General features: G+C 43.3%; 40 protein-coding genes (1 of these 40 running past the window's edge). 10 read left to right on the top strand and 30 right to left on the bottom strand.

What is annotated here, in order from left to right; translation table 11 throughout:
- From ASD24_RS09865 to ASD24_RS09890, 6 genes are all read right to left on the bottom strand, one after another.
- On the bottom strand, positions 1 to 1,221 hold a 1,221-nt coding region (locus tag ASD24_RS09865; RefSeq protein ID WP_056694999.1), incomplete at its 3' end, for a DGQHR domain-containing protein.
- A 62-nt stretch (positions 1,222 to 1,283) separates the two neighbouring features.
- Positions 1,284 to 6,509, bottom strand: a complete 5,226-nt coding sequence (gene dptH, locus ASD24_RS30720) for a DNA phosphorothioation-dependent restriction protein DptH (protein WP_200956144.1) — start codon at positions 6,507 to 6,509, stop codon at positions 1,284 to 1,286.
- On the bottom strand, positions 6,490 to 7,878 hold the full coding sequence (gene dptG / locus ASD24_RS09875; protein WP_056695001.1) for a DNA phosphorothioation-dependent restriction protein DptG: 1,389 nt from the start codon (positions 7,876 to 7,878) through the stop codon (positions 6,490 to 6,492). The genes dptH and dptG overlap by 20 nt, the downstream gene beginning before the upstream one ends.
- 4 nt (positions 7,879 to 7,882) lie before the next feature.
- A complete protein-coding gene (gene dptF, locus ASD24_RS09880) occupies positions 7,883 to 9,664 on the bottom strand; it encodes a DNA phosphorothioation-dependent restriction protein DptF (protein WP_056695003.1) in 1,782 nt (593 codons plus the stop codon).
- Positions 9,665 to 10,027: 363 nt separating this feature from the next.
- Positions 10,028 to 10,858, bottom strand: a complete 831-nt coding sequence (locus ASD24_RS09885) for a hypothetical protein (RefSeq protein WP_056695005.1) — start codon at positions 10,856 to 10,858, stop codon at positions 10,028 to 10,030.
- Positions 10,858 to 12,081 (bottom strand): WXG100 family type VII secretion target, encoded by a 1,224-nt coding sequence (locus tag ASD24_RS09890; RefSeq protein WP_056695007.1) that lies wholly within the window; start codon positions 12,079 to 12,081, stop codon positions 10,858 to 10,860. The genes ASD24_RS09885 and ASD24_RS09890 overlap by 1 nt, the downstream gene beginning before the upstream one ends.
- Positions 12,082 to 12,555: 474 nt before the next feature.
- Here ASD24_RS09890 and ASD24_RS09895 point away from each other — a divergent pair, with 474 nt between their 5' ends.
- From ASD24_RS09895 to dcm, 3 genes are all read left to right on the top strand, one after another.
- Positions 12,556 to 12,933, top strand: a complete 378-nt coding sequence (locus ASD24_RS09895; RefSeq protein WP_056695009.1) for a hypothetical protein — start codon at positions 12,556 to 12,558, stop codon at positions 12,931 to 12,933.
- A gap of 200 nt (positions 12,934 to 13,133) precedes the next feature.
- Entirely contained in the window at positions 13,134 to 13,538 is a 405-nt protein-coding gene (locus ASD24_RS09900; protein WP_056695010.1) for a hypothetical protein, read from the top strand.
- Between the two features lie 403 nt (positions 13,539 to 13,941).
- Complete coding sequence (gene dcm, locus ASD24_RS09905; RefSeq protein ID WP_235540501.1) at positions 13,942 to 15,288, top strand: DNA (cytosine-5-)-methyltransferase; 1,347 nt, start codon at positions 13,942 to 13,944, stop codon at positions 15,286 to 15,288.
- 369 nt (positions 15,289 to 15,657) lie between these two features.
- On the opposite strand, the gene ASD24_RS09910 is transcribed toward dcm, so the two are convergent.
- Together ASD24_RS09910 and ASD24_RS09915 are read right to left on the bottom strand one after the other, a co-directional pair.
- Complete coding sequence (locus ASD24_RS09910) at positions 15,658 to 16,401, bottom strand: PmeII family type II restriction endonuclease (protein ID WP_056695012.1); 744 nt, start codon at positions 16,399 to 16,401, stop codon at positions 15,658 to 15,660.
- Between the two features lie 79 nt (positions 16,402 to 16,480).
- On the bottom strand, positions 16,481 to 18,247 hold the full coding sequence (locus ASD24_RS09915) for an ABC transporter ATP-binding protein (RefSeq protein ID WP_056695013.1): 1,767 nt from the start codon (positions 18,245 to 18,247) through the stop codon (positions 16,481 to 16,483).
- A 274-nt stretch (positions 18,248 to 18,521) separates the two neighbouring features.
- Here ASD24_RS09915 and ASD24_RS09920 point away from each other — a divergent pair, with 274 nt between their 5' ends.
- Positions 18,522 to 18,920: a hypothetical protein gene (locus ASD24_RS09920; RefSeq protein WP_056695015.1), complete on the top strand. Its 399-nt coding sequence runs from the start codon at positions 18,522 to 18,524 to the stop codon at positions 18,918 to 18,920.
- 121 nt (positions 18,921 to 19,041) lie between these two features.
- On the opposite strand, the gene ASD24_RS09925 is transcribed toward ASD24_RS09920, so the two are convergent.
- From ASD24_RS09925 to ASD24_RS10010, 18 genes are all read right to left on the bottom strand, one after another.
- Complete coding sequence (locus ASD24_RS09925; protein ID WP_056695017.1) at positions 19,042 to 19,422, bottom strand: hypothetical protein; 381 nt, start codon at positions 19,420 to 19,422, stop codon at positions 19,042 to 19,044.
- Between the two features lie 365 nt (positions 19,423 to 19,787).
- On the bottom strand, positions 19,788 to 21,179 hold the full coding sequence (locus ASD24_RS09930) for a hypothetical protein (RefSeq protein WP_056695023.1): 1,392 nt from the start codon (positions 21,177 to 21,179) through the stop codon (positions 19,788 to 19,790).
- A gap of 56 nt (positions 21,180 to 21,235) precedes the next feature.
- Positions 21,236 to 22,147: an ATP-grasp domain-containing protein gene (locus ASD24_RS09935; protein ID WP_056695028.1), complete on the bottom strand. Its 912-nt coding sequence runs from the start codon at positions 22,145 to 22,147 to the stop codon at positions 21,236 to 21,238.
- Between the two features lie 136 nt (positions 22,148 to 22,283).
- The gene (locus ASD24_RS09940) at positions 22,284 to 22,877 is read right to left on the bottom strand and encodes a YdeI/OmpD-associated family protein (protein WP_056695032.1); all 594 of its coding nucleotides are present in this window, start codon (positions 22,875 to 22,877) and stop codon (positions 22,284 to 22,286) included.
- A 154-nt stretch (positions 22,878 to 23,031) separates the two neighbouring features.
- Positions 23,032 to 23,421 (bottom strand): hypothetical protein, encoded by a 390-nt coding sequence (locus ASD24_RS09945; RefSeq protein WP_056695037.1) that lies wholly within the window; start codon positions 23,419 to 23,421, stop codon positions 23,032 to 23,034.
- Positions 23,421 to 27,083, bottom strand: coding sequence for a glycoside hydrolase family 2 TIM barrel-domain containing protein (locus ASD24_RS09950; RefSeq protein ID WP_056695198.1), 3,663 nt, complete (start codon positions 27,081 to 27,083; stop codon positions 23,421 to 23,423). The genes ASD24_RS09945 and ASD24_RS09950 overlap by 1 nt, the downstream gene beginning before the upstream one ends.
- 230 nt (positions 27,084 to 27,313) lie before the next feature.
- Positions 27,314 to 29,371: an IucA/IucC family protein gene (locus ASD24_RS09955; RefSeq protein WP_235540503.1), complete on the bottom strand. Its 2,058-nt coding sequence runs from the start codon at positions 29,369 to 29,371 to the stop codon at positions 27,314 to 27,316.
- Complete coding sequence (locus ASD24_RS09960; protein WP_056695040.1) at positions 29,331 to 30,578, bottom strand: type III PLP-dependent enzyme; 1,248 nt, start codon at positions 30,576 to 30,578, stop codon at positions 29,331 to 29,333. The genes ASD24_RS09955 and ASD24_RS09960 overlap by 41 nt, the downstream gene beginning before the upstream one ends.
- Positions 30,575 to 31,351, bottom strand: coding sequence for an HpcH/HpaI aldolase family protein (locus ASD24_RS09965; RefSeq protein WP_056695042.1), 777 nt, complete (start codon positions 31,349 to 31,351; stop codon positions 30,575 to 30,577). Before ASD24_RS09965 ends, ASD24_RS09960 begins: the two co-directional genes overlap by 4 nt.
- Entirely contained in the window at positions 31,348 to 33,339 is a 1,992-nt protein-coding gene (locus tag ASD24_RS09970; RefSeq protein ID WP_056695045.1) for an IucA/IucC family protein, read from the bottom strand. The genes ASD24_RS09965 and ASD24_RS09970 overlap by 4 nt, the downstream gene beginning before the upstream one ends.
- Positions 33,340 to 35,037 (bottom strand): IucA/IucC family protein, encoded by a 1,698-nt coding sequence (locus ASD24_RS09975; protein WP_235540510.1) that lies wholly within the window; start codon positions 35,035 to 35,037, stop codon positions 33,340 to 33,342.
- Positions 35,015 to 36,445 (bottom strand): MFS transporter, encoded by a 1,431-nt coding sequence (locus ASD24_RS09980; protein WP_056695054.1) that lies wholly within the window; start codon positions 36,443 to 36,445, stop codon positions 35,015 to 35,017. The genes ASD24_RS09975 and ASD24_RS09980 overlap by 23 nt, the downstream gene beginning before the upstream one ends.
- Positions 36,442 to 37,797: a diaminobutyrate--2-oxoglutarate transaminase gene (locus ASD24_RS09985; RefSeq protein ID WP_056695055.1), complete on the bottom strand. Its 1,356-nt coding sequence runs from the start codon at positions 37,795 to 37,797 to the stop codon at positions 36,442 to 36,444. The genes ASD24_RS09980 and ASD24_RS09985 overlap by 4 nt, the downstream gene beginning before the upstream one ends.
- A 36-nt stretch (positions 37,798 to 37,833) precedes the next feature.
- Positions 37,834 to 38,835, bottom strand: coding sequence for an ATP-grasp domain-containing protein (locus tag ASD24_RS09990; RefSeq protein WP_056695059.1), 1,002 nt, complete (start codon positions 38,833 to 38,835; stop codon positions 37,834 to 37,836).
- A gap of 776 nt (positions 38,836 to 39,611) precedes the next feature.
- Positions 39,612 to 40,433 (bottom strand): ABC transporter ATP-binding protein, encoded by an 822-nt coding sequence (locus ASD24_RS09995; protein WP_056695063.1) that lies wholly within the window; start codon positions 40,431 to 40,433, stop codon positions 39,612 to 39,614.
- A 13-nt stretch (positions 40,434 to 40,446) separates the two neighbouring features.
- Positions 40,447 to 41,490, bottom strand: coding sequence for a FecCD family ABC transporter permease (locus ASD24_RS10000; RefSeq protein ID WP_056695069.1), 1,044 nt, complete (start codon positions 41,488 to 41,490; stop codon positions 40,447 to 40,449).
- Entirely contained in the window at positions 41,487 to 42,500 is a 1,014-nt protein-coding gene (locus ASD24_RS10005) for a FecCD family ABC transporter permease (protein ID WP_056695077.1), read from the bottom strand. Before ASD24_RS10005 ends, ASD24_RS10000 begins: the two co-directional genes overlap by 4 nt.
- Before the next feature lie 90 nt (positions 42,501 to 42,590).
- Entirely contained in the window at positions 42,591 to 43,604 is a 1,014-nt protein-coding gene (locus tag ASD24_RS10010; RefSeq protein WP_056695082.1) for an ABC transporter substrate-binding protein, read from the bottom strand.
- Positions 43,605 to 44,115: 511 nt separating this feature from the next.
- On the opposite strand from ASD24_RS10010, the gene ASD24_RS10015 reads away from it, so the two are divergent.
- The 3 genes from ASD24_RS10015 (at position 44,116) to ASD24_RS10025 (ending at position 49,082) form a co-directional block, all read left to right on the top strand.
- Entirely contained in the window at positions 44,116 to 44,694 is a 579-nt protein-coding gene (locus tag ASD24_RS10015) for a hypothetical protein (RefSeq protein WP_056695085.1), read from the top strand.
- 203 nt (positions 44,695 to 44,897) lie between these two features.
- On the top strand, positions 44,898 to 46,658 hold the full coding sequence (locus tag ASD24_RS10020) for a glycoside hydrolase family 13 protein (RefSeq protein WP_056695088.1): 1,761 nt from the start codon (positions 44,898 to 44,900) through the stop codon (positions 46,656 to 46,658).
- A gap of 267 nt (positions 46,659 to 46,925) precedes the next feature.
- Positions 46,926 to 49,082 (top strand): alpha-amylase family glycosyl hydrolase, encoded by a 2,157-nt coding sequence (locus ASD24_RS10025; protein WP_056695199.1) that lies wholly within the window; start codon positions 46,926 to 46,928, stop codon positions 49,080 to 49,082.
- 377 nt (positions 49,083 to 49,459) lie between these two features.
- On the opposite strand, the gene ASD24_RS10030 is transcribed toward ASD24_RS10025, so the two are convergent.
- The 3 genes from ASD24_RS10030 to ASD24_RS10040 all read right to left on the bottom strand — a co-directional run bounded on the left by ASD24_RS10030 (position 49,460) and on the right by ASD24_RS10040 (position 53,109).
- Positions 49,460 to 50,296, bottom strand: coding sequence for a sugar ABC transporter permease (locus tag ASD24_RS10030; protein WP_056695093.1), 837 nt, complete (start codon positions 50,294 to 50,296; stop codon positions 49,460 to 49,462).
- Positions 50,293 to 51,648 carry a sugar ABC transporter permease gene (locus ASD24_RS10035; RefSeq protein ID WP_056695094.1) on the bottom strand — a complete coding sequence of 452 codons (1,356 nt, stop codon included), beginning with the start codon at positions 51,646 to 51,648 and terminating at the stop codon, positions 50,293 to 50,295. The genes ASD24_RS10030 and ASD24_RS10035 overlap by 4 nt, the downstream gene beginning before the upstream one ends.
- A 174-nt stretch (positions 51,649 to 51,822) precedes the next feature.
- Positions 51,823 to 53,109, bottom strand: coding sequence for a sugar ABC transporter substrate-binding protein (locus ASD24_RS10040; protein ID WP_056695095.1), 1,287 nt, complete (start codon positions 53,107 to 53,109; stop codon positions 51,823 to 51,825).
- A gap of 445 nt (positions 53,110 to 53,554) precedes the next feature.
- On the opposite strand from ASD24_RS10040, the gene ASD24_RS10045 reads away from it, so the two are divergent.
- Positions 53,555 to 54,589, top strand: a complete 1,035-nt coding sequence (locus tag ASD24_RS10045; protein WP_056695096.1) for a LacI family DNA-binding transcriptional regulator — start codon at positions 53,555 to 53,557, stop codon at positions 54,587 to 54,589.
- A 260-nt stretch (positions 54,590 to 54,849) separates the two neighbouring features.
- Here the strand turns inward: ASD24_RS10045 and ASD24_RS10050 are convergent, their stop codons facing one another.
- Complete coding sequence (locus tag ASD24_RS10050; protein WP_056695098.1) at positions 54,850 to 55,608, bottom strand: SDR family oxidoreductase; 759 nt, start codon at positions 55,606 to 55,608, stop codon at positions 54,850 to 54,852.
- 376 nt (positions 55,609 to 55,984) lie between these two features.
- Between ASD24_RS10050 and ASD24_RS10055 the strand changes: the two genes are divergently transcribed.
- Together ASD24_RS10055 and ASD24_RS10060 are read left to right on the top strand one after the other, a co-directional pair.
- The gene (locus tag ASD24_RS10055; RefSeq protein ID WP_056695100.1) at positions 55,985 to 56,632 is read left to right on the top strand and encodes a TetR/AcrR family transcriptional regulator; all 648 of its coding nucleotides are present in this window, start codon (positions 55,985 to 55,987) and stop codon (positions 56,630 to 56,632) included.
- Between the two features lie 125 nt (positions 56,633 to 56,757).
- On the top strand, positions 56,758 to 57,671 hold the 5' portion of the coding sequence (locus ASD24_RS10060; RefSeq protein ID WP_235540505.1) for a cupin domain-containing protein. It continues 136 nt past the right edge of the window; 914 of the gene's 1,050 nt are visible here — the first part of the coding sequence; the start codon lies at positions 56,758 to 56,760; the stop codon falls past the right edge of the window.

The raw sequence follows: 57,671 nt of genomic DNA on the forward strand, positions 1-57,671 counted from the left end.
ATTAATAACATTAATATTATTTAGAGTATTTATAATTTCCTTCATTTCTTTTCCTTCTTCTAATAATTTTGAGATAAATTCGTCAATAAACTTTAAATACCTTCCAAACTCTTGCACACTCTTTTTTTCTAAAGTAAAGTAACCGGCACTGTTTAAAAAGTCATTTGGTATAACTTTTGATAAAATTTTCTTAATAACACTTCGATTTGTTAGTCTTATCTCTGCTTGATTTAATTGTTTGTTACATTGCAGGTAAGACATTAAAGATTCTGTACACTCTGTAGATTTATTAATTCTAAAAACATAATCAAATATCAATTCGTTTGGTATTATAGCATCAATTGTATCTTCAATTTCATTCTTCAGTTCTTCTATAGTCACTGACTGCAGATTATCTAACATTGTTTTTGTTATAGTACTTAAAACAACATCTTTAACATAGAAGCCAATCTCTTGCGGATTATTTGCTATTTTCTTAAATATATAGTTCCAAAATTTCGAGAAAACCTCAAAGTATATATTATCTTTGTAGTAGTGATTTTTATTTTCAACGACAACAAAATTAAGATACTTTAGTTCATCTTCAAACTTCGTGCCGATAAAATCTTCTATTTTCTCAATGCAATTTAAAATATGGGAATATACTATCTTTTCTTTAGATTGTTTTCCTTCCCACTCTATATACTCTCTATTCACTAAATTCTCAGATACATATCTCAATCCAATCAAATTACTTGTTGTTGTTGAGAAGCGGTCTGAAACATTATTTTGAACTTTTGTACTTTTGTCATTAATAGTGTGAAATAGCTTTCTATGCAGCTCAGGACTTAATTCTTCTATTATTAGAAAGGGGATTTTCATTTTATTAAAATCATTTTTAAAATTCGGATCATCAAGTAATTCATTTATTGCTTTTATTCTATGCTGTCCATCTATAATTGTAAGACTCGAGTCCTCAAGTGCTAATTTATAAGTTGTGAGATCATAATTTATTTTACCCGAGCTATTCATTATTACAGGTGGGAAGAAAATATTCTCTTGTTCTTCTTTCATATACTTTAATATCATATCCACACTAGTATCGTTAATTAAGCGATTCATTGATTGATCTTTAACCAAATTAACGTATCTTTTTACATCATTATATGACATAAATCCACTGTAACAATTTTTAGTATTCCAGCTGTAAGAGATTGCGTTAACATTATTCTTTTTAGCCATTATTTCTCCTCCATGTCACATTTAACAATCAGCATACCAATATTCAACATTCCCCACTTACTCTAAAGTTCCCAAAACGCCTTATCCCGCATCCAAATCGGCTGTCCTGAACCAGCCTTTACAACACTATAATGCTTCTGTAAAGATTTAATCCGACTCATAATGTTATCTTCTTCTGACTTACTCTGAGTGCTGAACACCATTCTAATTTCCTTAGCAGACATTTCGGATACATTATGCACAACCCAGGTCAGAATGTAATTCGCATAGTCATTATCCGAAGTTGAGAAATGGCTCAAGAATTGTGTTGATAGGATCGTTCCTACGCCGTACTCTCTTCCTTCTTTCAAAATCTTCTTAATCGAAGTAAAGTCTTTACTGAGGAAATTATCCGCCTCATCAACCAGGATCATTCGTGTAATTTCACGATAAGCTCCATCAATTGCACTGTGTCCAAACATCTGCATTTGGTTGTAAAAGACATCAAGTGTAATGGATACTACAAGGTTTTGAATACTCTCACTGTATCCAGATAAATTAATTACCGTGATCCCATCAATCATGTCGAACAATGAGATGGTTTTGGAGGAATCCGTTTCAAACACTTCGGTTTCATATAGCTCTTTCAGTGCCGCATACAGGGAATCAATTTTAGAATTTTCTTTGCCAGCATAGAGTTCGTATATATCACTCATAGTGGGGGCAGGTAAATTCCAAGTCGTAGGATCCCCTTTTATAATGCCTTTATTAGCGTAAGCCTCCATCATTAAATCCTTCAACGTAATCGCTTGAACTTGTCCAAGATTGAAAGACCTTACAATTGTGTCTGTAAGAGAGTTGCTTGTATGAAGAGGTAACAACGGTTTAATAGGCTCTGCCATGTACAAAGACAAGGGATTAAACGGTAAATGATATAGATTATAAACCTTCGCATTTGTTTTTTCAGTAAAATCTGACTTGATATAATCACCTTTGTAGTCAAAAATCAAAATACCAATAGGAGTTTGATTTACGTTATCATAGCTATTACGACTTAACTGCGTAATCAGTGATTTCGTAAATTGAGTTTTGCCTGTTCCCATTGTTCCAATAATCCCCGTATTGGTGTGCATAATTTTATCTGTGGAAGTAGGAAACCATTTCACTTCTTCCTTTGAAGTTGCGTTATGTCCAAATAAAACCTCTAGGGGCTTAGTAGTCTTTGGAGCATCTACAGAAATTTGAGGATGGGTATTATTCGTTTCAAACTCGCTTATGTTATCATCTGAATCAAGCACAGTGGCTGCTACTTCATCCATTCCTGCTTCATAATTCGCATTATGTTCAGCAACAAGTAACGCCGAACTTTCATAATTCTGCGTTATTTCAAAACGTTTAGAAGGATCATATAAATTACTTAGTAATTGCTCAGGAGATAAATCCCCTTGATTACTCTGTATATATCCCTTCATTTCTTCAACACTTTTAAGTATGAATTCATATCCACTCTGTTCAGGGTAGTCATAGATCATTACATCATCGCTCATTTTAATATCGGTAAACACGACATCCTTCTTAAACGAAATTACAGAACCTTGACCAATGTACTGATCCAACGTATTTACGATCGTGTATTTATCATTAAGAAGAAGCTCACGAACATCACTTCCCGTAATTCTACTCCATGATTGTTCAGACCATACCGAATAAAGCTTCATTTTCTCCGCACTTGCAATTGCTAATTGCATAAAGAAATTACGATATAATACAGCTTGGAAACTCTTTTCATCACCAGTTAAAAACTCCATCAATAACTGCTTGGTTTCCTTTACTTGCTTTATCGCTTTATCTTGCACGTTAGCACCGTTATGTCCTATCTTGACCTCAATAGGGTAAAAGTGAACTAACATCTCCTGATCAGAAGACTCAACCCCAATTAATAACAGATCGTCACTGTACGAACCAAATCTCCCCAGTTTTTTAGCGGAAAATAAACCTTCAGATTGCCTTAATCCAGTCCCACCTGAAATTCTAAGGATTTCTTCCATTGAGATAGGGATCCATATAATATTGTCGTGTGCATAAGCAGCAAGGGATAATTTCACAGCTGAAAGAATACTGATTTTTTCCTTAGGAAAATAGTTCTTCTGAGCCAACAATCGAAGCAACCAATTCCCATTAATAGCATTAAAGAAATTAATGATTGGTGGTAACACATGATCGTCTACATAGAGTCTCTGATGACCAAGGAATTCTTTTATTAGACGCTGATATTGTTTTGATCTTCTGGTTACTGTGATCGCATCAAATCCACTTGAGGATGTATATTGGTCACTATAATGAATTACAAGTAATTCTTTTTGAGCATCACTGTTTTTGAAGAAACTTAGGTCTACTTTGGGCTCAATAAAAGTGACCCAATGGGCTGAATCATAAACTTGATCTAGTTGTTGTTTATGGTCAGAAGAGATAGCAGTAACCGTATTAATATCCTCTTGGTAATTATCTAGAGTTCGAGCAACTCGCATTAAAGAATTTAATTTAGGTACCATTTTCAATAGCGGAGCTTCTTGAACTGGATAAAACTTTGTTCCAAATCCCGTTTTATAATCTTCGTTGATAAATACAGAAGGAATACCAGAAACAAGTCCAAATAATGATACCCCCGTAATAATTTCAGAAGCATTGCTAGTAGCAATCTGCTCAATTTTATTCATCTGATAAAACGTAACATGACTGTACTCGTAACGAGCCGTATCCACATTTTTAGAATAAAACTTCACTTTGTCCCGAAAAATATTCAACAATTCTTCTGCATGATATCCATCCAATTCAAGTTTAAGATTAAATTTTTTGGAAATCTCCTCAGCATCAGTATATTGTGACATCTCCTCAAATACATTGTTGATTCCTTTTTCAGCATATATGTGAATTTCAATAGGAAGTAATTTTGTTTTTTCTAAATTACCTTTTAGTTGCCTCTTATAATATTCAAAGAGACCTTGAAGGATTTCCTGACAGTCTCCCATATTTATCGTATTTATTTTGAGTGGAGCTCGACGATCTAATTCAAAAAGATATCCGAAATGACCAGTAAATTCTTCTATTTTTTCTTGAACCAGTTTATTCACAAAAGTTTTGGATGATTCGAACCTTGGTAAACTTTGATCCATGTATGAAGCCCACTCATACGAATCAATCATTTCAATGGCCTTATAGAGTTTAGAATTAAAATTAACATATGGTAATAAATTCGTGGGTCTCATGGAATGCAATAGCTCATCATTTATCAACTCATCACCAATTAATTGATTTAATTGCAATTGGTATGCCAAATGAAGTGGATGTAATGGTGTGAAAAGCCATTCTGGGTTTATATGATTTTTCTGAATCGTTCCAATTAAAACAAGATCTCTTTGGGTCTGGTTTAATGACTGGCCGTTTTGTAATTGTTCCAGCTCCTGAAGATACACATCTATATAATTACGAGCTAGCACAGTATAGTCATCATCAAAATAGGCTAAACTCGGAAGTAAATCATTAGTTCTAAAATATCGCAACAAATCACAATATGCCTCTTTTAGTGGTTCAGAAACCGAAATGGCCTGCGGAACAATCTCTCCCAAATTATCTTCGTAAAAAAATAAATGATTAGTTTCTAAGAGTTTCCGTTCCCTCTCTAAATTGCGCTTGAATTCCCCTTGGGCAAAAGTTTCTCTAGTTCCTTGAATGATCTTCATTTTTTCATTCTCAATACGATACGTAAAATGTTCCTGCTTTTCACGTTTTAATTTCCAAACGCTAAAACCTCCAATGGGAACAGGGCGTTCAACTAAATCTTGTACAGCAAATGGAATACTCGTGTGAGGAAGCTGGATGTTAAAATAAATCATTTCTTCATCACTATTATTTTCATCATTGCGAGAAACAACTAATTCTTGATCATTAGTGATATCAAAAATACTGTGGGATTCTGTCAAGTTAACATTAATAATCTCAGAAGCGTCTTTATTGAATAACCATTGTTCCGCATCTGAATTAATTAAAAGATATGAGCCCTTAGATTTGGATAACGTGATGGTATAAGATGTTTGTATCGTTTGAAGAAGCTTGGGCTCTGTCTCCACTACTGTAATTCTAAATTCATATGCCGGAGACACCTCGGTCTTGTATTTCACACCGTAAAATGTAGTCTGTCCAATCTCATGTTTTAAGTGTATACGAATCTTTTTGCCCGCTTGTTCGACCTGAATCGGATGTTTAATTTTAGTTTCGTTGATGTACTGATTTTTGATAAAATCATTAAATGTAAATTCTAATGTGATATGATCTTTTCGATCAGGATTGAATACAATAATGTTTCGTTTACGTTGCTTACTCTTGGTCTCACCATCGGCTCTCTCCCAATAATCTAACCCTTCCAAAGTTAATTTCTTACTCGTCTCAACATACTCTAAACCTTTTCCTTCTAATTTCTTCTGATTCGATCTTCGTACTGAACCAAAATCAACATCCTGCCACGTCTCTGATTCAGATAGAATCTTGACCCCTTGATCATCAAAACGTCGCTCTAGACTGATTTCAGCAGAACCATACTGATGTGCTATCTCAACATCACTGTACAAAGAATGGTTTTCCTTTAGTCTTTCTTTAATTTCCTTAGGAGTTCTGGGCGTATTGAAAAGTTCAGCATCATAAAACAACCCAAAATTTTTATATTCATGCTTCTCTAATTTTTCATTGTTCAACACAGTAAGTATGTTTTCATAGTCAAATAAGTTGACTCTCTCATGAAGTCCTTGTTGGGCTTTCATTGACTCAATTGAGAAATTTAGGATTTGCTTCTCTTCTAGGGATAGATTCGATTGCTTCATCATTTCTTGCAGGTCTTTTTCAATTGAATCAATATGAAAAGGCATACCTTCTTTTGCAAACGAGGTCATTCCCTGAACCAAACTATCTAAGTTTGAATTATGAATTAAAAGCATAGCCAAATTCTCAAATGGCTCTTCGCTTGTACCAACTTTATTCCTTAATGTTGTAAGAAAATCAGGTGTGATCTCTTTAATATTAGATGCTATTAACACCTTGGTTTGATCATAATCTAAAGTATGCGATTGATAAAATCCATCCTCAGTTGACATTGAGAATGGACTAACTCGGTTCATGTTCTTGATTTGATCTACTAGTTGTACAACTTGTTCTTCACGTTCAAATTGAATATGATACTTCTCTCCTGCTTGAATGTTAACCTCACCCAAAAAACGGTCTACGAGGTGAGCAAGATAACTATAAAAATGCTTTGACATAAATAGCATCCCCACTATCACTTTTTTTCTCTAGCAAATTTAACTTTTCAAAATATTCAATGATGGAAATTTGAGTATCTCTATCATGAATAATTCCTCTTATTTCAAATTGTTCAAATAATCTCTTCAACCTGATTTTAGGCTCATCTTTAATGATAACTTTAGTAAGAAATAATAGATAATCTGTATCCAGAATTAGCATCTTTCCAGATCTCCCCCTGGATTTGAGGAATGTTCTCTGACAAAAATGTGTAAACCACATCTTATATTCGTTGTACGGTTTGGAACGAAATGAATTATTAAACTGGAAGTCAATCATCTGAAATAACGTAGACAGCTTATTTAATACCGTTAGATCATAATTGGCGGGATTTAAATTCATTTGATTCCACTTCACATCGGATAACCCCTCACCATATTGTTCGATCACCTTATCTACAGCTTCTTCAATCATAGAGATTTCTTCATATGTACCTGAACGAAGTATTTCAGCGATCTCATGATAGGTAAGTAACTTTCCTGTTTCCTCTACTGATATATTAAGCATCTTCAGGAAATTCACATGAGTAAACATACGATTAATAGACCTCTCAATGTTTTTCCAACCATACTCATAACTGACTCTTGTTTTCGATAGTTTTTCTTCTTCTTCAAACGTAAAATAGATCGGCACTACACTCTTCTCATATGTGGCAAACAACGCTTCATTTCTACGTGACAATTGAGTTACATAGAAAAAATAATAGTAAGACAGAAGTTTTTCAAATTGTTGAGTGAATAAATCTTGTTTTGTGGAGAGCCATTCAAAATCTACAGCAAATAAATCAGATATTTCTGGTATTAACGTAGAAAACTTCTGGGATTGTGACTCCTCACTTTTCAACTCTGGTAAAGCTTTGAATATCAACGAACTCATTAAGTCATCTGTTTGATTTTCGTCTTTACTAATCTCCCATGCAGCTTTCCCATTCCACAACACAGCATAAAGAAATTCAGCCAGCTTTCTGTTCTCATTTTCAACTGTATTGATGTAATAAAGGGTCTGCGGATGGAATAAAAAGAGTTGGTTATTCTCGTCAATGAATAGCGTTTTGATCATCTGCTTGAATTCATTCTTTTGATTTATATCTTTAAACTCAATTGACTTTAATACAGTTTCAATTAGTTGTTCTGGGTTAGTTTCTGAGGATATTTTCTTTTGTCCAACTAGACGCAAAAACTCACTTACTACTTCCTTAAGATTAAATTGAACTTCTTTAAATTTTGTATTGTAAGGTAAGATTTCAACAGGTATTTTGGGGTTATGCCTAATAGAAGAATTTAATTTAAACTTTTCTATGATGGTTTCTAAATGAAACTGATACTCCATATTCTCACATCTCCGTATATGAATATTGGTCGAATAAATCATCGTAAGTCAGTCTATACCGCTGGGACTTACCGAACTTTTTGCTTTCAAAAATAAGCTCGTTTTTGTCATTTCCTCTACTACTCAACTGGTCTATAAATTCAACAAACTTGATGTATTGAAACTTATCCTTCTTATTGGGTCGATAACCGTTCTTGATCCGAATCAACAATGAATATAATGAGTAGTCAATATCGATTTCGACTGGATTTCCCCCTTTGGGTCTAAAAGCGATCGTTAACATTGGTAAAAATTTTATTAATATCTCTTCTGCTCTTGGTTCAACCCGCTCCAGCGCTGGTTCAATTTCAAGTTTTTGTAAAGAGTAATATTGTGTCTGTGGTTGTCCAATCTGAACGTAAATAAGTCCGCCTTGTCCCTCACCATTCCATTTGTAAATGGCATCACGAACGTCTTCTCTGTAGAGCTTGGATAACATACTCCAAGCTCTTTTATTCCAATAAAATAAGTACTGCATATATTGATCATAGACCCGATCCTCGAATGAATCGTGAGGTTTTATAGGAATTAAGTAATAAAAGTATACAAATAACTTAACTAACTCATTTCTGAAAGAAACACTCTTTTTGTCCTCATCTTTCCATGGAGAATGCGGAACAAGAGATTTCGCAAAATATGGTGCTCTATTTACATCAATATATTGACTAAATAAATATGCCCCATCCTTTCTAGATTTAAAATCAATTAGATGCTGGTCAAGCAACTCTGTGCGATATTGCGTAGGATTAATATGATTTATCGCATGATGTATAGAAGATACATCCTCACGATCAAATAGTTGGAAAGGTAACAGACATGATGTATAAGATTGAAAATCCTGAAGTGTGATTAATTCCATTAACTTCTCATGATCTATATTATCCATTGAGGAGGGAACAATTATATTGTATATAAAGTCCAGCAAAGCCCGAGTCGAAATAATAAGCTTTTCTTTCACCATCGCTTGGATCAATAGATCAATAATTTTGTCTTGAATATCCTCATGTTGTAATAACTCATAATTCTGTACAATAGGATTCTTTAAAGCCACTTCAGGATATTCAGCCTTCTCTCTGAGATAAGCATTATAGAACGGATTATGTTCAGTATTCTGAGTAATTCTTTGTAAAATTCCTCTAATGTAACTCGAACGAGGGCCATTTTCTGTTAACTCATACATATGATAATCACTAAAATTCACATATTTGAAAATGTGATCATCCTGAGATACTTCTTCTGTAATCACAGATTCCATAATCCTCTTTGCATGTACAAATTCTCTGAGCCGAGTGAACTCTTTTCCTTCTTCTGCATCAATAAAGTTATTTAGAGCGCCAAGATTAATCGCTAGAACAATAGTTCTATCTCCACTCTTGCCAATCTCTTGATCTGAAAATGGCTTTAACACCTTAGCTAACGTTTCAATTGAAGTTTTCCGAGGAGAGAAACTCTCTGTTGCATCATTATGTAAATAAAATTTTGCTGTGTCGGCTAAAAAGTCATACTTATCTTTTAAGTACGATAAGATATGTGACTTTCCATCACCAACCCCGCCACACACCAATATTAACTGTGGTTCATTGGTTTGATTTGCATTTATAATGAAGTTTTCAAGTTCCTTTTCTACTGGTCTTTGAACGTGCATATATTTTTTAAATTCACTGAATCCTTCAAGATTTTCTACAGCTTCCTTCGAAGACTGTTTACAGCGCTTAAGAACATCAATGAAATGAGTAATCGTAGACATGCCCCATCCTCCAAAACACTTATTAAAAAAAAAAAGACATAGCTCCCCAATAGGAACCATGTCTGTGTCATCATACGCTGTTTACTGTGTAATAGACCATGCTTTGGTCCCGCATACATGAAATTAAAAAAGAGAATTACAGCACAATGCGATTTTGCGAAATATTAAACCGACGATAATTGACTTTTAATAGGATAAATATACCACACTTATGGTTCTTAAGGTACAAAATTAAGATTTATAGGTATTATTTCCAAGCCAAACAACCTTGAAGATACCTTAAAGGCCGGGGTACTTACCGAATAAATCACCCACCCCAGAATAATATCTCTTCAAAATTATAAAGTAAAAGGTCAAATTATCTTAGATAAGGATAATTTGACCTTGATAAATAACAACCCCCTCTTTAACATGTACTTTGAGAATGCCTGCCTCTACTTGATCGAGATGCCACCACCAGCTGTTTATAGGATAATCTCTATTCTGATCCCCAGCAGAAATCAACAATTTATCATCATCTACATCCAATAATCTCAAAATCAACTCATCTACATCAATTATTTTTGCATTAAACGATACTGTATTATTTATGGATTTTACTACTACTCTTAATTGCTCTCTCATCTTAAAAAGATTTCTAAACAAGTCAATATACTGTAGCTCCTCTCCATCCCATCCTCCCTCTTCCTCAACACATTCAATCCCTCCAGTAACCTCATCATTTAAACACTCAATGATACTTTCAGCTACTGCATTATTAGCAAACCTGGAGTCATAAAATTGTTGAGTGTTCATAAATTGAAGATTTGCAATCTCTTCATTAGCAAAGAAGCCACTATCTCCATGATATAAAAACACATTTTTATTCGTATCAAGGATAGTGTATATTTCTTTACAAAAAGACAATGCGAAGAAGACAGCATTCCGATCTCTACTGGGTTGTATAAACAATGCCGTTTTTACATTAATAGTTTGCTCTACATCTTTTACCATATCCTTAGAAATATCACACCAAATATTCCTTATCTCATCATGATGCTTAAGAATATAATAATTCACCCATATCCAGCTATTGAATTGTTCCATGGCCCAAGAGGATATTTGATTTTTGGCATTAAACTTTAATAATATACTTTCCAACTTATCGATACTTAGTTCTTCTTCCATGTACATTACAATATTTGTTTGCGACATTATTCTTTTTCTCCTTTTAGAGTAGTAATTAGTTCCTCTGGAGATGTTATAACTCGAACACCAATTGAACTTATATTGTCTGCCTTTATAGCATCTATTCCGTTAGGAGCATAAAGAATTATTCCCTTACGTTCAGGATTTATAAATGGTTGTCTTACATCACCTTCAAAGTACTTGTTAAAATCACTTACTGATTTTGATTTACCGCCAGTAGCATTAAAACATTCAATAATATACCTTGATGTTCCCAGATCAATTTCGCCTATTCTACCACCTAATTCTTTCACATTATAAGCCTTACCAGCTTCAGAGATTTTTATCTTATTTTCAAGTAATAACTTAGCAGTATCAGCTTCTAATTTAAAACCTTCCTTACCAGATTTTGATCCTTCTTTTAAATTTTTCAGAATTTTTTTTAGAGTTTCCTCATTTGCAAGTCCAGAACTTATCAGTTCATCCGAATTCACTCCAATATACTCCGAAATCTTTTTCTGCTGAATTTCAGTGAGACCTAGCTGTTTGCTAGACTTAAGATTACCTCCTAACTCTGCCTTTCCTCCACCCGATCCTCCCAGATCGCTATGCTTACTCTCAGCTTTACGAAGGGCTTTACCAAATATAAAATAAGCTACAACCTGGCCTGTCATTGATCCACTATAGTAACGTACACCTTCCTCGTCCATCTGTTTCTTCTGTTCAGCCACAATTTGCTCCACTTCAGATCTAGCTGTTCCATTTCCCCAAGCGGCATCCCATGCAAACTTGATACCTCGGCCTGCATCAACAACCTTACCGATTGTCATGGCATAGGCTATATCGGACACTGTACCCGAAGGATCATTAATAAATGCCTTCGTCGTATGACCTAAACCGATTAATTGTTCTCCAAAGAACTTATCTAGGAAACCTTTACGAAAATTATGCTCTAGTTCTGGAAGACGCACAAAAGAATTACCGCTCTCGTCGGTTGTTCTGAATAACATTGATGTAGAGGTAAGATCCTTCTGCATTTCTTCCAAGTGCTTTAAAGTCGCAGGAAAAACTTCCTTCATTCGAATGAAGTCCGCAAAGAATCTCTCCCTTGTCACCCCAGACCATTCCATCTGCAAATAGTAGATGGACTTCTCAAGCTCCCTTACCATGCGTTCTAATTCCTGCCTTTTCTGCTGAACGAGTTGGGCTTTCTTATCCAGCAGATCTGGATGAACTTCAATTCGTTGCATCGATACTCACCACCAGCCCGAATATAGTACTCCCTAAATTTTAACAATTTAGAAAAAGGATTAGAATCAAACAGAAGATTCATATTCTAGGTCGTAATGAAAAAGAATAAACAACTTATTTCCCACTAATCTATTTGCGTAATTATGCATCACTTATAGTCACACTTAATAAAATCATTTACTCCCAGTCTAAACGATCTCATCTGATAGTGTGCCACTAGTCCAAAATAAGCTCATTGTTCGTAATAGAATTCTTCAAAACGGCCAGATCTTGTCTTACATTAGAGATGAGGTATTCTTCGTACCTCTTTGTCTTAATAGAGACTGTAGAAGACGAAGCATTCAAAGAATATCAAATATTTTATTATGTATTCTTATCTATATATCTTCATTTCATATTTCATCCGTCGATCTGCCGAGACCAAAAATTCTAAAATAAATAGTTTTACTTAATTTTAAAAAGGAGGACTCTAGATGCTAATCAGAATATTTTATTTTTTCATGATATCCTCTGCCCTTTTAAGTATCACCGGCTGTACATCAGAGACCAGCGCTACTCAAGAAATGGCCCAAACGATAATGAAAGAGGATCAGAACAGCGACATATTTATACTGGAATCGATCCTGTATAAGAAAGTCGAGACAATTAATAAAGAACAACTCCGCTCTATACAAACTGCACCTTATGGAAGTATCACTTCTAGTTACGAAAAGAAAAACACGTTCCAGTCTGGCATGGCATCTATATTGCCCACAGGTACTCAAATATATCGTTCTATAGCACAACCTGAGCATGTCTATTCCAATGATAGAGGCACGTATACGTTGTACAAATCTGTTCCTGAGGGTTGATCCATGCACCTCCACTAGATACTCGTCCAATGGCTTTCTCCTGACAAAGTAGAGTTATAAATCCTCTAGTTCATATGTATTATTTCAACAAAATATATGGATGACGGTAGTTTCTCTGTACACCATATGGTACGCTGATTGAAATCCAGTGGATACGATAGACAGCTTTAACATCATAAATTATGCAGAGGTACATACCTATGAAAAATGATTGGCTCTTCGCTAAAATTATTGTCATGATCTTGGTGGTTAGTAGAGGATATAATGACTTAATGCACTTCATTAAGGAAGATTATTTTGCCTTCTTCAATCAACAATTAAGCACATTATGGTACCTTCCCTCAGTCATTCTTGCCGCAGCAACAGTGTTAACTGGGGCTCTATTCATGATGGGAAAACGTGCACAAGTAGGCGTAGCTTTTGGCATCTGTCTCATGGCAGATAGTCTCTTTGTTGTGATTCAATCCTTACTCGCATTCATCCCGGATTTCTCTAAATCATGGTACTTCTTAGTTATATTCTTGCTGATTGGTCTGCTGGAGTTTGCTACAGGTACGAAAATCATATCCGAAAATAAAACACCCTTTAGTAAGAGAGTACACTGATAGATACTTTGCCCTTATGCCCCTCATCTACTCCCCACCTCCAGTTCAACTTACAAATCTGTTCAACATGTAACATTTACACGTTAACGGAGAGGACAGAAATAACCGGAAGAATCGAAGCGGTTGCCTGAAAGCTTTCTGAAAGAAAGCTACATCGGAAGCTTATGCTTATCCCCAGATTTCACCCTTTGTAAAAGGAATCAATGAAATCTGGGGGTAACAGCGATCTGAAGGTTGTTCTGTCATCGGAGTGACCCGTATAAACCAGCCCTTGGTTGACCTTAGTTTTCAAGTTGAACAACCAAACGAATGTTCTATCATTTCATTGACTATCCCGATTCGCTCCAATATAATAACCCTATTAAAGTTAAATATTTTTTTAACTCTATTGGAGGGTTATCGATTGTATACACTTAGCAAAGAAAAAGTAAGACAACATATGAATAAACACGGCATTAGCACACAGAAGGAATTAGCCGATCAGTTAGGTATCAGCAAGAATCAGCTGTCGATGCTGCTTTCGCCGAACTTTAACCCGATTAAAACAAACGCGATGCGTTTATGTGAAGTTTTGGATGTGGAACTCGAAGAGATTCTAATGTCCGAACAGATCGAATTTCCCTTTGAAGCGGATACGCTAGTGGAACAATCCCATGATGAGGATTTAGAAGTGAATGTGGATGACTTTGAGGGTCAAGATTTCATTGATATTCACAACATCACCGCTAATAGAAAATACTCTGCCATCGAATTGTTCGCAGGTGCCGGCGGGCTGGCGCTGGGGCTGGAACAGGCGGGTTTTGAATCCAAAGGGCTCGTGGAGTTTGATAAATACGCTTGTAAGACGCTGAGAAAGAATCGACCAGATTGGAATGTCATCGAGAAGGATATTATCGAGGTTACAGAGCAAGGGATTAAGAACTTTGTAAAAGACATTGGGATTGGAGAACTCGATCTGTTGTCTGGAGGCTACCCTTGTCAGGCATTCAGTTATGCAGGTAAGAAAATGGGCTTATCCGATGCGCGCGGTACGATGTTCTATTATTATGCTCAGCTCCTTAAGCAGCTTCTACCGAAGACCTTCTTAGCTGAAAATGTAAGAGGACTCATTAGTCACGATGAAGGCAGAACGTTCGCGCTTATGCTCAAAGTATTCTCCGAGATCGGCTATACCGTAACATGGAAAGTCTTACGGGCGCTGGATTATGATGTCGCTCAAAAAAGAGAACGCATTGTCATGATCGGTATTCGGAATGATCTCGTTGAACAATATGATCTGAAATATGAACTTCCTCAGCCTTACGGCTATCAGTTGACCTTGAAAGATGTGCTGCAGAACGTTCCTGAATCCGAAGGTGCGAAGTACCCCGAATCCAAACGCACAGTGCTTGATCTCGTACCTCCTGGTGGATACTGGAGAGATCTACCTGACAACATTGCGATGCAGTATATGGGCAAAAGTTATTACTCTGGCGGAGGAAGAACAGGCATGGCTCGCAGATTATCCTGGGAAGAACCATCGCTCACGTTAACTTGCTCCCCAGCTCAGAAACAGACGGAGCGCTGTCATCCTGACGAAACTAGACCATTCAACGTTAGAGAATATGCTAGAATCCAAAGCTTCCCTGATGACTGGGTGTTCGATTGTTCCATGAACAATGCCTATAAACAGATCGGTAATGCCGTTCCAGTGAACATGGCGAAGGCCATCGGCTTGTCCATTGTTAATGTATTGAATCAGATGAAATAAATGAAATAAGTACAATAAATAAGGATTCTTCTCAAAAGGAATTCCTCTTCGCTCAAAGCGCTAACGAACCTGACACATCTTAAACAGCGGATTAGCTACGTATGGAGGATTTAACGAACCTCAGTAACGCTATTCCGTCATAAAACGGTGTCGAAACCTAAAAAATCGACTGAATCGGCGAAATAACACCTCTGCGATTCGTTAGATCTGAGATCCGGGAAAATAGGAGCCAATAGCGTGTATCAGGTTCATTACATCAAAATAATGCTAAAGGGGATGTCTCTCGTCATATTCATGACTTATGGGACATCCCCTTTTGGTATACATGAAGGCACTGGACTTCCTGCTTCACTCATTTTTCAAATCTACTTAAATCTCAGTTAATACTTTCTTCGGTTTCAATGTCTCTTCAATCTCCTTCGCCAAGGAGCGAATCACATCTTCTATTAATTCAGAGCTATCGACTTCAGAAGCCACATCCCCTATAGCATCGGTGATTCTCTGATAGAAATCCACTTCACCCGTTAGCCGATACCAGAATTCCTCCCCAATAATGACCGGATATTCAGCGTCAATAACTTTGTAATGATTACTTAGATCCTCACGAGTACCATAGAAAACACCAACGATTAAATCCTCCGTACCCACATTCAATTTATTGGTTCTAGCTAGGTTTTTAACAGCTTTGAAATGACCTTTGATCGTCTCAATATCATCTTTATTGATCGTATTGGGTCCGGCTTTGATCTGACAGTATTTCTTCCGTCCATCCACTTTATCTATGAATTCAATATCGATGCCCGATGTAGTCGATGCGAATCCTTCCAGCACTTCACTACAGAACTTCTGAAGCCGATCTCCAAAAATAGTATTAATGGATGTCCCCAACACACGAGGATACACTAAGGCTCGTGCGATACTCTCCGGATCATCCTTCCCTGTTAGAAAGCTTGCTTTATACTTATCCAGAAAAGGATTCAGATTGAATTCTTTTAATCTCCGAAGTTTCTCCGTATTCTTTTGATGACTAGGCACAATCTCTGCTTTGAAAAAGTCCTTCGCCTTCGTTATAATGTCTCTCAATGTATCATCGTGTAGTTTCAGCTCACTCATCTGCTAGATTGCCTCCCTGATATCCGAAGTTCATATAGCATCATCCTACCATTTCCTTCCGTGTCGGTCACTATGCATTTTATGCGTTACTTACTCCACTTACGTCAGGATTCACGATGACATCTGTCTGATTGCCTTTGTGAACTAACTGCTGGTACAACCCTCCAGCCGCCAGAAGCTGCTCATGACTGCCACGATCCACAATTTTCCCCTGATCTAATACAATAATTTCATCTGCATTCTGGATTGTCGATAACCGATGAGCAATGATGATTGTCGTTCGCCCTACCATTAATCTCTCCAATGCCTCCTGCACTAAGCTTTCCGACTTCCGATCTAGAGCAGCCGTTGCTTCATCTAATAGAAGAATTGGAGCGTTACGGAGTAGTGCTCTGGCGATGGCAATTCTCTGCTTCTGTCCCCCTGATAAAAAGGTTCCCCCCTCACCGATGTCTGTCTCGAATCCATCTGGTAGTTCCAAGATAAAATCAAGCGCATTGGCATCCTGTGCCGCTGACCTGATCTCGTCCTCCGTGGCATCCAGATTGCCATTCGCAATATTCTCGCGGACCGTGCCACTGTATAGGATGTTATCCTGAGGAACAAGAGCAAAGTAACTTCGCAATTCCTCCAGTTTCATTGACTGCGTATCCGTATGATTGATTCGAATCTGTCCTTCATTCTGCTGGAATAGCCCTAACAACAACTTAAAGATCGTCGACTTTCCTCCGCCGCTAGATCCTACAATTGCAGTTACTTGCCCTGGCTGCACAGCGAACGAAATTTGATGTAATACGGGATGTTTCGGATTATAGGCAAATGTGAGATGATCTACCTCTAAATATGCAGGTTGCTGATTAATGGTCTGCTCAGGCAACTCTGTATACTCATGCTTCTGATCCATTAATTTGAAAATACGATCTGCCGCCCCAAGGGCTTGTTGTAAATCTCCCCAGAGTGAAGCCATGCCTGTGAACGGCCAAGTCAAGTGATTCAGGAGCTGGATAAATGCGATTAATCCGCCAATCGTCATTGAGCCATTCGAGACAAAGAGAGCGCCCATAACGAATGTAATAATAAAAGAAAAATGTCCTACCGCGATTGCTGTAGCGGACAGCGAAGCATGAATACGCCCGCCTTCAACCTCCAAGCGACTGATGTCCTCACTGCTCGTATGGAATCTGCCGAACAATTTTTTCTCTAAGCCGAAGGTTTTGAATACAATACTTGAGCCAAAAATCTCCTGCAGAAGAGATGTCATTTTCCCGACACCGGTCTGGAGTTCCTGTGAATTTCTCCTGAGGGATTTCCCATATAATGCACCGATTAGTACGGTCATGGGACCGATGATTACACAGATTAGGGCTAGTTGCCACTGGATCGTTAACAGATAGACAAAGGCTAAGATGGCAAGTAACGGACTGCGAACGAGATCAATAATCGTATCTGTGCATGCACGGCCAATCGCTTGGTTATCACTGGTCATACGGCTCAGCAGCTCACCTGAATGATTCTCGTTATAGTGTGACTCAGGCAAACGAAGTAATTTTTTCAATGTATCCAGACGAATACGGTTACGGATCTTGGAGGATACTCTGGTCTTGAAGTATGTATCGACATAGCTGTTAATCACATTGAGCAGAAGAATAATGACCCCGGTTAAGGCTAGAGACTTCCATAAAACCTGACCTTCCGCGACGGCGGCATTCGTTACTTGGTTCAGATACCAAGCCATCCCCAGATCCAGCCCTATACCCAGAATCATCGTGAAAAATAGGATAACGTAACTACTCTTGTACTGTAGAGAATAACTCATTAAACGCCAAATCGTGTGTTTTGGTTTCATATGATCCACCTTTCTCATTTTGGATTATAACCAGTCGAGAATCCATATAGATTCCATTTGGAATCCAAGGGGAATCTATATGGAGTATATATTATTACACAATTCCAAATATTTCAATATGCATTATTTCACCTTTCCTTGACAACATGGCTGAATTGAATGAATATGAAGAGGACGACGACTTATTTAATACACATAAGATGTACATGCACACATAACGAAGAGCGCCGCTAAATATTGGAGAATTGAATATTCTCTTAATGGAGATGATAGAATGGCAGACTTAGAGAAAGTCAGCATTAACCTCGGGCCTGTTGATTTGGGGCAGATCGACCTTCTGGTAGACCAAGGGTATTATACGAACCGTACCGATCTGATTCGCATAGCAATTCGTAACCAATTGGATAGTCATGCAGCAGATCTGAAGCAGTTCAGAGAAGAGTATTATTACGTGATGGGAATTATGGATTTTGATCGCGAACGATTGGAAGAAGTTTTGCGGAATGGAGCTAAGCTCAGTATCAAAGTCATTGGTGGATTGATTGTTTCGAAGGATGTATCGCTAGAATTAGCCCAAGCTGCATTTGGTAAAGTGAAAATCTACGGGATTATCCGCGCTCCCGAGAACATCAAGAAATTTTTGCGCCAGTTGCATGAGGAAGGTAAGGCATAATAGCAAAAAAAGAGCCGTTAACACACCAGCTATCCTCTAGCGAGTGGTTATACGGCTTATTGGCTTTACTGTCTCTTCAGAACGAATACTTACTGAACGATTAGTGACTCGTGGTAACTTCTTATTTCCCCTCAAAATACTGAACAATTTCATCAGGGGTCGTTGCTTTCAACACGATTTCATGCTTCTCAAATACAAGTATGACTGGATAGGTGCTTAGATCAAATAACTTCTCATAATCAAACTTCTGCTCCACACTAACATCATAGAAGTTAATATGCTGAATCGGTTTGTCTGCCCTTACGCTTGTATTAATATCTTGTATTTTCTTCAGCAAACCCTCGACAAATTCGCGATCAGAATCTTGGTTGGAGAACACGATCACCGAGACATCATTCGTTTGACCGTTCACCAAATAATCGATGGCCTTCTCTTTATCATTCTGACCACAACCGGAAATTAGAAGCATTAGCGCTACAACGAGTACGAACCATTTTTTCATATTACATATCCTCTCTTGGAAAGCAATGAAACTCCCGACTTATCAACTTGTTAACTGGGGCACATCCATTCTTTCTCTTTGTCTTGTTCATTCTCAACATATTAAAAAATTCCTTCTGCTTCGTGGAAGTGATTCAGAAGCTCATCCCCCATCTTCCCCCTTCAACAGATGAAATATCCATTTCCACATTATAATATATGTTACAATTACACTATTATGGAATAAATCACTTTATAGGAGGATCTACTATGCTAAACAAAAAAAGTATTTTGATCGCCTTAATTTTAGGTCTCATCATCCTGATCCTACCTGTTGTTCTGTACCTGTTCACCACATCAAGTTCATAACGAGGCGAAGCGCGGAGATTAATCGCTGCCTCCACCCGAATCACTACCTCCGCTGTCACTCCCTGAGCTATACGAGCTATCGTTATCATATGAAGATGTATAGGTACCACTGCTGCTTGCACCACTCGTTTTGTGATAGTTAGCTTTTCTATTCCTTTTTTGGGTACCATGTTCGAATAAGCCAACCTTGTAGTTCAGACGTTCGTATGGATATTCGGCAGCAAACAATGGACGATATTCGCCCCGGAGAGATAGAACCAGCAGGAGCAAAGGCGTTGCCGATATGCTCTTAGATACCGCCGCCCTGGATGATTTCTTCCGCTCCTTCTGTAGCATCTGTCTAATCTCCGGTTCGAATTGATTCTGGAGATGAGTCCAATCCGTTTTTCGGCTACAACGTGAGCCAATTCGTAGTACAAGAGCGGTCTGCAACACTCGTTCCAGCGACTCCGCTGCTTCTCCGAGCCGTTCCGTAGGTATTCCTTTTTTATACTTCCTACGCCAGCGATGCAGTGATCTTGACCATTCACGGTCCATAGGTGCAATCTCTCGTCCTGGGAGGAACAAGCGAACGAATAACATGATTATGATTGCGGTCAGCACATCGGATCGAAATGCAAATTGAACGCCCTCCATCAATACAGTCGTCATGAATAAACTAAATACCGCAAGCTGGAACACCCAACTTACATACACACGCCTCCAACTCAACAGCCATAACAGCAATGCTAGGCTTAATCCAATAATATCAGCTATACCTAATCCATCTATCTGACCTAAAGCTACAACGAGTATAAAGAGAACCGGGTAAAGAATTCCTACCATTAATCGGAGTAATACTGGCGTTCGAACGATGCCTTCCCATCCTCTTGATTCACGAATCTGTGCCACCCATCGCCGCAGCCTTTTGTTGTCCAACTTCTCTCTTTCACGGTAATAATACAAATTTTCGGCACTTTTACTTTCCTCTGAGCTGGGACCAGCTAACGTATCTAGACGGAACTTCTGTGCTCCAAAACCATGTTCTCCAATAAACCATTGGATTAATTCACCTTCGTCTGGCATGATCTGACCGATCTGCTTCGTCTTCTGAAATTCCAACGTCACATTAGGCGCATATTGATCATCTTGATATCGTCCTTTGGTTGGTATAACGCGGAGAGATAATATCCCTGAACGGGTAAGAGCAAATAATGAAGCAAGGGTGTCCCGTAGGCGCATTTTACCTTTATTGAACACATAAGCAAGAAAAAGTGGATCAGCCTGTTCAATCTCTTCATCGGTATAACTGCCCTTGGACATTCGATTTCGAATGGAGAGCAGTATTTGCAATACCAACACCGCTAGAATCACCCATACGAGCTGAGTTCCAATACGTTGAATCCAACCTTCTTCAAATATTCTTTCCACCGCATATCCCTCCTCCTAGCCTCCATACCAATGAATACTCTGGTGAATGCGACTCTCTAAAACTCAATCATTGCCGACTTCAAATTCTTATAAAATTGCTGGGCATCTGCATAATCTGGTAACCCAGCCACTTGCCCATCTCCAAGCTCAAGAATGATCCATGAACCGTCCGTAAGTTTGGCAAAATCCATTGTAAAGAAACGACTTTGAATCGTGCTGGCTATGCCCATGAAGGACTCTAATTGAGCGACAAAGTCCTGATCCTCTCCTTCATCCCAATAGTTCGACACGTACAGCGGCTTGCCATCTAGGACAAAGACTCGCATCTCTTGGGACAAAGGCATGCCACTCTGCGGATGATTCGATAGGAATGCCAGCTGGGCGTATTCTCTGAATACCAGCCCTTCATTTAAATCAGAGCCTTGTAGTTCAAGGAAGGTCTGAACCACTTTTTGCACGTGTGCCTGATCGGATGCATCTGGGATATAACATGCTTCATGCCATTCATGCTTTCTCGATTTCACATAATCCTTGACCATAATAGGCGCTTTGCCAAACGTCTGGACTGTGTCTCTTAGCCAATCTGCCGACTTGTGCATCTCAGACTGATGAATCCAAACGGAACGTGGGGTGTATGGCTTAATCAGATCGTAAGAATCGGGTAGATAATGGCCATGCTGATATTGGTCAGGTGTATTAATGAGATACAGATTGATTGAGGTAAGCGCATTGTACAGCGTCTCATATTCACTTGGCTTCATCATCCATCCACGGTATACAATCAGGGTTGGCTCTATCGCTGCAGCTAGATTCTTAATTGCCTGCTTCGGTTTGCCATCCACGAGCAGTGACTCCAGGTGAATTAAACCCACATCCAGACCTAGCTGCTTCGCATATGTATACTCTTCCTCATAACTCTCATCCACTTTCCGCTCATCCAGCGGAGAACTGCAATATATTATTTTCACCTCGGCTTATCTCCTTTCAAACATGTAACACCAATGTATTCCTATTACTTTAACATATTTGATTTTTCAGAAAACAGCTCTTTCAACAGATTAACCCAGCATCATGATCGATACTGGGTCAACTGTTGATCATATTCTAATCATTTAATCCTTTACCATCAAGGATTGGCTTCACATACTTTTCAACCCTTGAGGCTCTCGTCTTCGATTGCTTAGCGTCCGAGAAATAATAGATGTATGCTCTTTGTCTCCCAGGGGTCAAAGCTTCAAATGCCGTTTTCAGTTCAGGCATTTCATCGAACTTTTGTGAGAGTTCCTCTGGAATGGCATACTCTGTCGTTTGCTTCATTTCCACCTTCTGTCCGGAATTTTCAATCTCAACGGCCTCTTGAATATATGCTTTTATCAGGTGTTCCATCTCATCTATTTGCTCAACATTCGTAAATCGAATCTGGCGTGCTGCCTGTACATTATTCGTCTGTTGAATCAGGATGCCTTCCGTATCCTTCAACAATGCTCCCTTATGAAACAAAAGCGCACAGTATTCTTTGAAGCCATGGATCAACACCACGTTTTTGTTCTGAACCGTGTAGCATGGATGCATCCACTTGTAATCCTCGGTCAACCCACAGTCCAAAATAATCTCCCGGAGTCTCACCGTTTCTTCCTTCCACGTCTTGGCTTTGCTTAAATACTCATCAACCTTCGGATTAAGTCTGCTGTCGGTCATCAGGACTACCCCTCTTCATCATCATAAGCTACGTTTTCCTTACTTTATCATGAGTTCAAAAAAACACAAAGAATCCCCTTCAAGCGAGCGCCCTGTACTTAAAGGAGCCATTTAGTTGAAGGGGATTACTCTGTTACTCTACTTTGGAAAGACGTTAATCATCCTTTTTTTCTAGGAAATCAATAATCTCTTGCGGTTCGCTCGATTCCATGATGACTTTGTTGTACTGAAAAACTAAAATCTGAGGGTAACTCTTAAGATTGAAAATCTTCTCGTAATTGTAATTTCGGTCATCATTAACGTTAACCAATGTCACATTTGTTACCGGGTTATCTTGTCTAATGTTGTTATTCAGTTCATCCAGACCTGCCTGCAGTTCTCTAACGTACTCTTCTTCCCAGTCACGTTCTCCAAACATAACGACAGATATTTCATTCTCGCTTTGTTGTGTACGTAGCAGATGCTCGGTAGCCCGTTCCACGTTGTTTTTCCCGCAACCCGCGATAAAGATTACAAGCAACAGTGCAATTAAAGTCTTCTTCATCACTCAAAACGGAACCAGCCAAAGTCAAACTGACTGCCTGGCAGGAAGATAAAGGTCACCTTTTGCACACCTGTCACCAGTTCAAGTTCAAATACCCGTTCCTCATATCCCTCTGACTGTGTGAACTCGACAAGCTGATTGCTCTGTCCATCTGCTCCTGAGAAACGAATATGAATCGTGTTTTTGTCGATAGGCGAATGACCGCAGATTACAAGTTTGGATGTACCTGCAGCCGTAAAGTCCATATGATCGAATTCCAGCGAGACATTGTTTCCGATCCCCTCAACCGATTCACCCTGAATGGTAAACGTATCTCCATACAGATGGTCACACGATGCAGCCGCATTCTGCTCAAAGGCTCGGCTTTGGCGTTCAAAGGTAAAGCCCTTGATGTGAATCTTCTGCTTCAGTACAAAACAAATGGATGTAATTCCACGCAGCCGTTTGGATAACGTATATGTGTCTTCCTGGTACACATTCCATCTGGATTCCTTCTGATATACCACATCGGCAATCAATGTGCTTCCCTCTTCACCAGGCATACCTTCCCAAATCTGCAACGGGTATTCCTCGTTAGATAGAGCAAAGATCGGAATCGTAATGGTATCCGAGCCATATGCACCGAAGTCGATATTGCGGAAGCCCACATGCGTTTCCCCATCTCGACTCGTCGCTACACCACGTTCGTTCCCATTGCCCACGTCGCCCTTCGAATAATCATAGAGCCCACCGGAGATAAAAGCGTATGGATCGTGATATGCCGTTCCTAGCCCGGTGGCAGTGAATTCAAGTTGAGATATCAGTTTGATTTTGTCCGTGCCGTTCTTACTCGTGGCGCGAAGGCGGAATGCACCATCTCCCAGCGCAATGACCTTCACTTGGCCTACTTCAGCCGAATTCTCTACCGAGTCCGAATCGAGCGGCTCTACTTTGGAAATGTTCGATTCAATGCCCGCATCATTCACCACAGACCATTCGATATCGCGGTACGATGTATTCTCCGGGTACAACTTCGCTTGCACCACCATTGCTGGCGTCGAAGGGTCTAACACCTGTCCTGCCGGGCTAATGATCTCGATTTTGCGCAAAGGAATCTCGTCTGCATTTCCGGTATGAACAGCCCGTTCCTCATTGCGCTCGAATACAGCCCGTACCTTCGTATCTTGAACATTGCTTTCCGAAGCACTATTCTCTGAAGCACTGGTACCTGCATTCACATGAACAGCTTGGAACTTCGCAGATGCCTCTACTAGCCCTTCGGACGACACCTCGATCTTCACAGTTCCAGCTTCATAGGTTGCGCCGATAATTGCCATTAGCTTGCCACTGAACAACCTACGGCTGGTTCCCTTATACGGATCATAATCCGTACTATCTCCGTTATCCAGCCCTAACAGACGCCCCGCACCCGTCACGCGCACCTGCACACGATTGTTGGCATTTTGCACCGGGTTGCCATCTTCATCTTCCACGTTGATCTCGACAAAAATAAGATCCTTACCATTCGCAGTTAATTGCTCACGGTCTGCATGAAGACGAACAGCCTGTGCATCTTTGTAAGATCGCTGAACATCGGTTGCAATCACATTGCCCACTTCATCGTACGCAATCGCCTTCAGTTCTCCAGCGACATAAGGTACTTTCCACCAGCCAACAAGCTGTTTTCCATGGGCATGGTCAATGTTATACGTGCCGATCGTATCACCATTCAGCTGCAGTTCAATCTTTGGCGCGTTACTGCACACGCGTACATCAATGACCTGACCAGGGCTGAAATCCCAGTAAGGGAAGAGGTGCACCATTGGAGCCTTTTTGTAATCCGTCCAAGCGGATTGGTAGATATAATAGGAGTCTTTCGGGAAAGTGGCCGTATCAATCTGTCCAAAATACGAGTTCTTCGTATGATACGGTGTTGGCTCACCGATATAATCGAATCCTGTCCATAGGAACTGTCCAAGCGAATAAGGGGTATCCCGTTCTGCCAAAATACACGCTTCTGCCGACTTCGCTCCCCAGCTTGTCGTACTGTTTCCCAGCGCGGAGCACTGCTCATCATCATCAGCCAGAATGGATTGCTCGAATGGGAAATGATAGATTCCCCGGCTCTGCACCACAGATGCCGTCTCACTGCCATAGATAATCCAGTCCGGATGTTCCTCATGGTGCTTATCATAATATTTTTCCGCGTAATTATATCCTGCAAGCTTCACGATATCCGCACATTTCTGCGCATTTTCCCAAGGCATGTAGTTCGAACCAATCGTAACACGCGCATTGTGCTTCGGATCGAATTCCAGCACATAATCCATCAGCATCCGGGTGACTTCCTGTCCCCGCTCATCTGCATGCGTATCATAGATCTCATTACCAATACTCCACATCATCAAGCTTGGATGGTTACGGTCACGCATAACCCAGCTCTTCACATCCGTATGCGCCCACTCCGGGAAGAATCTCGCATAATCGTAAGGTGTCTTGGCACGCTCCCACATGTCAAAAGCTTCTGAAACAACCAGCATGCCCATCTCATCGGCAAGCTCCATGAACTCTTTGGCAGGCATATTATGAGCGGTTCGAATAGCATTAACGCCCATGTCCTGCAACAGCTCAAACCTTCTACGCAGAGCGACAAGATTGAATGCTGCACCCAAAGCGCCCAGATCATGGTGTTCGCAGACACCGTTCATTTTCATTTTGACCCCATTCAGCAAGAAGCCATCCTGCGGATCAAACCTAACTTCTCGGAAACCAACGTTTTGAGTGAAACTCTCTATCGTTTCATAACCTAGGCTACCCTGATGCTGTACCAGCTTCTGAGCATTCTGGTTTTCAGTTGGATTCTCAGTCCCCGCCTCAGCCTCAGCTTGAGCTTGAGCCGCAGCGTAAGTCTGGTCGTGATCCACTGACGCCACCTGTAAATCGGTCACCAATTGATAGAGATGCGGTTCCTCCGTGCCCCACAGATTCGGGTTCTCTACTATAAATTGCTGGCGATTCGTAATAGTACTAGCATTGCTAGATTTACTATTATAACCAGCATTAGCTACATAATCATCCTCAGCTTGCTGAGCATTCGGCGTCAATGCCTCTGTAGTCGATGCTACAACCTGACCCTCATAGAGCAAAGTGTGCACAAGCTGTGCGTCCCGATCAATAACGACATCTGTATCCACCTCAACCTGCCAGCCATCGGACTGCTTCTGCATGGATACATACGTACCATTGGTGACAATATGATTGTGATCCCTCGTTTTCAGCCATACATTACGATAGATTCCCGCGCCCGAGTACCACCTGCTGTTAGGGCTCTGATGCACCACCTTGACGATGATTTCATTATCTCCCTCGACCAAGGCCGCTGTGATCTCGTGTTCAAACGCAGAATACCCATACTTCCATTCCCCTACCAACTGCCCATTCACATACACGGATGAATCCATATACACCCCGTCAAAACACAACAGTCTGTGCTTATCATCCTTCGTAACCTGGAACGACTTGCGATACCAGCCAATACTATCCTCATACAGATCCAATGTGTTATAAATTAACCAATCATGCGGAAGCTCCACAGGTTCGAACGTTAATCCCCCAGGCTCCGTACCATCTAGTCCACTTTTGGCGAATGCCCATCCATCATTAAAGAGTTTTCTCGAATTCATCGCTCTCTCACATCCTGTCCCAATATGATTGCGTTTACATAAAAAGAATGAAGCTACACCGATAACCTTTTCGATCATCGTCATATAACCCCCTCTACTCTACCCGATTATACCATCTGATCCATCTAGTGACTGCATAGGATTGAATATAAAACCAACAATTTATACAACACCTGCATAACCGCAAAAAAGGCAACCCGGCATTGCCAGATCACCCCAATCCTCTTATTTCATCCAATGTAAAAAGGATTATGCCCCGCGCCTTTGCCCGATGGCATTGCCCCAGGCACCCCATCCGCTTCTAACAGCGGACGGACAACTAACTTCGCGGGCCATTCCCGCCTTTGGAATATCAGGCGGAATAGCTCAGCCCGGTCAGCCTCCGGAAGCTGCACACGGTGCAACGCTTCCTTCCACATCTGCTCCGTAATGTCCCATAACTTCGCTTCAGGCAGATCATAGACTGCAACGAGTGCCTCAATAATGGCAGCCAGATTGACCTGTGTCCCTAAAGATTGCACGTAAAATATGAGTTTCTCAATCGTCTCATTATACAGACTATTAGAGTATCCCGGTCTAATCCAATACGCCGGATCAGCAATCCCATGCTTGTCCAGGTAAGGCTGATGCAATCGCACAGAATCGTGGTCGCGGAACAACAGTCCCTTCACCTGCTGATTGCGTAAGACCACACAGCAGTTCTGTCCATGAATCTCAGGGACAACACCTACCTTGAAGAGCCGCATGACCACATCATAAAATAACCCAGCCAGCTTGGTGTAAAATACGATCACATCTTCTTTCGATAACTCTTCACCTAATAGTTCGGACAGCAGGTGTCGACCATCCAGTGGTACCCCGAGGGCAGCCATCGGGATGACTTTCACCCCTTCTTGCAGAAGCTCTGGCGGATAGATCCGTATCTGAGCCGCAAGATGGCGAGGATGATCATCGAATAAGCCCATCGTTTCGGGCATGTAGCCCCACCAATTCTGTTCTTCGCATAAGAACACTTTCCCGGCAAGGGAATCATCACAAGCGACCGCCTGCCGTAACATCCGTTCTCCAGCCAAACCATTCAATAGCTTAACTACTGGAAGATAACGTGCCGCGCCAAGAGACAACACGCTGACAGGAAGCTTCAACATATAAGTTGACGCTGTCACAGAAGACATCGAGCGAAGAGAAGATGTCGCCTGAACCTCACCCGCTTCTACATCAAGCACAAGGATCGTACGATCCTTGAACTCCGCTGCATAACGCGGGAGAATGATATTCTCCAATTGCCACGGATGAACCGGCATAGGCATATAAGTTTTCAGATCAATTCCATTACGCTGGAATGCTTCCTCCACAATTTTTCGCTGATGCTCGTCCAATATATCCAGTGTAGAAAGACCGTTGTTATCTTCACAACTTTGTTGCACGACATCCTTACGCACTGCAACCCAGCGCAGAGGTATCTTCTCTCCGAATTCTGCTGCATAACGACGCACATCCTTTTCCGTGAAACCAATCTTTGCTTTGGATGTTGGATGAAAAGGCCGATCTCGTAATGCGGCAATTCGTTCTCCCTTAATGAACCACTCGTAGGCATTGGATGGCTTCACGTTATGCAACTGATCCACTTGTTCTAGCCCCAAGGCCAACTGCTCGGTCGCCGCCTCAATGCTATCCACAAATTCGGCTACGCCCGGATGCGCATAAGCTTCGTAAGAAAGCGCGAGCCGCAGCACAGCATGTCCAACGGCTACCGGTGTAGAGAGCATAATCCATTCACCTTCAGTATTTTGGGTATATACCGGGGAGCCCTGCACCCACTGTTTGCCCTGCCTAATACTGGACTGAACCATAAACACGATTCCTTCCAGATGAACTAGAAACTTAGGAGCTTGACCAGCTTTTATACTTCTAGCATCCTCCCTCTGTAATGCAGCATGAGACGACCTATTTCCCTCTTCTCGAAGTGACTGTTCATCGCTAAACGTCTGTTCTTCTTCCAACGTCTGCTGTCCTTCCAATGCACCTTCTTCTGCAAACGTACGCTGGTTTCCTAATCCCAATGTGCGTTCTTGTCTACCCACCGTTTGATCCTTCTGCCAACCTGCCCGCTGCCCGTACTGATACGGTTCCATCATTCGGCGGATTTTCTCCGGGGCAGCAGACAATTCAATCAAGGCATTTCCGGGAAGCGGCAGTAGTCCCTCTGCCAGAAATGCATTGATCAGATCCTCCATGATTTGGTGCTCAGCGGCTTGCAGACTGGAAAGCTTCATCACTGTTGACATGGTTGTTTCCCTCCGTCAAATAATGGAATGCCGGGTGCGGATGCCCCAGAAAATCATGGTGCGAGATCGTCCAGCAGTATGCTCCAGATTTCTCAAAAACAACGATATCCCCGACGCGGAGCAGCTTAACCTCTGCATTCGAATGCATCCGATCTTTCGGTGTGCACAGCTCGCCTACAATATGCACCTCACTATGCTTCACTTCTGGTCTTGCGTATGAATGCGCCCAGCGCTCTGTAGCCATAACTTGAAAAGGATGATTATGTCCCCATGAGGCAGGCAGCCGATTATGATGCGTCCCTCCTCTGATCACGGCAAACTGTTCGCCATGGGAAACTTTGATGTCCGTAACCTCTGTTGCATAATAACCATGATCTGCTACGAGAATTCGCCCTGGCTCGAAATACAACTGGACGCCGTCAAGTCGTTTTCTCGCCTCACTCTGTTTCAACAGAGACGTGAATAACGGCCAGTCAAACCCGGGGTTACCGTCATACGTCACACCGAATCCACCACCTGCATTAACGACCTCAACCTGTATACCGTAAGCGTCCTGCCATGCCTTGACTTTGTTTAAATACAGATCAATCATCTCAGCATGTAATCGCGCATCGGTATTGTTGGATAACGAGTGAAAGTGAAAACCGCGCAGGTGTACTGCTCCCGCACCTTCCTCACGTATAATCTGTATCGCTTGCTCAATCCACTCCTCATCTAATCCAAACGGGCTTGGCCCACCGCCCATCACAATCTTGGTTCGTGGCAGTGTGCTACTTCTCAGATTGATTCGCAGCAGAATACTCGCGATCTTTTTTTTTCGCTTCGCGATGGCTATCAGTCTTCGCAGCTCTAGTAAACTTTCCACATGCAACAAGGTGACCTGATGTTCCAGCGCTTGTTCCAACTCGGCTTCTTTTTTGCCTGGCCCGCCAAAGAGAATGGGAACCTGGGTACTAATACGTCTTACCTTGAGCAATTCGCCAATCGATGCAACCTCAAATCCCTTAACCCATGGCAGAAGCGCTTCAATGATTCGTGGATCAGGGTTCGCTTTGATCGCGTAGAACAAAGAGGTATGTTGCGGCATTTGCTGTAACATCTGGCGTACCTGTTCTTGGATTCCTGCGAGGTCGTAGAGATAAGCACATACAGGCTCTTTACTGCCCTCTTGGATCTGGCGGATCACCGTTTCTACCTTGGATATCATACCTGGCCACCTACACTCCCATAGTCATTCCGTTTCCGCACATATGCACGAAAAGCTGTATTCCGGTCATCCCCTAACACAAAAATATGTACCCCTCGCTCTGTCCACAGCGTCATATCCTTGATACCTCTCGTCACGGTTGCATACGGGACATTGTACTGCTGCGCTTGATCATGTAAGGTCGTCAGTGCAGAGCGAACATCTGCATGATCCGTCTGCCAAGGTACACCGAGAGATTGCGATAGATCTGCGGCTCCCTCTAGCACAAAACTGACCTGTGGGTGAGACAAAATGTTATCGCTCTGCTGGATGCCCTGCACACTCTCAATCATCGGAATCACCATGATCTGCTCATTCGCCTGTCCAATGTACTCAGTAAGTGGATATTTACCGAACACACCAGCACGTCCACTATTCAGACTGCGCATTCCCAGTGGATGATAGTAGGTGTGACGAACCGCTTCTTCCACCTGCTCCCGTCCTTCCACGTGAGGGATCACAATGCCTTGTGCCCCGCAGTCCAGCACTTTCAAAATCTCTGCCCGCTCTACCTTCGAGATACGTACGAGCGGTGTCATGCCACATAGATCAGCAGCCCGAATCATCTCTTCCAACGATTCCATATTCGTGGTTGCGTGCTCTAGATCAATGATGACAAAATCATATTCTGCATGTCCGATCATCTCAATGATTACCGGATGTGGAATCGATACAAACAAGCCAAATACAGGGCGCCTTCGCGATATTTTTTCCTTCAACGTATTTGTTCTCATGCCAATGTATCTTTCGCCAGCTTCAATGGATTGCTGACTTTGCGGAAATACAGTTCCCCATCACCGTAGAGGCGCCGCTTTGTCATCTCTTCGATTAACGCATCCTCGCCAAATAGGTCAAACCACGCAAAGCGTTCGCTATATTCCGGATACTGTTGCTGATAGTCCACAATGATACTCGCACTCAGTTGCCAGAATGTTTCCTCGGATAATCCAAAGTGCTCCAGCGCCAGAGCAATATCGGTCATACAGATGAAGAAAAATGCATCATAGGTATAATCCCGAACCTCGGATACATCCTCGGCATAGATAAAGGAATACCGATTGAACTTACGGTGAGTCTCCGGTACAGGATGCAGCTCTGGTGCACGCTCTGGGTGGAGCAATTTATCTGGTACATAACGAACCCCATCATGCAGATCCTTGACGATAATTCGTTTCGGCAGGTCATTCTCCAGCACCAAAATAATATTCTGGGCATGTGACTCAAGAGCAATGCCATGGGCATATAACAAATGAATGATCGGCAGTGTAATCGTGCGAACAAGCGCTTCGCTCCACTTTGCAATACCATGACGTTCGATTGCAGCCTGAATGAAAGGAACACCGTTTGGTTGCACCAGCATCAATGCATTTAGTGGCCAAGCCGTCTCCCCCGGTTGCAGATGGGTGGATACATTCTCGCGCCAGATTGCACCGAATGTTCCGTACGCACGGCGATATTGGATCACAGATAGTTGCTCATATCTGAAGGACAATCCCATGACCTCTTTCAGTATGGCAAACTGCTCCTGCTGCAACAGCTCATCCTCCTGAATAAGTTGTTCCAACCAATCGCTGATCAGCGGTGCATTCTGGGTGGTATGCTGAGCCAAAATACGTGTACTTGATGTATTCGTAATACTAAGTGCTAGTTTGATATAAGGAGCACTAGAATTAACCCGATTGGAGAGAGAACGGATCGACTGCTGGGCGCGATATGAAGATGAAGATGCCCCGAGGAAAATGATATCCTTTTCCAATAATTGAACAGCGAATACCGACTGTAATTGGTGCTCCCATTGCCAAGGATGAACCGGGATGAATACATAAGGGTTACCATGAGCATCAACGTGGGTAACGCCAACTCCGTCACTGTTACTGTTACTGCCATTACCATCGCCACTGTCACCGCCACTACTGCTACTGCTACTGCTACTGCTACTGCTACTGATATTATCACTGTCGCCACTACTACTATTGGTATTGCCACTTATGCTGGTACTGTCAACGATACCACCCTCAGTAACATCCATATCGCCAAACTCTAGAGCAGATTCGCCCTGCAAAATTCGGTAGAACCGACGTCTATCCGCTTCCGTCAAATGTTGTCCCACAAGATCATCTGATGTACAACCTTTGGAGAGAGCCGTCTGCACCAACGTCTGCTTCACCGCAAGCCAATAGAGCGGCACATCCATGTTGAATTCGGGGCCATAGGCCTGGTTGTCTTTTAGCGTGAATCCTAACCTCGACTTATAACTCGGATGGTAGAGATGACCGTCCGTCATATGGCTTTCGAGTGCATCATAATGATGATCCGCGATCGGAATCGACTCTGCCAATACAGCTCGGCACTGACTATCTTTCGCCAATGTCTCCAGCAACTCTTGAATGAAGGAATCGACATGAGCTCCTGCAAGTTTGTTCAGCACCATTTCTTCCAGAAATCGATTCAGATCAGTCATAGGCACGCCTTCTCTTTGGATCGACCCTTTAACTATCTTCACTCTACCGAACGAGTACTTCTGCTGTGCTTCACAGATGTATTGAACAGGTTTACCTTGCCCATCGATTCCGGTAGTTCCCCATTCTCTGCCTTGCTTCCTACAATCAATAATGTCCTCGAACCATAAAGCCTCCAGTGCCTGACGCATAATGCGTTCCTGCACATCCTTGTGTACTTCCGTTTTGTCCTTGATTTCAGTCTCGACTTGAACGGCTCCCACTTACTTCACTCCTATTCGGTTCATTACATTCTGAACGGCCACATAATCCGGTGTTTGACTGATTCCTCGAAGACAGCTCACCAGATTCTGCTTCGCCATAAATGCATCTGCCTTGAGCAAATGCTGAACATAGGCATTCCCTGTACGCTTTAATTCTTCTTCAAGCACTTCACGCACCATCTCCCAGAAATGCTCTTCCTGTACACCCACATCCCTAGCAAGTGCATGTATAAGTGAACCCAGATGATTGATCATAAAATAGTAAGATGTCCTTGCCCAAGCCTTCTCCCGTGGATAAAAGAGCAACTCAGAACGATCACGTTCAGCCGAATTCACATGCTCGATATCCACGCTAACCCCTTCGAGATCACGCACGATAAAGGCAACAGGCCAATCCTCTTGCAGGGTCACCAGTGTATTTTGTAAATGAGCTTCAAAATGAATGCCTCGCTCCCCACCTGCACGCACCAATGGCAACAGAGATAATTGTAAATAACGGGATAACCATTGCTCCGCCTCTGCCCGTCCACCGCCGAGCATACGCATCAACCGCGATGGCATTCCCGGCAGAGGAGCTTCTACTAGGCTAGAAACAACGAACGTACACGAAGGGTCGAATTCAATCGGGCGATAAGCTACGGTAAACAAACTGGTCAACCCTTCATCTCTGAAGTGACACGTTGTTACTCCCGTTTCATATGCAATGTGTGTATGCTCGTCCTGCTCAAAACAATCATGTTGTACCAAATAACGTGAAGCATCCAGCGTTCTCCGCATCTGCTCCGCACTATTCGTACGAATCATGTTCGTAATCTGCATATGCAACGACAGCTTGATATTACAGTTCATATCAGGCACATATACGGTGCGTACTGAGGATGTTGGATAGGCAAGTGGACCGAAGCTGCCAAGCAGTACGATTTTTCGTTCCCGGATGTAAGATTGCACCTCGGATATACCCAAGATGTGCTTATATTGCCAAGGGTGAACGGGCAGTACGCCATATTGCTCAGATGAATTTTCCACGACTTGTGCCAACTGTTGTTGAACACTCTCATGCCATTCAATCTGATGATGGTCGTCCACCCATTCTTCTCGATACACATCCTTCCTCACGGCAATGTAACAAAGCGGAAAGGCATTACGTAGCTCCGGGCTATACCTGAGCACATCCTGTTCAGTGAACCCACGTGAGTTTTTGGGAAACGGGTGGAACGGATGTCCATATAATAGAGACTGTTCCGATGTACAGTAATCATGCATTTCGAAGGCGCCAGCCTTTTCAATGAACAGCGTCAAGTTCGCGAGGCTATTGTCTACCTTTTCGGCAAAATCACGGACGAGATCGTCATGAACTCCTTCTTCCACTTCCTGTTCCTGCGAGATTACCCCTTCACTTCCCTCAGCACTCAGTTCACGGGTAATCCAGCGAACCAGATCCTGCACATACACCATCTGTCCAGTGAGATTTTGTATGGTATCGTACTCGTGCTCACCCATGGCGGAGTAATACGATAAACGTCCAGTAACGATGACATCACTCACCGGAAACGACACTCGGAACGTCTTGGTCATCGCATTGATCTGTATATCATCTTGCTTCTTGTATGCAAGCTCACGAATGTACGTGTTGAGAAGCAGCTTGCACGAGTGCATATTCGCCTGCTGCTTCGCCTCAGACTGGAGCTTGTTTTCCATCTCGAACAATGAGGCCAACCTTCTTTCGTGTTATAAGTAAAACAAGGGGCAGAGTTAGCAGGATCGCACTTCCCAGCACGATACATATTTCTCGTAGCGCACCCCACTTGGCCATCTCTACCGATGCCCCTGTCTGAGCAAGCCATTGCCATCGCATATCGTAGAACAACGTCAATCCCATGATCGCAAACGATGAAGCTAAACGTTCAATCGTCGTGGACAATGCCGATCCCTCATGCATATCCTCTTCCGATAACGCCTGTAATCCTAGAGCCGAGATGCTCATGCCTGACAGTCCAACTCCAATTCCTCGGCAGGCCATAAGCAAGACCAGAATAATAAGCGGGGTATTCAGCGGCAGGAAGGCAAACGATACAATCGAGAACGCCACAAGCGCGGTGCCCCATGCGATAAATTGCAACGACCGACCACGATCCATCAGACTGCCGCCAATCCACATGAACAGACTTGTGCAGATCGATAGCGGAATGAACAGCGCACCGGATAAAGCTGGTGACATGTGAAAGACATCTTGGAATAACAGCGGTAAAGCAAATATCACCCCAAACATCACGCAATCCTGAATGGTGGAGATGAGTACAGTTAACGGAAACACCTTATTCCGGCGTAAAAGCTGATAGCGAATTAATGGTTCCTTCCGTCGATTCTCCGTTTGAATAAAACGGATGAGCAGTGCAATCCCTACGGCCATAAGGCTCCAAGGTACTCCGCTACTCACAATAGGACTAGCATATAGTTGAAGTCCCAGACTAAGAGCGCCTATCCCTCCGATCAACAAGATCATGCTGGATAGATGCCACCGCTTGCGGCGGGCTGGCAGATACATCTGGATGTATCTGCCGCATAAGATTAAGGAGAATACAGCGAACGGAACGTTCAACCAGAATAGATATTCCAGTCTTCCATACTCAATGATGAATCCACCTAAGGTCGGCCCAGCCGTCGGAGCAAGCATTAGGAGCATTCCCCACGCTCCTGTGATCCTGCCTCGCACCTCGGTACCGTAATAGTCAAATAACAAGACAAGGGATAACGGAATCATGAGACCTGCCGCCACGCCATGCATAAATCGTACGATCAACAACACCTCGAAATAGGCATGGAACAGTGCACCAATGATGGAGAATATGCCATATAAACATATGCCTAACATATAGGTCTGCTTTCTACCCAAACGATCCACGATCAGAGAGGCCATCGGCATCGTCAGCGTCATCGCAAGCATGTACAATACAATGATCCATCCCCCTGCTGTCGTCGAAATATCATAGTGTTGGACAAAGTAGGGTAACAGTAGATTAAATGCACTATTTGTCAGTACCAGAGCAAAGGCTCCCGTAAGAATAGCCCACAGAACGGCATGACCCTTGAGTAGCGATAACTTCATGCTGTAGCTGTCGTTAAAGCAATAGCTGCCTGCACGGATTTCTCAAAAATCCTCAATACGGCTGCCGTCTCCTGCTCTGTAATATTGAGTGGTGGCAGGAACCGGATCACAGCCGAATGACGACCACCGACTTCCACGATTAAGCCATTGTTGAAGCATTCATGCTGGATGGACGCAGCTAACGCTCCATTCTGTAGATAATGTCCTAAGCGATCCTTCGGGCCAGCAGGATCAACGATCTCTACCCCAATCATCAGTCCTCTGCCCCGAACATCTCCAATCTCTGCATACTGCCCTTTCAATTGCTCCAATCGATGCATGAACTGCTCGCTGCGAATTTGCACGTTCAGAAGAATGTTCTGCTCTTGCATGTGGCGAAGGGTAGCAAGCCCTGCGGCCATCCCTAGCTGGTTACCTCGGAAGGTTCCCGTATGCGCGCCGGGTTGCCATTGATCCAGTTCTTCTTTATAGATCACAACGGCCATGGGTAAGCTGCCACCTACCGCTTTGGAGCAGATAATCACATCGGGTACAATCCCAGCATGTTCAAATGAAAACATCCGTCCCGTGCGGCCAATGCCTGTCTGAACTTCATCAATAATCAGTGGAATGCCCCGCTCAGACGTAATACGGTGCAATTGCCGCAGCCATTCGATATCCGCAGGAATTACTCCGCCTTCACCCTGCACAGTTTCCAGAATAATGCCACACGGCAACGCAATACCGCTCTCGCAATCATCCAGCAGATTCTCAATGTATTGGGCACTAAGCTTGGCTGTCATACCTTCCCCCATCCCAAATGGGCAGCGATATTCGTAGGGAAACGGCAGGAAATGCACATCGGGTAAAAGGCTCTGTAGATGTTGCTTTTTGCTTAGATTGCCACTCATCGCCATAGTCGCCTGGGTTGAACCATGGTAGCTTCCTTGGAAGGCAAGGATCGACTTGCCACCTGTCGCGTTTTTGACTAGTTTAATTGCCGCTTCTACCGCATCAGCTCCAGTTGGCCCACAGAACTGAATTTTGGCCGTATCCTTTAATTCATTCGGAAGAATGGAGAGTAGTTCTTGCATAAATGCAAGCTTCAATGGTGTTGCTAAATCCAAGGTATGTAACGGAATCTGTTGATCAAGCACACCACGAATCGCATCCGTAACGGTCTCATGGTTATGTCCTAGGGCAAGCGTTCCTGCTCCTGCAAGACAATCATAGTAGTCACGACCTTCAGTATCGGTAACCGTAATCCCTTTAGCCTTACTGATCACAAGTGGAAAGTGTCTAGGGTACGAGCGCGCATTCGATTCCTTTTCATTTTGAAGCTTCAGATAGTCGGACTGAACTTCTACTGACATTGCATATTACGCTCCTTATGATCAATTTGAGATGAACTACAGTTCATGCTGAACAAGATACTCTAAGTACATGCGCACAACATCACGCGTAGTGCCTCCATGAGGAAAAACGTGATGTGTCATATCCGGAAGTGCGTTTACCTCCAAAATGCCTCCGTTCTCTTTCGTAATCGGAACCCGCAGATCCGAGCAGCGGATATCGATCCCGGCTACATCAATTTGTAGTGCGTTCGCAGCTCGGATCGCCATGAGAGCGTTAGCCTCATGCATATCTTCCGTACAATCCATATAGAACTCGCTGATGTTCCCAGCGGCTGAATTCTGTAGAAGGTAAAGCTCAATTTGTCTGCCTAAGGAAGGCACATCCTTAGAAGTAACTCCCTGTGCACGCAAGGCTTGATGCAGTTGTGCGGAATCCTCTTCAAGCTCCGGGAATGCTTCATATTCTCCGATATGGGTCAATTGAAGTCTTTCCTGATTCAACCTTTGGATTAACTCCTTAATCGTTGAGATGCCGTCGCCCTCCACGAAGACAGGACGATATTTATTAACAGCGGCAATAGCCCCATTAATGACTAGAATCCTATAATCTATCCCTCGCACAAAGCGCTGGAGCATAATGCTTGCACTATGGGCTAACGCTCGTTCAATCGCGGCCTCCATCTCATGAACAGTTCGTACATCAAGTGTTACGCCAGCACTGCCACTTGCATCAAGAGGTTTGACGACAATCGACTGATTTACTTCTAGAAAATGAACAGCCTCATCTCCCATTCCACTCAGGACAACAAAGGAAGGTACAGGCATTCCTTGCTGCTCTAACAGCATGTTACACACCTGCTTGTTCTTCGCCAGTAGTCCGGCAATTAGCGGTAGATGATGAGACCTCGTCTTGTTGATGATGATTCTTCTATCCTGGGACGAGAGTTCCAGAAAATCCTCACAGCCTGCAAGGAGTGGCTTGCAGGCGATTCCCATCTCCAGGGCTTTGCTTAGAATGAGTCGGTTTTGCAGATTCTGAATCCCTTTCGGAAACACTGGAAATCCTCCCCGATCCAATGAAGACGCACTCTAGCCTCTGCTTCATCCGATTTTTAGTTGGTTCATTTTGATAATGATTATCAATATCACCTGATTCTATTTTATGGTAAATATAGTATTTATGTCAATTGGAAACTTTAAAGGAATTTTAAGTATATTTAGAATGGGTGTTTGATACGCAGATGATCATAAGTCTTATGTTGATTGATTCGGTGATTGGTTCGGTGTTTGAGTTGTGATATTGCTGAGATACGATCGTAGGGTGGGTTAAAATAACGATTGTAGTGTGGCTAGGTAAAGTTGATTTACTTAGTCTAAGATACAGTTGAGGCTAGATATGGAGAGTGTATGTAATAGTGCGTGCTCAAAAAGGGCGGTTTTCAGTACCAAGAAGATGGGATGAAGCTAGAAATGGAGTAGCGGAGCGTAGGCAAAACTACGTGAGCAACTACATTGTTTCCGAAGGAAACAAACTTCGTAAGCCTCCACTTATTTCGGCTGAATCCCATATTCGATGCTGAGATGCCGACAGGCATCCTTCGTAATCAAAAGCGGGCTTTTTGAACAACCTCTAATAGAGTCAATGGGAGAAAAGAGACAAACGCCCCACTATGAAACCTAGAGACGTTTGTCAGTTTGAAAGAAACAAATCAAGCAGCTGCCTTATGCTTCAACTTGGGACATGTCGGTCAACAGCATCGAGGATGCCTGATTGGGTCAATGGTTCCTAGGTCAGACGATACCAGGATATCGACACTTGCATTTCTTCATCCTTAAGCCAGTTGGGTGTAACGCTTCTCGCCGTCTAACTTTCTTCCCCTTCCATGTGGGATACAGGTCGGCGTCCCAAACAACGGATCAACAGCAATCTCACATTCCATCTGAAACACAGTACGAATCATGTCCTGCGTAACGATCTGCTCCGGTTTTCCTTCTGCATAAATGGATTTGTTATGAACGGCTACGATGTGATGTGCATATCGGCAAGCCAAATTGATATCATGTAGCACCATCACAATGGTACGGCCTTCTTGCTCATTTAATTCAAATAATAAGTCCAGTATTTCAATCTGATGGGTCATATCCAGATACGTCGTCGGCTCATCCAGCAGCAACGTCTCCGTGCCTTGAGCCAGTGTCATCGCAATCCAGGCACGCTGGCGCTGACCACCAGACAATGCATCGAGCGGCCGATCCGCTAGCTCCGTTAGATGTGTTGATTCAAGTGCTAGCTTAACCATGCGTTCATCTTCGCGAGACCATTGCTTCAGCCAGCTCTGATGAGGATATCTCCCCTGTCTGACTAATTGATTGACTGTAAGACCTTCCGGTGCGGAGGGGCCTTGTGGCAGGATTGACATGCGTCTTGAAATCTCTTTGGTAGGGAGCTTGGCAATCTCATCACCATCTAGCAGCACGGAGCCTGAGCTGGATTTTAACAATCGGGCCATCGTGCGGAGCAATGTTGATTTGCCACAGCCATTACTACCAATGAGAACCGTAATCTGTCCTTTTGGAATCGTTAGATTCAGATTATCTATGATCGGATCTGCTCCATAAGAGATTGTAAGGTTCTTTGCTTCCAGAATGCTCACGCTTCTCTCCTCCTCAAAACTGGTTTCGATTCTTAAACAATAAATATAGGAAAAATGGTGCACCGATCCCCGCCGTAAATACACCTGCTGGCACATCAAGGGGAAGGAAAGCTGTACGTGCAATCAGATCGGCACTTAGTACGAGCAATGCGCCAACAAGACCCGATACTAGAAGCAAGCTTCCGAACATCCTGCCTACTAACTTTCGTGCAATATGTGGTGCAATTAGACCCACAAATCCGATGGTTCCAGCAACAGCGACGGCGATGCCTGCGAGTAGCACACTACATAGAAGCAGTAATGAGCGATGCCATTGCACGGTTACACCGAGCCCAGTTGCCACATCATCACCGAACTCCTGCGCATTTAGACTTCTGGCAAACCATATCGCGAGAGGTACAACAATGAAAATCACCGGTAGAATCGTTTGGATATCAAGCCATGATGCTCCATAGATGCTGCCTGTTAGCCAGATATAGGCTTGTCCAGCCGTATAGAATGGGCTCAGAATCAGCATAAAGGTAGTTCCTGCGCCCATAATTGCCGAGATTCCAATCCCGATCAGTACGAGACGGATGGGAGTTACTCCTTTTTTCCATGCCAGTACATATATCACTAGCGCTGTAATTAGCGCTCCAATAATGGCAAACAGCGGAAGTAACTTAATACTGATCGTTCCGCCCAGAATGGATACGAAACCAACCGCGGCAACGGCTGCGCCGCCTGTAATCCCAATGACATCCGGTGAAGCGAGCGGATTACGAATGATCCCCTGTAGGATTGCACCAGACATTCCCAGTGCTGCACCGACGAGCAGAGACAATAACACACGGGGTAACCTTAAGGTGAGCACCACAAAATCATAGTCACCCGTACCTAACTTAAAGATCGTTTGCAGCACATGGAGTGGAGAAATATAATCACTGCCTATACTTGTGCCAACGATCGCTGCAACTAGAGATAGCATAAACAATACAATAATCACTATTAATGATTTCCGTTCCATTTGCAGTGAAATGGCATCTTTTTTCGTGCGAAAGGTTAACATTTTTCTCATATTTTCGTCCCCCCCTTACGGGCTATGTATACGAAGAAGGGGCCGCCGATGATTGCTGTCATGACACCTAGCGGAATTTCCTGCGGCATGATGACCAGTCTTGCGACAACATCAGCGGATAGCAATAAGATGGCTCCCCCAAGTATGGAATAGGGTACCAGCCAGCGATAATCATTTCCCACCAGGGCACGCATGATATGTGGAACAACGAGACCAACCAGACCGACCGAGCCAGCAACGGCAACAGAACCACCAGCAAGCAATACGGTAACCACACCCATGAGCAGCTTAACTAACAGCACATTCTGTCCCATGCCCTTAGCAATATCATCACCCGTCAACAGTAGATTGACCGCCCTTCCCATGAAGAGCGCTACAATTGCTGCAATCGTCATATAAGGAAGAACAGGATATAACATGTCCAGCGTTCGTCCACTTACTGAACCAGCCAGCCAGAACAACACATCCTGAAGACCCGTTCCATCTAATATAAGCACCGCTTGAGTGAAGGAAGAGAACAGTGCTGTAATGGCAGTGCCTGCCAGAACAATTTTGATTGGTGTTAGACCGTCTCGCCCAAGCGACCCCAGTCCATATACGATAGCAGCAGCAATTGCTGCACCTGCAAAACCAAACCACATCATTGTATTTAAGGATGAAACGGATAGAACAACGATGGCAATCACAATGAAGAAAATGGCTCCAGCGTTGATTCCGAACACGCTCGGTGAAGCGAGCGGGTTACGAGTCAACGCCTGCATAAGCGCGCCTGCTACAGCCAGACTCGCCCCTACAACCGCGGCAATGACCGTACGTGGCAGACGTTCTGTTAACAGAACGATATGCTCGATGGATTCTTCATCATAGTGCCGGAGTGCATCCATCCCATCCTGCAACGTAATCGCTGTACGTCCAAAGATCATACTGGACCCACAGGCCAACATCAGCAAAATAAATAAACCTACGATTCCATAAATCTTTCCGCTTGTCTTCGTAAAAAGGGGAAACATATTCTCACTCTTTCATCCATGAAATGCAAAAAGACCTGCCAGCCCATACACTTTGCTTCAAATGTTGGTGCATGGCAGGTCTCGCTCCCGTTAATTCAATTTGAAATATTCATACAGATCATCCAGCATCATATTGGCAGATGTATATCCTCCTGCCATGTTCCAAGCCACTTCATCGACTTGAACCAACTGGTTGTTCTTCACAGCATCGAGGTTCTTCCACAATGGACTGTTTGTCCAATCCTCATAGTTCTTCTGAATTGCTTCCGTCTCAGTACCTGAATTGAAGTTGAAGATCAAGTCAGCATTCATATCTGGAATGCTCTCTTTGGACGTCAATTCGACACCCCATGTATCTTCATCATGACCTGCTGGTCTTGTGAAACCGAGCTCTTTCAGAATTTTGCCTGCATAACCCATGTAGAAAATACGAACTTGATCGGCTCTGAAGTTAGTGATGGTTGCTTCGATCGGGAGGCGATCACCCATTTTTTCTTTGAAGTCAGCTACACGCGTATCCCAATCTGCCAGCAGCTTGTCCGATTGCTCCACCTTATTCATTGCTTCGCCAGCCAGTTTCACGGTTTCTTTCCAATCAAACAACGTTTCCGTTACAACCGTTGGGGCGATCTGTGACAGCTGTTCATAGATGTCCTCATGTCTGATCTTCGTTGCAATAATGAGATCCGGCTTCAATTTGTTGATCTCTTCCATATTGGGCTGAGGTTCTTGACCCACTTGTGGTACGCCGTCCAGATCAGCTCTCAGATATTCGTATACAGGTTGCTGAACCCATGATTCAACAACACCTGTGGGCTTAACACCCAGACCAACCACAACATCATTCGCACCTTGGAACAGTGTTACAATCTTCTGCGGTGTACCTGTAATTGTGGTTTCACCCATAGCATGCTTGATCACTCTAGTCTGATCATCTGTCGTATTGCCCGTTGTATCGCTTTCACTACTGCTCGTGTTCCCACTCGTAGCTTGGCTTGCCGTATTTGTTGTCTCTGCACTTCCCCCCGATGCACACCCTGCCAGCAGTGAAATCATCAATAGAAGTGTAGCGTACATAAATAGCTTTTTCTTAAATCTGAACATGCTAACCCGACTCCCCTTTATCCTCTAAATGATATTGAATCTCATTATCATTTGTATTGTAATTCAGTTATGTGCTTTGTACAAGCATTTATTTGGCAATATTTCCCGAGATGTGCGGATGTCATTCAGACTCCTATTACTTATTAATATAGGGATTGTGAGAGATCCAACTTTATACCTTATATAATCCCACTTTTATCAAACACACATTTATGTAATTATTTACCTCTTATTATGGTGTGAAGATATGTAGTTTATGAGAAACACGCTCTCGTTTTCACATATGAACATGCTAATACCTCTTTATACCTATCTCTCAGACCCCCTACGGAACGTTGAATAGGTACTATTTCGTAATTATCGCTGAGAACGATTTTATGTAAATCTATTCCTGTAATTTACTGTCGTACTATGTTAGATTATCCATTGGAATAATATACATAAATTAGGGATTGTCTTAGAATTTCGATCAGTGAGATTTAAGACATGACCAAGATGGGGGCTATGAAACATGAAGAAATCTTGGATATTATCATTGATTATGAGTTTTGTATTGCTAGGAGGCGTATTCCTACCTGCTGGTTCTTATGCGGCTGCAGCTGAGGATACAACATCTACCTACTCAGAAGACAGTGAATATGGTTACGATACATCTCAAGACGAACCGTTACCGACGGACGAAGAGATTGATTTTCTGGACTACATTGATAAATTGACAGAAGCCGCAGTATATGAAGAGAAAGCGTTCAACGCTGTAAGTGGCGGTACCATCATCACTTCGGCTAATCGCAAATCTGTGTTTCTGAAATTGACCAATACCGCAATTCCGAACTACACCAAATATGTATCTAAGCTAAAACTAGTGAAACCACAAAATGCTGAATTGCAAAAAATCCATGCCAAACTGGTCAAAGGAAGCTACACGCAGCTTGAAGCTTACCAATTGTTCAAGAAGTCGGTATCCAAAACTAAAGTGAATAGCACTTTGCTGAAACAAGGTAATGCTAAACTTGCTCAAGGTGCTAAACTGATCGAGCAATCCAATAATGAGCTAGTTAAATATGCAGCTAAACTTGGTTATGATCTGTAAGCTGTAGTGCTCATTATGGCGAGATCAAAAAAGTGAGATAAAAGTAAAAAAAAGTGTTTTCTTTTGCGAATTTAGTTCGTATAATAACGCTATAATCAAAAGGCTATGCTGCCGAAAGGTACAACCTCGTGAACATTGGGGGTTGTGCCTTTTTTGCGTTTATAGCCGGGTTCTATAACTTTTATCCATAAGGAGTGACTTGAATGCTACTCGAAGCTATTTACCATCGCCCCAAATTAAATTGGTCGTACGCTTATGACCGCTCTACAATGCATGTTCGCCTGAGATCCAAGCGCGGAGATGTAGACGCCGCCTATGCCATTATCGGGGATAAGTATGCCTGGGATCGAACGATGGAAACCCTCCCCATGCATCTATTCACCAGCGATGCCCTCTTCGATTATTGGGAGGTTGAGGTACAGCCACCTTACCGCCGGTTACGTTACGGTTTCCGGTTAGAGAAGGATGATCAATGTGTGTGGATGACTGAACGCAGATTCGAGACAGCGATGCCGGAAAATTCGTTGGAGTTCTTCGATTTTCCATTTATGAATCCGGCAGATATTTTTGAAGCTCCTGCTTGGGTAAAAGAAGCGGTCTTTTATCAAATATTCCCTGAACGTTATGCTAATGGCGATCCTTCCATCAGCCCAGCCAATGCGGAGCCATGGGGCGGTGAGCCTACGCCAGTTAATTTCTTCGGAGGTGACTTGCAGGGCATTATCAACCACCTCGACCATCTGGTTAATCTCGGCATTAACGCGATCTATTTCTGTCCATTGTTCCAGGCAACGACGAACCACAAGTACAACACTGGCAATTATCTCAAGGTAGATCCTCATTTCGGCACGAATGAGAAACTGAAAGAGCTGGTGGATGCCTGTCATGAACGTGGGATACGAGTGATTCTAGATGCGGTATTTAACCACTCAGGCCGAGAGTTTTTCCCTTTTGCAGATATCCTTGAAAATGGTGCATTATCCCCCTATGCCGATTGGTTCCATGTTCGGGATTGGCCGGCACGGATCGAGGATGGCATACCGACATATGATACCTTTGCCTTCGAACCCCTGATGCCTAAGTTAAATACAGAGCATCCTGAAGTGAAATCCTACCTGCTGGAAGTGGCACGTTACTGGGTTCAGGACATTGGTATAGATGGCTGGCGACTTGATGTCGCTAATGAGGTGGATCATCAATTTTGGCGTGAATTCCGACAAACCGTCAAAAGCATTAACCCCGATGCCTACCTATTGGGTGAAATCTGGCATGATTCCATCATGTGGCTTCAGGGTGACCAGTTTGATGCGGTGATGAACTATCCGTTTACTAACTCCGTGCTCGATTTTGCTGTACACGGTAAACTGGATGGCTTAGGATTTGCTGACGAGATCGGTAAGCTGCTCATCGCTTATCCTCAATCGGTTACTGAGGTTTCATTTAACCTGTTAGATAGCCATGATACGCCGCGACTTCTGACCGAATGTAAGGGGGATGTGCGCAAAATGAAGCTCGCCCTCCTCCTACTCTTCACCTATCCAGGTGTACCCTGCATCTATTATGGAGACGAGATTGGGCTGGAAGGTGGCTACGATCCTGGCTGCCGCAAATGCATGGAATGGGACAAAGACAAACAAAACAAGGATCTTCTCAGCTTCTTCACAACGATCATTCATTTACGTAAACAACATCCTGCACTTCGCAGTGCTAATCTCAACATGCTCCATGCCAGAGCTGATGATGCTTGTCTTGTTATTGAACGACATGATCCACACACAGGGGAATACTTCGTGCTCATACTCAACGCCGATGATCAATCACGCTCGCTCGATCTCACACTTTCTGTAGACGGAACCTGGCATGACGTGTTCAACAATGATTCATTCAAGACGGATCAGAAGAATCAGCTCCAGATTGAAGCATACGGATTCCGCTTACTCCAGTTGAAGAATACGAAACAATAGATAACTAGCAAATAAATGCTTTTAAAATATATATTGACAACTAAACCAATATTTAATTATTATATCGTTGTGAAGATAACTCGAGGGCTATGCTTTTGAACCGATATGGTTTAGAACAACCCCGGTAACTCCAGCAGGAGATGCCGGGGTTGTTGGCATGCCATAAGGGAGGCGATGCGTTCAACAGAAATGCGAGATTCGTCATTTGTAAGCGCTATTACAATAATTCAGAACATATCCAAACCAATTGATGAAGGGTGGATTACCATGTTCAAATTAACCAAGCGAGTCCTTCTCAGCGCAACGCTGACACTAGGCTTGATGGCAGGAAGTGCCTTCCCTTTTCTAACCACACCAGCTGTATTCGCAGATCCTGATACTGCGGTAACCAATAAACAGAATTTCAGTACAGATGTCATCTATCAGGTGTTCACAGACCGCTTCGCCGATGGCAATCCCGCCAACAATCCGACAGGAGGAGCCTACGACGCAAGTTGCAGCAATCTTAAACTGTACTGTGGTGGCGACTGGCAGGGACTAATAGACAAAATTAATGATAACTACTTTACCGATCTAGGTATAACCGCGCTCTGGATCTCTCAACCTGTCGAGAATATCTACTCTCTAATTAACTACTCGGGTGTCAACAATACAGCCTACCATGGCTATTGGGCACGCGACTTCAAGAAAACGAACCCAGCCTTTGGCACGATGACTGATTTCAGAAACTTGGTCGACACGGCTCATGCCAAAGACATTAAAATCATCATCGACTTCGCTCCTAACCATACCTCCCCCGCCATGGAAACCGATACTTCATTTGCTGAGAATGGCAGGTTGTACGACAATGGTAACCTTATAGGCGGGTACACCAATGATACCAACCAGTATTTCCATCACAATGGTGGCTCTGACTTCTCCACACTTGAGAACGGCATCTATAAAAACCTCTACGACCTGGCTGACATGAACCACAATAACGGTACCATCGATACGTATTTCAAGGATGCAATCAAGCAGTGGCTAGATATGGGCATTGACGGAATTCGTGTAGATGCAGTGAAACACATGCCTATGGGCTGGCAAAAGAATTGGATGTCTTCGATCTATACACATCAGCCTGTGTTTACCTTTGGCGAGTGGTTCCTGGGATCATCTGCTTCAGATGCAGATAATAATGATTTTGCCAATAAATCCGGTATGAGTCTGCTGGACTTTCGCTTCAATCAAGAAGTTCGGAATGTCTTCCGCGACAATACCGCCACGATGTACGCCCTAGATTCCATGATCAGCAGTACCGGATCGGATTACGATCACATCCATGATCAGGTTACTTTTATTGATAATCATGATATGGATCGCTTCAAAACGAATGCAGTCCAGAACCGGCGTCTGGAGCAAGCTTTGGCATTTACATTAACTTCGCGCGGTGTACCTGCCATCTATTATGGAACAGAACAATATATGACCGGGAACGGTGATCCAGATAACCGTGGTAAGATGCCCTCCTTCTCCAAAACATCCACGGCGTTCAATGTGATTAGCAAGCTTGCTCCACTACGTAAGTCCAATCCGGCAATAGCCTATGGTTCGACGCAGCAACGCTGGATCAACAATGATGTATACATCTATGAACGCAAATTCGGTAATAGCGTTGCTGTCGTTGCAATCAATCGTAGTACCTCAGCGCCTGCATCCATCTCAGGTCTAACCACCTCGCTTCCTACAGGTACATATACGGATGTGCTCGGTGGCGCACTTAATGGTAATCAGATCTCCTCTAATGGAGGAAACATTACATCCTTCAACCTTGCAGCCGGTGCAACAGCCGTGTGGCAGTATACAGCGAATGAGACCACCCCAACCATTGGTAATGTAGGCCCTACTATGGGGAAAGCGGGAAATGAAGTCACCATTGATGGTCGTGGATTCGGCGCTTCCAAAGGCACGGTGAACTTCGGAACTACAGCAGTAACAGGTGCAGCCATCACCTCTTGGGAAGATACGCAGATCAAAGTCAAGATTCCAGCCGTCGCAGCAGGAACTTACGCAGTGAAAATAACAGCAGGCGGAGTCAGTAGCAATGCTTATAACGATTTTACGATTCTTAGCGGAGATCAGGTTTCTGTCCGTTTTGTCATCAATAACGCTACCACTTCACTCGGCGAGAACATCTATCTGACCGGAAACGTGGCTGAGTTGGGAAGTTGGTCCACAGGCTCCACCGCAATTGGCCCAGCGTTCAATCAGGTCATTCATGCATACCCAACGTGGTACTATGACGTCAGTGTTCCAGCGGGTACGCCGCTAGAGTTCAAGTTCTTCAAAAAGAATGGCTCCACGGTTACGTGGGAAAGTGGTTCCAACCATACCTTCACCACCCCGACGAGCGGAACAGCTACGGTTACAGTGAACTGGCAATAACACGTTAAGCAACATAAGTTAACCATGAAACCCGGAGTACGCTGAGACAGCGTATACTTCGGGTTTATACATACGATTTGATTGGATTGGGGTTAGGGATTGATCAATTAATTAATTAAATGATTCATTAATCGCTCGCTGAATGAGCTAATTTTAATGTAGAAGTTATACATGGCACGTGGCTCGTAAACTCATATTGAAGCAGAAGGCACTTCCGTAATGATGTCTGTCAACTTTAGACATAACATCACGGGAAGTGCCTGCTTGACGTATTATTTGTTGTTTTACTTAACTACTACTAGATCTGCCACGTGTTTTATCACTTCATATATTTAATCTACGACAAGATCGCGGACAAAATAATGTACAGAGCACAGTTACCCTTTGGAAGCCCCTGATGTGAGACCTTGAACTAGGAAGCGCTGTAGGAAAACAAACAACAGCGTAATCGGAATGGCGATCAGTACCGCTCCTGCGGCGAACATCGTAAAGTTACTGTCCTGATACCGATTGACCAGATCCCACATCCCTACCGCAAGTGTCCAATTCTCCTTCGTACGCAGTACCAGACGGGCAAAAATAAAGTCCATCCATGCCCCTGTGAAGCTAGTTAAAGCTACATAGGTCAGCATGGGTTTGGATAATGGCAAAATGATGCTGGTGAATACCCGCAAGTGACTTGCACCATCGATACGAGCCGCTTCATCCAGACTGCGCGGAATGGTGTCGAAGAATCCTTTGACGATGAATCCTCCAAGTACTGCTCCTGAAGAATAGACCAGAATAAGCGCAGTATGGGTGTCGAGCAGTTTAATTTGTAGCAAAATGATGTAGATCGCAATCATGCTCATGAAACTTGGGAACATGCCAAGAATCAGCATGGTAGAAAGAATCGTTTTGCGACCACGGAAACGGAAACGCGACAAGGCATACATCCCCAGTGTCACCATGAGTGTAGAGAAGATCATGGTGAAAAAGGCAATTTTCAGCGTATTCATATACCATCGGCCATACATAAAAGATGGATTGTTGAACAGTTCACCATAATGGGACAGCGTGAAGGCTTCTGGCCATAAACGCTCACTAAACAATGCCGCACCCGGTCTTAGGGAAGAGAGAAAGATCCAGAGCACCGGATAGATGGAGACGACGGCAATGATCAGTAGTAACAGGTAACTTACTGCCAGGCGCACCGGATTATTGCGTGTCTTCATTGAATCATGTCCTCCTCCTTAAATGATTTGGAGCGGCGGAAATTCCAGATGGAGAATGAAGCGATAATCAGGAAGATAATAATACCTACCGCAGAAGCCATGTTGAATTTATTGTTATCCAGCGTTAGCTTGTAGAGCCAGGTTACTAGGAGATCCGTTGCGCCAGCGTACTGATAATCCCCACGCAGCGGATTGCCGTTGGTCAGCAGGAAGATCACATTGAAATTGTTGAAGTTACCAGCAAATTGCATAATGAGCACTGGCGTAGTCGCAAATAAAATGAATGGCATCGTAATGATTCGGAATTTCTGGAATGCGGAAGCCCCGTCCACTTCGGCAGCCTCATACAGATCACGCGGAATGGCTGTCAATACACCCAGAATCAGCACCATGCTGACTGGAATACCGATCCACATGTTGACGACAATAACTGTAACCTTTGCCCAGAACGGATCGGTCAGCCATGGTAATCCCTCCAGTCCAAAAGCTCTCATATACGTATTGATCGGACCAAACTGTCCGTTGAACAGATTGCGCATCAACAACAGGGAAATAATCTGCGGGATGGCATAAGGCAGGATGAAAATCGTGCGCCACACCTTCTTGAAGCGTATACCCCGCTGTTCAATCAATAACGCCACGAGTACACCACCGAAATAAGTAGTAACTGTAGCTAAAATGGCCCAGATCACCGTCCAGGTGAGAACACCGTAGAACGTCTGACTCCATGACTTGAGCTGGATCAGATCACTGAATGTCTTGAAGCCGACCCAGTCTACCAGTTTAGCTGGCGGAATATGATCCGGCGCCGAATAGTTGGTAAAAGCAATCGTGACCGTAAACAAAATCGGCATAATGGTGAAAAAGAGTATCCCAAGTGCCGGAATGGACAGAAACAGATATGGGAAGTTTCGATCCATCATGTTTCGGATCGTGGCTCCTGCACTTCGTATCTGCTTGCCTTCTTCTCTAGCAAGCCCGGTCATGTACGCATCCCGGATATTCAAAATGTAGATCAGAATAAACACAAAAAATACCAGTAATACGATAATCCCATCAAGCAATAAAAAGATGGAATGGTCTCCTTTTTGAAGCACGGTGGAACCATTCACTTTGACAAAACGCTGTGTATTCTCGCCCAGTGTCCATACTCCCCATACCGCCTGAGACAGGCGAGGAAGCAGGTATGCAAGCCCTACTCCCTCCAGCAACAGTAGTACAATTCCTTTGATCCATTGCCGATTATATAACTGCCCCAGACCTTGCAATATGATGGAACATATGGCCGCTGTCATCCGGTGTTGCCTCTCCCTTCCGGGGCCGACAGGCACCGGGACATGCTGCTGTTGCATTCGCTCTCTCCTCTCCGATCGCTGTTATCCCCAGATTTTTCTATTCCTTTTCTAAAAGGGGAAATCCGGGGATAAAGTCATGCAGGTGCTTCCGAAGCAAGCTTTCTTTCAGAAAGCTTTTAGCTTCACTTCTTCAGCTTGTTCTTATGCATATCTTCGTGTCGTCGTTCGTTCTTACTGCACGGTTGCAAGGCTCTCTTGGATCTGCTTCACGGCATTGTCCAGCGATGCTTTGACATCCTTGCCAGTATCCCAGATATCAGTAATAGCTGATGTGATCGGTCCCCAGACACTGTCCATTGCAGGAAGCGAAGGCATTGGGGTGGAGTTGTTGAATTGCTCCAGGAACGCATTGTTGATCGGATCTTCCTGAACCTTCGGATTGGCTGCGACGTTCTTGTTCGCCGGAAGTGTGCCATTTAGTTCAAAGTTCTCCATCTGAGCCTCTTCATTGGAGAGGAAAGCAGCCAGTAACTTGGAGGCATTCGGATATTGCGTGAATGCATTTACGTAATAAGCTTTAACCCCTGAGAAAGATGTCATCGGTTTGCCATCGATCGCTGGAAGTGGGGCAACACCGAAGTCGATTCCCGCATTGCGGTAATCAGCAATGGTCCATGGTCCGTTAATATCCATCGCCAGTTTGCCGCTGGAGAACAACCCTTTTTTGATATCGTAGTTCACGTCACCCATCTTCAGCGGCAATACTTCAGACTTTAGTGTCTGTAGGAACTGCCCACCCTTCTGAGCCCCTTCATTATTCAAACCAAGATCTCCGCTGTCCATCCCGTTATCACCGAAGATATATCCGCCCTGCGAAGCCAGGAATGCATAATTGTAGTAGAACTGCTGCAATTCCCACATCAGCGCATATTGATTGGACTTCGTATCATTGAACGTTTGGGCGAAGCTGATAATTTCGTCGAAGTTTTGTGGAGCTTCCGGGTATAATGCTTTGTTATAAAAGAGGGCATATGTCTCAACACTGTACGGATATCCGTACAAGATATCCTTGAACGTCACCGCCTTGAGTGCATTCTCACTTGTGTTCGCTGCAGTTTCTGCTTCAAAAATGTCATTTGGCAAGATCAGTCCTGCTTCTGAAGCGCTACCAATTTTGTCATGTGGAAACACGACCACGTCTGCTGCCAGCCCTGCCGGTCCGTCTGTCGTCAGCTTCGTTACCTGATCCGTTGGAGGCAATTCTTCCATTTTGACGGTAACACCATACTTCTCTTCGAACTTCTGAACTCTTTGCTCAATAAAGCTGCTTTGATTCTTATCCTCCCAGATGACCAAGGTTGCCCCTTCCTCTGGCTGAAGATTTTCGGCTGTGAGTTGTACAACTTCCTCGAGATTCTCGCCTGCTGCCGTCGGAGATGGAGTTCCTCCTCCTGCCGAGCATGCAGCCAATGTAAAAGCCATGACGACAGACCATGTTGCTCCTTGCCATTTTCTCATGTAAAATGTCCCCTTCCCTCTGTTTGGTTCAATGAAATTGCGCTCTCTCACCCTTGGATCTGCGTAGAATGTCAGGTATTGTGATCCTTGTTCCTTTTTGTACAAACGTTTGCTCAAATAAAAGACAGAATCACATTTTTGTTCAATATGTAGGGGGAAATGTACTAAGAAGTATGTAAAACCAATGATGTAAGCGCTACAATAACACTCACATCATACAATACGATACTTTCTTTGTACAAACGTTTGCACAAGCCATATTGCTTCAATTTTAACCATTTTCTTTCATTTTGCCGAAGTAATTCTCTATTCCCTTCTTCTAACTCATTCTTCCTTTATTTTACTCCCTTCGCATTCTGTATCAGGTAGGTAATAATTGATTTCTCGTATCCTTTGCATTACCATAGGGGAAAGTTGAAATGATTGTTCAGAGGGGATTTTTTACATGATTACGATCAAAGATATAGCCAAATTGGCGGGTGTCTCCCCTTCTACAGTATCACGGGTGATTTCCAACCATCCCAGAATTAGCACCGAGACGTCTCTTAAAGTAAAGAAAATTATGAAAGAACTCAACTATCATCCCAACATTATGGCGAAGAGCCTTGTGTCCAAAACGACGCAAACCCTTGGGATTATGCTTCCGCGCCCTGCAGAGGAGTTGTTCCAGAACTACTTTTTCGGGGAATTATTACGAGGTATTATTACACTCGCCACACGCAACAATTATGAATTGCTGCTAACAACTGAAACATCATCCGACGATGAATTGCATGCCATATCCCGGCTTGTGCATGGCCGAAGAGTAGATGGCATTCTGCTGCTAGGTTCGAAGCGAGATGATCCGATCATTTCATTTCTGGAAGAGGAAGAGTTTCCTTTTGTACTGATCGGTCGCAGTGAAGCTCACCCGAATGCGCCCATGGTGGATAATGACAATGTGCAGACTGCTTATGATGCAACGCAGCATCTGATTGCACAAGGACATACGCGGATTGGATTCGTGAGTGGCCCGCCGGAAATTACGTTATCTCATGATCGTATGCGAGGATATCAGAAGGCTCTTGCCGAAGCAGAGCTACATGCCAATCGGGACTGGATTGTGGAGGGTGAATTCCTACAGGAGAGCGGATTCCGAGCGATGTCTCTATTCATGTCTTTGCCTGATAGACCGACAGCTATTGTTGTTATTGATGACAATGTGGCTTTTGGAGTATTGAGAGCTCTTGCCGAGCTGGGATATCAGGTACCTGAGGATATTAGCGTGGTCAGTTTTAACAATATAGCCTTATCCGAACTGGCTTCACCGCCACTCAGCTCCATCGATATCGGAACCTATCAACTTGGCTATACAGCAGTTCAAGTGTTACTCAAAATTATAAGCGGAGAGCCTCAAACGCATAACCCTGTCATTATTCCACATCGATTAATTGTGCGAGAATCCTCACTTTACTCCAAAACTAAGTCATCACTGAGCTGACATAGACAGGTCTAAATGTGGCAGTGCAAACGTTTGTCCCAATTCCCAATGGAATTGAACACGATACACGAGGACGACTCGTTTGTAGAGTCACCATGAAGAAGCCGCATCATGAGATGCGGCTCTTAGTTAATTTCACAGCATTATACGCACGGTCGTGTATGTTCTCTTTGAGCACTTGAAGTGCTGTAATTGCATTGATTTTAACATGCTCCGTCCGATCATTCTTTCATTGGCGATTCTACCACTACGCACTCGAATTAGTATGAACTCCAGCCTGCATCAGCCGTAATGACGGTTCCGTTAACGAAGCTAGATTCATCCGAGCCGAGGAACAAAGCCACTTTGGCAATCTCTTCACTCGTACCTACACGTGGGTTGATCGCCATACCTAGTTGTTGGCGTCCAGCTCCAAATGGGCTGATTCCTGTCATTGAGGAGCTAATGTTAGTTGCCACAGCCCCTGGAGCGATGGCATTACAACGAATGCCTTGCTCGGCATACATGTATCCCGTATTTTTCGTGAAACCAATCACCGCGTGTTTGGAAGCTGTATAAGCGGCTCCCGCACGTCCGCCGTGCAACCCACCTGCTGAAGCAATGTTCACGATGACTCCTTTTTGTTTCTCTTGGAAGATCGGCAATACTTTACGCGTAGTCCGCATTACGCTGGTTGTATTTACGGCGAACAATCTCTCCCACTTCTCATCGGTGATATCTGCTGCTGGCTCCATGCCATCCATAATGCCTGCATTGTTCACCAGAATATCCACAGTCCCATAGGTACTTACCGTCACATCAATCAGATTTTGCACATCTTCTTCTTTGGCTACATTAGCCAAAACCACGATGGCTTCTCCGCCTGATTCCTTGATCTCACTAGCAACCGTCTGAGCGGACTGTTCGTTAATATCTGACACAACGACTTTGGCACCTTCTCTAGCATATAGTGTGGCAATTGCTTTCCCCATGCCTGAACCTGCACCTGTCACAACAGCAACTTTATCTTGAAGTTTCATATCTTAATTCCTCCTTTTTGTATTCGTTTACAATAAGTTAACAAACAAATGTTCATTAACTCGTATCCTTAGTATAATAAGTCATAGCTTTTGGGATCAATCAGTAAAAGCTTGCCCTATTGTACATTAACCAACACTTCAGACGCCTATTGTACGTTTATTAAACCTTACTTTTTGAACAACTGCTAAAATACGAGTTCAAAAAGTTCGCTTTTCAGTACCGAGAAGATGGGATGAAGATAGAAATGGAGTAGCGGAGCGTAGGCAAAACTACGTGAGCAACGGACATTTCGGCTGAATCCCATATTCGCCGTCAGGCATCCTTCGTAATCAAAAGCGTACTTTTTGAACAACCTATACTAAGGGAGGAAATTTGATGTCAGACCCTACTGAATCCACGGATCGAAGAATCAAGAAATCCAAAGCTGCGCTGAAACATGCACTCATTAAGCTTATGCAAAAGCAACCTTTTAGAGAAATATCCATTACCGATATTGTAAAGTTGGCGGATCTGAATCGGGGAACCTTCTATAAGCACTATCAGTACAAAGAAGACCTGTTTGACGAGATCATAGACGATGTCATTCAAGACCTGGTCACCTCTTACCGAGAGCCTTACCAAGGCAAAGAAATATTTGAAGTGAGTCATATGCCATCATCAGCCATCCGCATCTTTGAGCATGTCTATCAGCACGCTCCATTCTATACTCTTGCCGTCAAATCCGAGGCATCCTCCAGCTTCCAACAGATGATCTGTAATGTTCTACGCGACCTTGCCTTACAGGATCTAAACGAAATATTCCCAACGCATATCAACCGCGAGCTGCTCGCAAGTTATCAATCTCATGCTATCTTCGGCATGATTATCGAGTGGATTCATCAGGAGTTCAGACACAGCCCCGGTTATATGGCCGAGGAATTGTTCAAAATTATTAATTATAAACCCGCTAATGTGGTCTATCATTCGACTCACCGCGAACCTGCAACACAATATGTACAAAAAAATGGAATGACCCTCGAATGAATGATTCCCATTTGCCTCATATTAACTAAGGTATAGCTGAATAGATTCGTAGGATATGGTTAAAAGAACATAGACGGCATATTCAACTTTTTACATGTAAACCTAATTTGATATGAGGAGGAATCATGATGACATCTTTTAAGTATCGGCTTGAACAAAAGGAACCTCGGACAGGATCTGGCGGAATTACCCGTGGCGCTTCGGTTAAAGATTTCCCTGCTTCAATCGGCATTGCTGGCGTATCCATGCGATTAGAGCCGGGCGGGATGCGCGAATTACATTGGCATGCGAATGCAGCAGAATGGGCATATGTCATCAGCGGTTCCTGTCGTACAACAGTCATTCATCCGGATGGACATGCCTACACAGATACGTTCGAGCCCGGTGATGTCTGGTATTTCCCGCGTGGATATGGACATTCCATCCAGGGACTCGGCCCGGACGAATGTCATTTCATTTTGATTTTTGATAACGGCGATTTCTCGGAGGATCATACATTCAGCATTACGGATTTCATTACACAGACACCGAACAACATTGTAGCTCAGAATCTTGGCATCACCGAAGAACAAGCAGCCAAGCTGAATCAGGGCGAAGCCTACTTTGCCAAGGGGCCTGTGCCCAATGATAGTTCCTCTTCCGGTACATATCGTCGTAATTCAGAGCTGACAACAGTTCACCGGTATCCACTTCTCGCCAAACAGCCTAGGCGAGCACCAGGAGGTGGTACGCAACGTACAGTGACCGTCGAAGACTTCCCCATCTCCACCACGATGGCTGGGTCACTCATTGAATTGCAGCCAGGTGCGCTACGGGAGATGCATTGGCACCCTAATGCAGACGAGTGGCAGTACTATATTAGCGGTCAGGCTGAAATGACGGTATTCCTCGCAGAGGGTCATGCGGTAACAGAGCATTTCGAAGCAGGCGATGTTGGCTATGCACCTATGGGAGCTGGTCATTATATCAAAAATACCGGAGACGATGTCTGTCGTGTGTTAATTGGCTTCAACAGCGGGCACTACGAAGCCATTGATCT

The organism is Paenibacillus sp. Root52, from assembly GCF_001426865.1.
In the GTDB taxonomy this organism is placed as follows: Bacteria; Bacillota; Bacilli; order Paenibacillales; family Paenibacillaceae; genus Paenibacillus.

Excerpts from the sequence above, each read along its gene's own strand:
- dptH (WP_200956144.1), bottom strand. The coding sequence starts at position 6,509 with ATGTCAAAGCATTTTTATAGTTATCTTGCTCACCTCGTAGACCGTTTT.
- dptG (WP_056695001.1), bottom strand. The coding sequence starts at position 7,878 with ATGGAGTATCAGTTTCATTTAGAAACCATCATAGAAAAGTTTAAATTA.
- dptF (WP_056695003.1), bottom strand. The coding sequence starts at position 9,664 with ATGTCTACGATTACTCATTTCATTGATGTTCTTAAGCGCTGTAAACAG.
- ASD24_RS09885 (WP_056695005.1), bottom strand. The coding sequence starts at position 10,858 with ATGTCGCAAACAAATATTGTAATGTACATGGAAGAAGAACTAAGTATC.
- ASD24_RS09890 (WP_056695007.1), bottom strand. The coding sequence starts at position 12,081 with ATGCAACGAATTGAAGTTCATCCAGATCTGCTGGATAAGAAAGCCCAA.
- ASD24_RS09895 (WP_056695009.1), top strand. The coding sequence starts at position 12,556 with ATGCTAATCAGAATATTTTATTTTTTCATGATATCCTCTGCCCTTTTA.
- ASD24_RS09900 (WP_056695010.1), top strand. The coding sequence starts at position 13,134 with ATGAAAAATGATTGGCTCTTCGCTAAAATTATTGTCATGATCTTGGTG.
- ASD24_RS09910 (WP_056695012.1), bottom strand. The coding sequence starts at position 16,401 with ATGAGTGAGCTGAAACTACACGATGATACATTGAGAGACATTATAACG.
- ASD24_RS09915 (WP_056695013.1), bottom strand. The coding sequence starts at position 18,247 with ATGAAACCAAAACACACGATTTGGCGTTTAATGAGTTATTCTCTACAG.
- ASD24_RS09920 (WP_056695015.1), top strand. The coding sequence starts at position 18,522 with ATGGCAGACTTAGAGAAAGTCAGCATTAACCTCGGGCCTGTTGATTTG.
- ASD24_RS09925 (WP_056695017.1), bottom strand. The coding sequence starts at position 19,422 with ATGAAAAAATGGTTCGTACTCGTTGTAGCGCTAATGCTTCTAATTTCC.
- ASD24_RS09940 (WP_056695032.1), bottom strand. The coding sequence starts at position 22,877 with ATGACCGACAGCAGACTTAATCCGAAGGTTGATGAGTATTTAAGCAAA.
- ASD24_RS09945 (WP_056695037.1), bottom strand. The coding sequence starts at position 23,421 with ATGAAGAAGACTTTAATTGCACTGTTGCTTGTAATCTTTATCGCGGGT.
- ASD24_RS09950 (WP_056695198.1), bottom strand. The coding sequence starts at position 27,083 with ATGAATTCGAGAAAACTCTTTAATGATGGATGGGCATTCGCCAAAAGT.
- ASD24_RS09955 (WP_235540503.1), bottom strand. The coding sequence starts at position 29,371 with ATGTCAACAGTGATGAAGCTTTCCAGTCTGCAAGCCGCTGAGCACCAA.
- ASD24_RS09960 (WP_056695040.1), bottom strand. The coding sequence starts at position 30,578 with ATGATATCCAAGGTAGAAACGGTGATCCGCCAGATCCAAGAGGGCAGT.
- ASD24_RS09965 (WP_056695042.1), bottom strand. The coding sequence starts at position 31,351 with ATGAGAACAAATACGTTGAAGGAAAAAATATCGCGAAGGCGCCCTGTA.
- ASD24_RS09975 (WP_235540510.1), bottom strand. The coding sequence starts at position 35,037 with ATGGAAAACAAGCTCCAGTCTGAGGCGAAGCAGCAGGCGAATATGCAC.
- ASD24_RS09980 (WP_056695054.1), bottom strand. The coding sequence starts at position 36,445 with ATGAAGTTATCGCTACTCAAGGGTCATGCCGTTCTGTGGGCTATTCTT.
- ASD24_RS09985 (WP_056695055.1), bottom strand. The coding sequence starts at position 37,797 with ATGTCAGTAGAAGTTCAGTCCGACTATCTGAAGCTTCAAAATGAAAAG.
- ASD24_RS10000 (WP_056695069.1), bottom strand. The coding sequence starts at position 41,490 with ATGAGAAAAATGTTAACCTTTCGCACGAAAAAAGATGCCATTTCACTG.
- ASD24_RS10005 (WP_056695077.1), bottom strand. The coding sequence starts at position 42,500 with ATGTTTCCCCTTTTTACGAAGACAAGCGGAAAGATTTATGGAATCGTA.
- ASD24_RS10010 (WP_056695082.1), bottom strand. The coding sequence starts at position 43,604 with ATGTTCAGATTTAAGAAAAAGCTATTTATGTACGCTACACTTCTATTG.
- ASD24_RS10015 (WP_056695085.1), top strand. The coding sequence starts at position 44,116 with ATGAAGAAATCTTGGATATTATCATTGATTATGAGTTTTGTATTGCTA.
- ASD24_RS10020 (WP_056695088.1), top strand. The coding sequence starts at position 44,898 with ATGCTACTCGAAGCTATTTACCATCGCCCCAAATTAAATTGGTCGTAC.
- ASD24_RS10025 (WP_056695199.1), top strand. The coding sequence starts at position 46,926 with ATGTTCAAATTAACCAAGCGAGTCCTTCTCAGCGCAACGCTGACACTA.
- ASD24_RS10030 (WP_056695093.1), bottom strand. The coding sequence starts at position 50,296 with ATGAAGACACGCAATAATCCGGTGCGCCTGGCAGTAAGTTACCTGTTA.
- ASD24_RS10035 (WP_056695094.1), bottom strand. The coding sequence starts at position 51,648 with ATGCAACAGCAGCATGTCCCGGTGCCTGTCGGCCCCGGAAGGGAGAGG.
- ASD24_RS10040 (WP_056695095.1), bottom strand. The coding sequence starts at position 53,109 with ATGAGAAAATGGCAAGGAGCAACATGGTCTGTCGTCATGGCTTTTACA.
- ASD24_RS10045 (WP_056695096.1), top strand. The coding sequence starts at position 53,555 with ATGATTACGATCAAAGATATAGCCAAATTGGCGGGTGTCTCCCCTTCT.
- ASD24_RS10050 (WP_056695098.1), bottom strand. The coding sequence starts at position 55,608 with ATGAAACTTCAAGATAAAGTTGCTGTTGTGACAGGTGCAGGTTCAGGC.
- ASD24_RS10055 (WP_056695100.1), top strand. The coding sequence starts at position 55,985 with ATGTCAGACCCTACTGAATCCACGGATCGAAGAATCAAGAAATCCAAA.